The sequence below is a fragment of the Ruegeria sp. CJ3 genome (assembly GCF_056536725.1).
Window position 1 is genome coordinate 1 of the sequence record NZ_JBQFQE010000007.1, and the last position, 57,453, is coordinate 57,453.

The 57,453-nt window shown below is 62.1% G+C and carries 52 protein-coding genes (1 of these 52 only partly in view); 28 read left to right on the top strand and 24 right to left on the bottom strand.

Annotation, left to right across the window (positions count from 1 at the left end; all coding sequences use genetic code 11):
- The first annotated feature begins 80 nt into the window (after positions 1 to 80).
- A complete protein-coding gene (gene pbfA, locus ACR0J1_RS13445) occupies positions 81 to 1,436 on the top strand; it encodes a (R)-1-hydroxy-2-aminoethylphosphonate ammonia-lyase (protein ID WP_480733525.1) in 1,356 nt (451 codons plus the stop codon).
- A complete protein-coding gene (locus ACR0J1_RS13450; protein ID WP_480733524.1) occupies positions 1,433 to 2,272 on the top strand; it encodes an EamA family transporter in 840 nt (279 codons plus the stop codon). Before pbfA ends, ACR0J1_RS13450 begins: the two co-directional genes overlap by 4 nt.
- 63 nt (positions 2,273 to 2,335) lie before the next feature.
- Here the strand turns inward: ACR0J1_RS13450 and ACR0J1_RS13455 are convergent, their stop codons facing one another.
- From ACR0J1_RS13455 to ACR0J1_RS13495, 9 genes are all read right to left on the bottom strand, one after another.
- Entirely contained in the window at positions 2,336 to 4,285 is a 1,950-nt protein-coding gene (locus tag ACR0J1_RS13455) for a multiheme c-type cytochrome (protein ID WP_480733523.1), read from the bottom strand.
- Positions 4,286 to 4,302: 17 nt separating this feature from the next.
- The gene (locus ACR0J1_RS13460) at positions 4,303 to 5,622 is read right to left on the bottom strand and encodes a hypothetical protein (protein WP_480733522.1); all 1,320 of its coding nucleotides are present in this window, start codon (positions 5,620 to 5,622) and stop codon (positions 4,303 to 4,305) included.
- Entirely contained in the window at positions 5,619 to 7,148 is a 1,530-nt protein-coding gene (locus ACR0J1_RS13465; RefSeq protein ID WP_480733521.1) for a VWA domain-containing protein, read from the bottom strand. The genes ACR0J1_RS13460 and ACR0J1_RS13465 overlap by 4 nt, the downstream gene beginning before the upstream one ends.
- Positions 7,145 to 8,131, bottom strand: coding sequence for a VWA domain-containing protein (locus ACR0J1_RS13470; protein WP_480733520.1), 987 nt, complete (start codon positions 8,129 to 8,131; stop codon positions 7,145 to 7,147). Before ACR0J1_RS13470 ends, ACR0J1_RS13465 begins: the two co-directional genes overlap by 4 nt.
- Positions 8,128 to 8,607 carry a DUF4381 domain-containing protein gene (locus ACR0J1_RS13475; RefSeq protein WP_480733519.1) on the bottom strand — a complete coding sequence of 160 codons (480 nt, stop codon included), beginning with the start codon at positions 8,605 to 8,607 and terminating at the stop codon, positions 8,128 to 8,130. Before ACR0J1_RS13475 ends, ACR0J1_RS13470 begins: the two co-directional genes overlap by 4 nt.
- On the bottom strand, positions 8,604 to 9,575 hold the full coding sequence (locus tag ACR0J1_RS13480; RefSeq protein ID WP_480733518.1) for a DUF58 domain-containing protein: 972 nt from the start codon (positions 9,573 to 9,575) through the stop codon (positions 8,604 to 8,606). The genes ACR0J1_RS13475 and ACR0J1_RS13480 overlap by 4 nt, the downstream gene beginning before the upstream one ends.
- Before the next feature lie 7 nt (positions 9,576 to 9,582).
- The gene (locus ACR0J1_RS13485; RefSeq protein WP_480733517.1) at positions 9,583 to 10,584 is read right to left on the bottom strand and encodes an AAA family ATPase; all 1,002 of its coding nucleotides are present in this window, start codon (positions 10,582 to 10,584) and stop codon (positions 9,583 to 9,585) included.
- Complete coding sequence (locus ACR0J1_RS13490; RefSeq protein WP_480733516.1) at positions 10,572 to 11,543, bottom strand: HAD family hydrolase; 972 nt, start codon at positions 11,541 to 11,543, stop codon at positions 10,572 to 10,574. The genes ACR0J1_RS13485 and ACR0J1_RS13490 overlap by 13 nt, the downstream gene beginning before the upstream one ends.
- Positions 11,544 to 11,614: 71 nt before the next feature.
- A complete protein-coding gene (locus ACR0J1_RS13495; protein ID WP_480733515.1) occupies positions 11,615 to 13,186 on the bottom strand; it encodes an arylsulfatase in 1,572 nt (523 codons plus the stop codon).
- A 254-nt stretch (positions 13,187 to 13,440) separates the two neighbouring features.
- Here ACR0J1_RS13495 and ACR0J1_RS13500 point away from each other — a divergent pair, with 254 nt between their 5' ends.
- The 7 genes from ACR0J1_RS13500 to ACR0J1_RS13530 all read left to right on the top strand — a co-directional run bounded on the left by ACR0J1_RS13500 (position 13,441) and on the right by ACR0J1_RS13530 (position 18,803).
- Entirely contained in the window at positions 13,441 to 14,448 is a 1,008-nt protein-coding gene (locus ACR0J1_RS13500) for a helix-turn-helix domain-containing protein (RefSeq protein ID WP_480733514.1), read from the top strand.
- Positions 14,449 to 14,594: 146 nt separating this feature from the next.
- Positions 14,595 to 15,026 (top strand): hypothetical protein, encoded by a 432-nt coding sequence (locus ACR0J1_RS13505; RefSeq protein WP_480733513.1) that lies wholly within the window; start codon positions 14,595 to 14,597, stop codon positions 15,024 to 15,026.
- Positions 15,023 to 15,673, top strand: a complete 651-nt coding sequence (locus ACR0J1_RS13510) for a MotA/TolQ/ExbB proton channel family protein (protein ID WP_480733512.1) — start codon at positions 15,023 to 15,025, stop codon at positions 15,671 to 15,673. The genes ACR0J1_RS13505 and ACR0J1_RS13510 overlap by 4 nt, the downstream gene beginning before the upstream one ends.
- Positions 15,674 to 15,704: 31 nt before the next feature.
- Positions 15,705 to 16,031, top strand: a complete 327-nt coding sequence (locus ACR0J1_RS13515) for an ExbD/TolR family protein (protein WP_480733511.1) — start codon at positions 15,705 to 15,707, stop codon at positions 16,029 to 16,031.
- Between the two features lie 4 nt (positions 16,032 to 16,035).
- Complete coding sequence (locus ACR0J1_RS13520; RefSeq protein WP_480733510.1) at positions 16,036 to 16,413, top strand: ExbD/TolR family protein; 378 nt, start codon at positions 16,036 to 16,038, stop codon at positions 16,411 to 16,413.
- On the top strand, positions 16,410 to 17,408 hold the full coding sequence (locus ACR0J1_RS13525) for an energy transducer TonB (RefSeq protein WP_480733509.1): 999 nt from the start codon (positions 16,410 to 16,412) through the stop codon (positions 17,406 to 17,408). The genes ACR0J1_RS13520 and ACR0J1_RS13525 overlap by 4 nt, the downstream gene beginning before the upstream one ends.
- A 180-nt stretch (positions 17,409 to 17,588) precedes the next feature.
- Positions 17,589 to 18,803 carry a peptidoglycan-binding domain-containing protein gene (locus tag ACR0J1_RS13530; RefSeq protein ID WP_480733508.1) on the top strand — a complete coding sequence of 405 codons (1,215 nt, stop codon included), beginning with the start codon at positions 17,589 to 17,591 and terminating at the stop codon, positions 18,801 to 18,803.
- Positions 18,804 to 18,898: 95 nt separating this feature from the next.
- Here ACR0J1_RS13530 and nagA read toward each other — a convergent pair whose 3' ends face one another.
- From nagA to ACR0J1_RS13555, 5 genes are read right to left on the bottom strand one after another with little or no spacing between them, the layout of a single operon-like run.
- Positions 18,899 to 19,981, bottom strand: a complete 1,083-nt coding sequence (gene nagA, locus ACR0J1_RS13535) for an N-acetylglucosamine-6-phosphate deacetylase (RefSeq protein WP_480733507.1) — start codon at positions 19,979 to 19,981, stop codon at positions 18,899 to 18,901.
- Positions 19,982 to 19,987: 6 nt separating this feature from the next.
- Entirely contained in the window at positions 19,988 to 21,253 is a 1,266-nt protein-coding gene (locus ACR0J1_RS13540; RefSeq protein WP_480733506.1) for a class II D-tagatose-bisphosphate aldolase non-catalytic subunit, read from the bottom strand.
- A gap of 4 nt (positions 21,254 to 21,257) precedes the next feature.
- Positions 21,258 to 22,187 carry an ROK family protein gene (locus ACR0J1_RS13545; RefSeq protein WP_480733505.1) on the bottom strand — a complete coding sequence of 310 codons (930 nt, stop codon included), beginning with the start codon at positions 22,185 to 22,187 and terminating at the stop codon, positions 21,258 to 21,260.
- Positions 22,180 to 23,265 carry an SIS domain-containing protein gene (locus ACR0J1_RS13550; protein WP_480733504.1) on the bottom strand — a complete coding sequence of 362 codons (1,086 nt, stop codon included), beginning with the start codon at positions 23,263 to 23,265 and terminating at the stop codon, positions 22,180 to 22,182. Before ACR0J1_RS13550 ends, ACR0J1_RS13545 begins: the two co-directional genes overlap by 8 nt.
- 3 nt (positions 23,266 to 23,268) lie before the next feature.
- Positions 23,269 to 24,147 carry a transcriptional regulator gene (locus ACR0J1_RS13555; RefSeq protein ID WP_480733503.1) on the bottom strand — a complete coding sequence of 293 codons (879 nt, stop codon included), beginning with the start codon at positions 24,145 to 24,147 and terminating at the stop codon, positions 23,269 to 23,271.
- A gap of 187 nt (positions 24,148 to 24,334) precedes the next feature.
- Between ACR0J1_RS13555 and ACR0J1_RS13560 the strand changes: the two genes are divergently transcribed.
- From ACR0J1_RS13560 to ACR0J1_RS13575, 4 genes are read left to right on the top strand one after another with little or no spacing between them, the layout of a single operon-like run.
- Positions 24,335 to 25,612: an ABC transporter substrate-binding protein gene (locus ACR0J1_RS13560; protein ID WP_480733502.1), complete on the top strand. Its 1,278-nt coding sequence runs from the start codon at positions 24,335 to 24,337 to the stop codon at positions 25,610 to 25,612.
- Between the two features lie 60 nt (positions 25,613 to 25,672).
- Positions 25,673 to 26,557 (top strand): carbohydrate ABC transporter permease, encoded by an 885-nt coding sequence (locus ACR0J1_RS13565; RefSeq protein WP_480733501.1) that lies wholly within the window; start codon positions 25,673 to 25,675, stop codon positions 26,555 to 26,557.
- Positions 26,558 to 26,560: 3 nt separating this feature from the next.
- The gene (locus ACR0J1_RS13570) at positions 26,561 to 27,385 is read left to right on the top strand and encodes a carbohydrate ABC transporter permease (protein ID WP_480532131.1); all 825 of its coding nucleotides are present in this window, start codon (positions 26,561 to 26,563) and stop codon (positions 27,383 to 27,385) included.
- A 3-nt stretch (positions 27,386 to 27,388) separates the two neighbouring features.
- The gene (locus ACR0J1_RS13575) at positions 27,389 to 28,471 is read left to right on the top strand and encodes an ABC transporter ATP-binding protein (protein ID WP_480733531.1); all 1,083 of its coding nucleotides are present in this window, start codon (positions 27,389 to 27,391) and stop codon (positions 28,469 to 28,471) included.
- A gap of 20 nt (positions 28,472 to 28,491) precedes the next feature.
- On the opposite strand, the gene ACR0J1_RS13580 is transcribed toward ACR0J1_RS13575, so the two are convergent.
- Entirely contained in the window at positions 28,492 to 29,346 is an 855-nt protein-coding gene (locus tag ACR0J1_RS13580) for a MurR/RpiR family transcriptional regulator (protein WP_480733500.1), read from the bottom strand.
- A 150-nt stretch (positions 29,347 to 29,496) separates the two neighbouring features.
- Here ACR0J1_RS13580 and ACR0J1_RS13585 point away from each other — a divergent pair, with 150 nt between their 5' ends.
- The 11 genes from ACR0J1_RS13585 (at position 29,497) to ACR0J1_RS13635 (ending at position 45,442) form a co-directional block, all read left to right on the top strand.
- A complete protein-coding gene (locus ACR0J1_RS13585; RefSeq protein WP_480733499.1) occupies positions 29,497 to 30,255 on the top strand; it encodes an N-formylglutamate amidohydrolase in 759 nt (252 codons plus the stop codon).
- Positions 30,252 to 30,833 carry a TRAP transporter small permease subunit gene (locus tag ACR0J1_RS13590; protein WP_480733498.1) on the top strand — a complete coding sequence of 194 codons (582 nt, stop codon included), beginning with the start codon at positions 30,252 to 30,254 and terminating at the stop codon, positions 30,831 to 30,833. The genes ACR0J1_RS13585 and ACR0J1_RS13590 overlap by 4 nt, the downstream gene beginning before the upstream one ends.
- Positions 30,830 to 32,149 carry a TRAP transporter large permease gene (locus ACR0J1_RS13595; RefSeq protein WP_480733497.1) on the top strand — a complete coding sequence of 440 codons (1,320 nt, stop codon included), beginning with the start codon at positions 30,830 to 30,832 and terminating at the stop codon, positions 32,147 to 32,149. Before ACR0J1_RS13590 ends, ACR0J1_RS13595 begins: the two co-directional genes overlap by 4 nt.
- A 42-nt stretch (positions 32,150 to 32,191) precedes the next feature.
- On the top strand, positions 32,192 to 33,226 hold the full coding sequence (locus tag ACR0J1_RS13600; RefSeq protein WP_480532143.1) for a TRAP transporter substrate-binding protein: 1,035 nt from the start codon (positions 32,192 to 32,194) through the stop codon (positions 33,224 to 33,226).
- Positions 33,227 to 33,295: 69 nt separating this feature from the next.
- A complete protein-coding gene (locus ACR0J1_RS13605; RefSeq protein WP_480733530.1) occupies positions 33,296 to 34,645 on the top strand; it encodes a glutamine synthetase family protein in 1,350 nt (449 codons plus the stop codon).
- On the top strand, positions 34,642 to 36,021 hold the full coding sequence (locus tag ACR0J1_RS13610) for an aldehyde dehydrogenase family protein (RefSeq protein WP_480733496.1): 1,380 nt from the start codon (positions 34,642 to 34,644) through the stop codon (positions 36,019 to 36,021). The genes ACR0J1_RS13605 and ACR0J1_RS13610 overlap by 4 nt, the downstream gene beginning before the upstream one ends.
- Entirely contained in the window at positions 36,018 to 37,163 is a 1,146-nt protein-coding gene (locus ACR0J1_RS13615; protein WP_480733495.1) for an iron-containing alcohol dehydrogenase, read from the top strand. The genes ACR0J1_RS13610 and ACR0J1_RS13615 overlap by 4 nt, the downstream gene beginning before the upstream one ends.
- A gap of 156 nt (positions 37,164 to 37,319) precedes the next feature.
- A complete protein-coding gene (locus ACR0J1_RS13620) occupies positions 37,320 to 38,294 on the top strand; it encodes a LysR family transcriptional regulator (protein WP_480733494.1) in 975 nt (324 codons plus the stop codon).
- Positions 38,295 to 38,632: 338 nt separating this feature from the next.
- Positions 38,633 to 42,265: a CHRD domain-containing protein gene (locus ACR0J1_RS13625; RefSeq protein WP_480733493.1), complete on the top strand. Its 3,633-nt coding sequence runs from the start codon at positions 38,633 to 38,635 to the stop codon at positions 42,263 to 42,265.
- Between the two features lie 64 nt (positions 42,266 to 42,329).
- Positions 42,330 to 44,075 (top strand): type I secretion system permease/ATPase, encoded by a 1,746-nt coding sequence (locus tag ACR0J1_RS13630; protein ID WP_480733492.1) that lies wholly within the window; start codon positions 42,330 to 42,332, stop codon positions 44,073 to 44,075.
- Positions 44,072 to 45,442: an HlyD family type I secretion periplasmic adaptor subunit gene (locus ACR0J1_RS13635; protein WP_480733490.1), complete on the top strand. Its 1,371-nt coding sequence runs from the start codon at positions 44,072 to 44,074 to the stop codon at positions 45,440 to 45,442. Before ACR0J1_RS13630 ends, ACR0J1_RS13635 begins: the two co-directional genes overlap by 4 nt.
- 130 nt (positions 45,443 to 45,572) lie before the next feature.
- On the opposite strand, the gene ACR0J1_RS13640 is transcribed toward ACR0J1_RS13635, so the two are convergent.
- Positions 45,573 to 46,763, bottom strand: coding sequence for a hypothetical protein (locus ACR0J1_RS13640; protein WP_480734535.1), 1,191 nt, complete (start codon positions 46,761 to 46,763; stop codon positions 45,573 to 45,575).
- 196 nt (positions 46,764 to 46,959) lie between these two features.
- Complete coding sequence (gene bhcR, locus ACR0J1_RS13645; RefSeq protein ID WP_480733488.1) at positions 46,960 to 47,772, bottom strand: HTH-type transcriptional regulator BhcR; 813 nt, start codon at positions 47,770 to 47,772, stop codon at positions 46,960 to 46,962.
- A 194-nt stretch (positions 47,773 to 47,966) separates the two neighbouring features.
- On the opposite strand from bhcR, the gene bhcA reads away from it, so the two are divergent.
- Genes bhcA through bhcD form a run of 4 tightly spaced genes read left to right on the top strand, consistent with a single transcriptional unit; the run spans position 47,967 to position 52,300 of the window.
- The gene (gene bhcA / locus ACR0J1_RS13650) at positions 47,967 to 49,157 is read left to right on the top strand and encodes an L-aspartate--glyoxylate aminotransferase BhcA (protein ID WP_480733487.1); all 1,191 of its coding nucleotides are present in this window, start codon (positions 47,967 to 47,969) and stop codon (positions 49,155 to 49,157) included.
- A gap of 8 nt (positions 49,158 to 49,165) precedes the next feature.
- On the top strand, positions 49,166 to 50,119 hold the full coding sequence (bhcB, locus tag ACR0J1_RS13655; protein WP_480733486.1) for a beta-hydroxyaspartate dehydratase BhcB: 954 nt from the start codon (positions 49,166 to 49,168) through the stop codon (positions 50,117 to 50,119).
- A 12-nt stretch (positions 50,120 to 50,131) separates the two neighbouring features.
- Positions 50,132 to 51,295: a 3-hydroxy-D-aspartate aldolase BhcC gene (gene bhcC / locus ACR0J1_RS13660; protein ID WP_480733485.1), complete on the top strand. Its 1,164-nt coding sequence runs from the start codon at positions 50,132 to 50,134 to the stop codon at positions 51,293 to 51,295.
- A gap of 39 nt (positions 51,296 to 51,334) precedes the next feature.
- Positions 51,335 to 52,300 (top strand): iminosuccinate reductase BhcD, encoded by a 966-nt coding sequence (gene bhcD, locus ACR0J1_RS13665; RefSeq protein WP_480733484.1) that lies wholly within the window; start codon positions 51,335 to 51,337, stop codon positions 52,298 to 52,300.
- A 38-nt stretch (positions 52,301 to 52,338) separates the two neighbouring features.
- On the opposite strand, the gene ACR0J1_RS13670 is transcribed toward bhcD, so the two are convergent.
- The 7 genes in view from ACR0J1_RS13670 to ACR0J1_RS13700 are tightly spaced (at most 10 nt apart) and all read right to left on the bottom strand, a layout consistent with a single transcriptional unit that may run on beyond the window.
- Positions 52,339 to 52,737, bottom strand: a complete 399-nt coding sequence (locus tag ACR0J1_RS13670) for a RidA family protein (protein ID WP_480733483.1) — start codon at positions 52,735 to 52,737, stop codon at positions 52,339 to 52,341.
- The gene (locus ACR0J1_RS13675) at positions 52,738 to 53,139 is read right to left on the bottom strand and encodes an acyl-CoA thioesterase (protein ID WP_480733482.1); all 402 of its coding nucleotides are present in this window, start codon (positions 53,137 to 53,139) and stop codon (positions 52,738 to 52,740) included. It abuts the gene before it with no gap.
- A 10-nt stretch (positions 53,140 to 53,149) separates the two neighbouring features.
- Complete coding sequence (locus tag ACR0J1_RS13680) at positions 53,150 to 54,769, bottom strand: benzoate-CoA ligase family protein (RefSeq protein WP_480733481.1); 1,620 nt, start codon at positions 54,767 to 54,769, stop codon at positions 53,150 to 53,152.
- A complete protein-coding gene (locus ACR0J1_RS13685; protein WP_480733480.1) occupies positions 54,769 to 55,929 on the bottom strand; it encodes an acyl-CoA dehydrogenase family protein in 1,161 nt (386 codons plus the stop codon). Before ACR0J1_RS13685 ends, ACR0J1_RS13680 begins: the two co-directional genes overlap by 1 nt.
- On the bottom strand, positions 55,929 to 56,729 hold the full coding sequence (locus ACR0J1_RS13690; protein WP_480733479.1) for an enoyl-CoA hydratase family protein: 801 nt from the start codon (positions 56,727 to 56,729) through the stop codon (positions 55,929 to 55,931). Before ACR0J1_RS13690 ends, ACR0J1_RS13685 begins: the two co-directional genes overlap by 1 nt.
- The gene (locus ACR0J1_RS13695) at positions 56,722 to 57,183 is read right to left on the bottom strand and encodes a MarR family winged helix-turn-helix transcriptional regulator (RefSeq protein WP_480733478.1); all 462 of its coding nucleotides are present in this window, start codon (positions 57,181 to 57,183) and stop codon (positions 56,722 to 56,724) included. The genes ACR0J1_RS13690 and ACR0J1_RS13695 overlap by 8 nt, the downstream gene beginning before the upstream one ends.
- Positions 57,180 to 57,453: the end of an SDR family NAD(P)-dependent oxidoreductase gene (locus tag ACR0J1_RS13700; RefSeq protein ID WP_480733477.1), read on the bottom strand. The gene runs 482 nt beyond the window's last position; 274 of the gene's 756 nt are visible here — the last part of the coding sequence; its start codon lies off the right edge, out of view; the stop codon is at positions 57,180 to 57,182. Before ACR0J1_RS13700 ends, ACR0J1_RS13695 begins: the two co-directional genes overlap by 4 nt.

Here is a 57,453-nt window from a genome sequence, read left to right on the forward strand (position 1 = left end):
TTTCTCCCCGATACGCGGGGCCCGAAAGAAGGGCCTCGCGCTTTTGATTTCAGCGAATGCAAGCCAGAATCGAGGATCATATGTCAGTCAGCATCACCCACACCGAAGGTGAGTCCAACACCTCGGATGCGCGCAAATCGTGGTTGAAGTCGTCGATTGGCCCACGCTCTGCACCGTTGCTGAAACGGGACTCAGACGCGTTTTTGCACCAAAGCCTGTCCAGCCCCTGCGTCAGTACCATCGCTAAGGCTGAAGGCATCTGGATCGAGGATATGGATGGCCGCCGCTACATGGATTTCCATGGCAATTCGGTCCACCACATCGGTTATGGTCACCCGCGTCTTGTCGAGGCGATCAAAGCGCAGCTGGATGATCTACCGTTCGCGCCGCGCCGCTTCACCAATGATCCGGCGGTGGAACTGGCCGAGAAACTGGCCGAGATCGCGCCGGGTGATCTGTGCAAGACCTTGTTCACAACCGGTGGGTCAGACGCCAATGAGGTGGCGCTGAAGATCGCGCGCGCGGCAACGGGCCGGTTCAAGACCGTCAGCTTCTGGGACGCGTTCCACGGGGCGGGCTTTGGTGCGGCCTCGGTTGGTGGCGAGGCCACGTTCCGCAGCCATATCGCAGGCCCTCTGATGCCGGGGGCCGAGCATGTTGCGCCCTTCGCCTGCTATCGTTGCCCCTATAACCACGCCGGGCCTGAAACCTGCGGTCTGGCTTGCGCCAAGATGGTCGAATTCGCCTTGGAGCGGGAGGGCGATGTGGCCGCTGTGATTGCAGAGCCCATGCGCGCCGTGCCTTATGTGCCCCCGGCGGGGTTCTGGAAATCGGTGCGTGAGGCCTGCAACCGGCACGGCGCGCTGCTGATCATGGATGAGATTCCCACCGGTCTGGGCAAAACCGGCAAGATGTTCGCCTTTGAGCATGATGAGATCGTGCCCGACATCGTCACCCTGGGTAAGTCGTTGGGCGGAGGCATCCTGCCCATCGCCGCCTGCGTCGCCCGCCGCGACCTGGATGTCTGCGGTGATTTTGCCATCGGGCACTACACCCACGAAAAGAACCCTGTCACCGCGCGTGCGGCTCTGACCACGATCCAGATCATCGAGGATGAAGGTCTGGTGGACCGCGCCGCCGAACTGGGCGCTCATGCGATGGGACGGCTGCAAAGCGAACTGGCACAGGTCGAGATCGCGGGAGATATTCGTGGACGCGGCCTGATGTTCGGCGTCGAGATCGTCAAAAGCCGCAGCACGCGCGAGGCTGACAATGCCAATGCAGAGCGCATCTACTATGACTGCCTGAACGCGGGGGTAAGTTTCAAGATCAGTCAGGGCTGCGTGCTGACGCTGTCGCCGCCGCTGACCATCTCGCGGGATGATCTGGATCGGGCACTGGACATCGTCATTGCGGCGATAAAGGCCCAAGCTTGACGCTCTCGATTGCGCTGATCGTTCTGACGGCGGCACTTCTTCACGCGTCGTGGAACGCCATTGTCAAAGGCGCGCCCGACAAGGCCATCGTTTTGGGGCTGGTGTCGCTGGGCCATGCCGTACCAGCGCTGTTTGCATTGCCGTTCCTGGGCCTGCCGGTCTGGGCGGCGTTTCCGTTCATCGTCGCCTCGACCCTGATCCATTGGGGGTACTATTGGTTTCTGAACGCGGCCTACAAGCATGGCGATCTGTCGGTGGTATATCCGATCTCACGGGGAATAACGCCGATTCTGGTCGCATTGGGCGCGATCTTTTTCGCGAAAGAGTTTCTGTCGACTGGTGCATGGATTGGAATTCTGTGCATCTCGGTGGGTATCGGGTTCCTGGCCCTTGCCGGATTGGGTAAACACACCAATTGGGTCGCAATCGCCGCAGCGCTCGGCACCGGTCTGATGATTGCGTCTTATTCGATTGTCGATGGCATTGGCATAAGACTGTCCGAAAACACGCTGGGCTATATCGCGCTATTATTTGTAGCCGAGATATTCGTGGCCGCATTTATTTTCACCACGCGCTGGCAACGACTTGTTGTTTTGCCAAGGCGTTATGTCTGGGCTGGCTTGGTGGGAGGGGTTATCTCGGGGCTTGCTTATGGGTTGGTCTTGTATGCCAAGACTATTGCACCCTTGGGCGTTGTATCCGCTCTGCGCGAGAGTTCCGTTATCTTCGCGTCGATCATCGGTGTCATGTGGTTCGGAGAAGGCCCGAAATCCAACAGGCTCGCTGCGGCGATTACCGTAGCGATCGGGATCGTGATCCTGGCGCTGGCGCGATGAGTTTTTACCGAAGACGGCTGTCTGGCCCTCGGGGATGCTGTGCCTGAAAGACGGCAGGCGAGCCTACTGATCGGGGTCCGCGGGCGGGGGCAGCAGGTTCAATTCGGTGCCGGTCAGGTCTGCAATGAAGCTGTCCAGCGCAAGGTCTCCGGGATTGGCGCTGCTGGCTGCTGAGATGAGTTCGTCGACCTTTTCCTTATGCCCGGACACCGCTGCGATGCGGATGCGCATGATCCAGGCGTCGACCAGCTTGGGGTCCAGTTCGACTGCGCGGGCAAAGGCCTGATCGGCGGCGGGCAGGTTGCGGGTGGTCAGCGCAAAGCCGCCCAGTTGCAGATGGGTTTCGGGAAAGTCCAGCCGAGCGGCCATAGCGCCCTGCCACTCGCCAATCGCCGAACGGAACGAGGCCGCGATCTTGTCGGGCATATGCGCGATCGGCGCATTATAGAGCCCACGCGCAGCCGCGATGCGGACATTGCGGTTGGGGTCGTCCAGCATGGGCAACACCTGCTGTACGCGTTCGTGCCCGGGCAGGCTGCGCATGGCTTCGACGGTGGCGGATCGGATTACGGGGTCGGCCGCATTGACCAGATCCGAGATACGCCCGATCTGTTCAGGGTCGCCGGTCTGGCCGATCAGCCAGATGGCGGTCGCTCGGATCAGCCCAGGGCTGCTGACACTGCGGGCCAGCTCTACCAGATCGTCCGAGGCCAGCGTGGGGTTGGTCTGCGCCCGCGCCAGAACCTGCCCGAAATGCGGCCTGCGATTGGTGCTGTCGGGGAACCAGTCGCGCAGCTTTGCTGCAGCCCAGTCCGCGCTCTGATCGGTGTGGCAGCTGGTGCAGGCATCCGGCGCGCTGGTCTCGGCGCTCAGGTCGGGGCGGGGGATGCGGAAGGAATGATCAGCGCGCCAGTCATTGCCCATATAGACCTGCTCGGTCATGTGGCAGGATTTACATTGCGCCCCGGCGCTGCCTTCTGGGTGATGATGATGGGCGGGGCTGTCGAATTCGGCTAGCGGCAGGCTGGGAAAGCGTGGATTTCCGCCCGGGTTGTGACACTGAGTGCAGACGGCGTTGCCCTCGGCCTTCACCTGCGCGCTATGGGCATCGTGGCAATCGGAACAGGTGACGCCCTTGTCATACATCTTCGATTGCAGGAACGAGCCGTAGACATAGACCTCATCCCGGATCTGGCCGTCGGGGTGATAAAGGCCGGGTCGCAGCAGCGATAGGTTATAGGCGTCGTGATAGGGGGTGCCGGGTGTGGGGCTGCCGTCAAAGAACGCCTCGCGCCGGGAATGGCAGCCGGCGCATTGCTGGATCAGCCCTTGCGGTGTCGACAGGTCAGCCGAGAACCCGTAATTCAAAGGGGGGTCGCCAGCACTCTCGGCCCAATCCAGATGATCCCGACCGGGGCCGTGGCAGGCCTCGCAGCCCACGCCGATCTCGGCCTGAGTGGTCTGGTAGGTATCCGAGGCCGGGTCATAGCCCGCCTCGTACCCGGTGGCATGGCAGACACCACAGCGTGCGTTCCAGCTTTTGTAAGGCCCCGTCCAGTGTAGCGCGTCCGAAGGTGGCACGTTCTGATCCGGATAGAGGTGGAACCATTCGGCCTTTTCCGTATCCCAGACCACGTCGAAGCTTTGCAGCCGGCCGGGCCGGGTTTCCAGCAGGTATTGCTGCAGGGGTTCGACGCCGACGACGGAATGCACCGGATAGTCGGTCGTCTCACCGTCGCGCTCGGTCACAGAGACATGGTGGGTACCGTCGGTCTCGATCCGAAACCGCGCCGTCATGTCGCCCAGCGTGAATTCGGTTCCGTCAAAGTCGGCCCGGATGGTGTCGGGGTTGGCCTCGGTCCAGGCTTTGGCGTGATGCGAGCCCTGCCAGGCCTCGACCTCGGCGCGGTGGCAATCGGCGCAGCTGTCCGAGCCGACATAGCCGGTTGTCTGGGCCAAAGCTGCGGTGGCGAGGCTTGCATGGGCAAGCGTGGCGAAGGTGAGCAGGCGCATTGGGGTCCTTTGGTCGGTCAGGCGGTGCCGGTCGGGTTCAGCGCGGGCAGATGCTGCGCCGCGTGGGTAAGGGTGCCTGTCCGGCGCGCTGCGGACAAGGCCTTTGCGAGTGCTGCCCATGCGGGCGCGGGATCGCCGTCTTGCGGGCCATAGGCGGCGGCACCGATATTCGTAAGCGCCAGTTGCACATCCGCGCGCCGTCGTGGGTCTTGGCCGTTTGTCATAGCAGCCCACCGGTCCAGCGCGCCGTGAAGCCGGTGCAGGTCGCGGGTTTTGACGGTGTGCATCAGATCGCGAAACAGGCTGGCCTCGGTTGGTTGCGGCTTTGTCGTGTTGCGTTTGCGGGCGCTGTGGTGGGTCATCCCGATGGCGATCAGCGTTCCGAGAAGCACGGCAAACCCCGCATAGATCAGGTTGCGACGATCTCTGCCGCGCGACAGGATGGGACCGTCGATGGCATAGGGTACGGGCTCGGTCGTTGCGGTCTCGATTTGCCCGGTCCCGGTGTTGAACCAGCGCAATTCGACCGCAGGCAGGCTGCCTTGGCCGCCGCTTTCGGCCACATACACCGTGCGTTCCCTGCGTGTTCCGGAGATCTGCCCCCGGTCGTCGCTGTCCTGCACTGAGGGGCTGTCGGGATAGGCTGCAAGCCCGGTCAGTGCGCCGGGGGGCGTCAGCGTGGGCAGCAAAATGGCGCTGGCCCCCGTGATCTCGGCGGTGATCGTGCGGGTCAGGCTGTCACCGGGTTTCAGGTCCTCGGCGCCCCCTTCGATGGTTTGCGTCAGGCTAAGGGTCCCGGCTGCTAAAAAGGGATCAAGCCCTTCGGCCCCCGGTGGCACCGTCGCGGTAAAGCGCTGCGCCGTGAGGGGCAATGTCGTTTCGACGGGCGCGTTGGTCTCGGGGTCGGCCCATGTGATGCCGATCTCAAGCGGCGGGATCTGGAATTGCCCGGCGGTCAAGGGCGTGACGGTGTAGCGCCGGCTGACGCCCGACCAGTTGCTGCTGCCCACCCGCTCGGTCACGGGGCCAGACCCGCCCTCGGGCACCGAGATCATCAGGTTCGGCTGATCCAGCACCGGAAACACCGGAGGCTTGGGCATGTAGGTCGGCACCAGAATGGTCACACGCAGGTCCAGCGCCTGACCGGGCACTACGTCCGTCGTTGATATCTCGGCCCGAACGATGGGCGCGTCGGGCGCGGTTTCGGTGTCGGTGCGGGCCTCTTCCTCGGCCTTGATCTCGGCATTGGATTTGAAGCCGGGAAACGGGTCTTGCGCCATCGCGCCCAAAGGCCAGATCGAGATGCATAGGGCAAACAGAACGCATACAGGTTTCATTGGCCGTCCTCCGCAGGCGCCTGTGCGGCTTCCAGCAGAAAACGGCTTTTCAGGAAATCGCCGGTTTCGGTATCGACCGAATTCATCCATTGCTCGGCACTTTGCAGCCCGGCGGCAGCATCTTCCTGCGGCAGATCAACCTGCAACTCCTGCCCTTTGTTCTCTTCGTTGTCATAGGTGACGTCATCGGGGCGCAGTTCGGTCTGGTCTTGCGTGTCCTGCGCCTCTTGCGCGGCCTCGACATAGGCGACGATCTGTTTGGCGGTCTCCAGATTTTCGGCGGCACCGGGGTAATCCGGATCGCGGGTCAGGGCGGTTTCGAACGATCGCACCCCGTCGCGATAGGCCCGGTTTCGAATGTTTGCCAGACCTTGAATCATGGCCGCCTGCGCGGTTTCGACCCGGTCCAGTACCTGCACCGCCTCGGCATAGCGCCCGGCCCGGTACATCGCCCAGCCACGCCAAAGCGGATCGGTGAACAGATCCGAGGCGCTGGTGTAATCCTTGCGATCATAGGCGCGCTGCCCTTGCTGGTCGGCGGTCCAGAACCAGTCGGCAATGCCATCAGCACGAGATTGTGTCGGTGTCACCAGCATCAGGGCTATTGCGGCTGCGCCCCAGTGCATTGTCCAACCGCGTCGGAACCACAACAGCAATAGCAGTGCTGCGGGCCACGCAAGCAAAGGACCCTGATCCAACCATGGGTCGTCTGAGTTTTCCAGCAAGCTCTGCCGGTAAGCAGCGTTCAGAGTACGGTCGAGCCGTCGGATATCGCCGTCATCGGGCTGCACCGCGATCACTCGATTGCCAAGCGCATCCAGCCCCCGGTCGCGCGTGCCTTCGGGCAGCATCGACAGAACCGCCACCGGCATTGGGGCGCTTTCCACTGCAGGCACATCTGCTGGGTCAAGCCCATCAGCCACCAGCAACAGCGCGCCGCCGCCCTCGCCGTCCAGCAGACCTTGCGCGCGGTTCAGGGCCTGCGCGAAATCCGCGCCCTCTTTTGGCATCACGTCCGCCGAAAGCCCTTCGAGGTAGGGTTGGATGATCGAGGCATCCTCGGTCATCGGCACCACCACATGCGCGGTGCCCGCATAGGCCACCAGCCCTGACCGCGCCCCCGCCCGCAGGTCCAGAAAATCACGGATTTTCTGCTTACCACGTTCCAGACGGCTGGGGGCGAGATCGGTGCTCTCCATCGACTTGGTAACTTTCAACACGACCACCACCGGCGCGGATTGCGCCACCAGCGGGTTCGGTTGCCGCGACCATGTTGGCCCCGCTGCGGCCGTCACCAGCAACAGCAAGGTCAGGACAACACCATCAATAGGGCGAATGCGGCGGGCCAGATTGCGACCGACCTCCATTGCCGTTTGCAGATGCGGCGCGATTCCCTGTGCCGCCGTGTTGCGACCGGACCGTCGCCGTCGGATCAGCCACCAAAGCGCAAGGATCACCGGCACCAGCAGCAGCCAGAGGGGTCGCAGGAAATGGAACACCGACAGGGCCAGCATCAGATCGCTCATGCCTGCGCCCTCCGACCCCGATGGGCCAGTGACAGCCATCCCATCGCCGCACAGCCCAGCAGCGCGGCCAGCCCCAGCGGTATCCACGCCAGAGATTGACGGGGGCGGTAGGACAGGGTTTCGACCTGACGCGGGCTTTGTTCGTCGATCCGGGCATAGATCGCGGTCAGCGCGGTCTGGTCAGCGGCAAAGAAATACTGACCACCGGTACGGCGGGCGATGTCCTCAAGGGTTTTGACGTCCACCTTGTCCTCGCCCGAGGCCTCGGGGTCGCCAACGCCGATGGTCATGATGGTCACGCGGTTGTCCTTGGCGATTTCGGCGGCGTTGACCGGGTCCATGCGGCTGGCGGTGTCGCTGCCGTCTGACAGCAGGATCAGAACCCGCTCGTCAATCTCGCTGGACTCAAAGGTGTGGATCGCCAACCCGATAGAATCGCCAAGCGCCGTATGCGGCCCGGCCATGCCAACCTGCGTGCGGTCCAGCAGATCGGTGATGGTTTGCAGATCCTCGGTCAGGGGGGCCTGCAAATAGGCCTTGGAGCCAAAGACGATCAGCGCCACCCGATCCCCCTCGCGCCCTCGAACGAAGGCCCGCACCACGTCTTGGACGGCGGCGAAGCGTTGCTGTTTCTGACCCTCGGCATCGGTGAAATCCACGGTGTCCATCGAACCCGAGACGTCGATGGCAAGGATCATGTCGCGGGCGGATTTCTCGATCTCGACCGGGCGACCCACTCGTTCGGGTCCGACCAGCGCGATCACGATCAGCACCCAGCAGAGAACTGCCGCGACCATCTGCACCCGCGTACGGGACAAAACCACCGATCCTGCGCGCGGTTCCTGCCCCAGCGCGTGCGAGACCTGACGGAAGAACGGAACCCGCAGCGCAGTCACGCGCTCCCGGTGCGGCGGCACGAAACGCCAGATCAGCAGGGGCAAGGGCAGAAGCAGAAAGGCCCATGGAAACGCGAGTTGGATCATGAGGCCGCCTCGCGCTTATGCGCCTTGATCCAACGGGCGACGCGCGCGGTCAGATCGGGGGCGGCCTCGGTCGCGCCGCGATAAGGCGCGGTCAACAAATGAGGGCGCAGAGCGTCGTCCCACGGTGCACCTTCGGTGCGTTCCAGAAAGGCGATCCAATCCGGTCCCTGCAACCCTGCAACCCTACGCCGGTCATAGGCGACCAGCGCGGTGCGGCGCAGGATGGCAGCGACCTGCGCGGGATCATCACCGGCCTGTGTCAGTTCCGCCAAAGCTGCACGGCGATAGGCGTTCGCACGGTATCGGACAACCATGCGCCATAGGCCGTAGGCCAGCAGGACCAGCAGCAGCGCGCCGGCAATCGCCCATCCAGCGGTCTGCGGCATCATCGACACAGGCGGCGGAGGGTCGGGCACCACCAGCTGATCCAGCAGGTCGACAAGCGACGTGTTGGTGGGGACCTCGGTCTCGTTCATCCCAGCCCCATCAAATGCCGGATTTGCGGCAGGGTTTCCTCGGCCGCTGTCAGCGGCAGGACCGGCACGCCAAACCGGCGCTGCCAGTCCAGAACCCGCGCCACGCGGGCGCTGGCAAACTCGGTCAGTGCTGCGTGCTGTTTCGAGTCGGACGTTTTGATTTCAGCCTGCAACGCGCCGTCCGAGATGATCAACGACAGATCGCGCGGCAGGTCCTTGGCGAAGGGATCGGTGACCAGCCCCAAGATCAGGTCGTTGCGCCGTGACAGCCCTGAAACCAGCCGTTCGGTTTCATCATCAATCACGTCGAAATCGCTGAGCACCACGATCAGATGGTCGCGCGGTGCGATCCGAGCGACGGCGCGCAGCACGTCGGTCAGGCGGATCGGATCGGTCTCGGGGGCCTCGGCGTGCAATTGCCCGTTCGCCTCGGCCAAAATGGCGATAAAGCGCGACAGCGTCGCCCGGCTGCGCGCGGGTTTGATCTCGGCGATCTTGTCGTCGGTGAAGACGATGCCGCCGACCCGGTCGCCCTGATCGAAAATCCGATAGGCGGACAGGGCCGCCGCCTCGGCCGCGGTGACGGATTTCATGTTCAGGACCGAGCCGAAGAACATCGACATGCGCTGATCCACCACGATCAGCGTCGGGCGGTCGCGTTCCTCGGTCATGACGCGGATATAGGGCTCACCAGCGCGGGCGGTGACTTTCCAGTCAATCGCACGGATGTCGTCACCGGGCAGATAGCCGCGCAGTTCTTCGAAGTTCAACCCGCGCCCGCGCAGGCGCGAGGCATGGCGGCCATTCAGCACCGAGCGCGCAGGCTGGCGCGGCAGGAAACGCAGCGCCTTGGCACGCGTCTCAAGCGCCCGCAGATGCGCGATGTCCACCCGCACGCGCGGGTCTTCGGTTGCGGCGGGCCGAGGTTTGACGCGCCCCAGCCTGAGGGAGGCGTTTCGATTCAACATTTGCGTCTCACGGCAGGGCGACCTGCATCAGGATCTCGGCAATCACCTGATCGGCGCTAATGCCTTCGCCATGGGCCTCGTAGGTCAGCCCCAACCGGTGCCGCAGCACATCTGGCGCAATGGCCCGGACATCCTCGGGGTCGACATAATCGCGCCCGTTCAGCCAGGCGTGGGTGCGGCTGCATTTATCCAGCGCGATCGAGGCGCGGGGGCTTGCACCGACCTCGATCCAGCGGCTCAGATCGTCGCCATAGGCCTCGGGCGTCCGGGTGGCCTGCACCAGATCGGCGAAATAGCGGTCGATGGCGTCCGAGACATGGATCGCTCCGATCTCGGATCGGGCGTCAAAGATGGCCTGTTGCGGGATGGGCGCAGGTTTTTCGCCTCCCTTGGCCTTGCTCTGGGCAGCGATTTCCTCGGCGCGGACCAGACGGACGACCTCGACCTCATCATCGACCGGAGGGTAGGTGATCAGCACATGCATGAGAAACCGGTCCAGCTGTGCCTCGGGCAGGGCGTAGGTGCCTTCCTGTTCGACCGGGTTCTGGGTGGCCATGACCATGAACAGGGGCGCCATCTTATGCGTGGTGCCGCCCACGGTAACCTGCCGTTCCTCCATCGCTTCAAGCAGGGCGGCCTGCACCTTGGCGGGGGCGCGATTGATCTCGTCGGCCAGCACGATATTGGCAAAGATCGGCCCGGCCTCGAACCGGAACTCACCGCCCTTGTCGGTCTGGTAGTAGACATCCGTGCCGGTCACGTCTGAGGGCAGTAGGTCGGGCGTGAACTGGATGCGACTGAAATCGCTTTCCAGGTTCTTCGCCATCGCCTTGATCGCGCGGGTCTTGGCGAGGCCGGGCAGACCCTCGACCAACAGGTTGCCATTGGCCAGCAGGCCGATCAGCAGACGTTCGACCACGTCGCGCTGGCCGATAATGGCCTGACCCATGCGTTCGCGCAGGGCGTCTATATGCGCACGGGGGTTGGGAGTGTCGTTCATTCCGGCCATACCTTCGCCCAATCCTCTTTCATGTCGATGATGACCCAGCCACGGGCGTCTGCCTCATCCAGCCCGCGCACCAGCTTGCCAATATGGCTGTCGCGGTCATAGGCGTATTCGCGGTCGGCATCCGTATGGTGCACGATCACGCCAAGCGCCGGGCCGTCGCCTGCGGTGGCATATTCCAGCATCTGAAAATCACCATCGGAATTGCCGCCCACAAAGATCGGACGCCGCCCGATATGCGAGTCGATCCCGACCGGTTTGCCCGCCTTGTCATCCACAAAGGCGATGCCGGGGCCTTTCATGACCACTGGAACACCATCCACGACCTCATAGCTGGTGGGCGTGACCGAGCCTACGATGCGGTTGATCGGGATACCGTAAGTCTCACTGGCAAAGGCGCGCATGAAGTGGATGCCGCCGCCGGATACGATCCAGGTTTGGAACCCTTCGGCCTTTAGGTAATCCAGCAACTCGAGCATGGGGGCATAGATCATCTCGTTATACGGTCGGTTCGTGTCAGGGTGTCGGGCGGTGGTGATCCAGTCGGCCACATCGGCCTGAAACGCATCCACCGACAGGCCCGAATGGGACACGTTCAGGATTTCCATCAACCCGGCCTCGCCCCCGGCGGCAACGGTGGCCATATCGCCCGCCGCGGCGGCCTTTAGAAGATCAGAGGTCAGGATCGAGGGATCAGTCGCAGCCTTTTCCTGCAACCGGTCCAGCGCGTAGATCAGTTGGAAATACAGCGGCTGCTCGCCCCAAAGCGTGCCGTCATTGTCAAAGGTCGCGATGCGGTCCTCTTCGGGGACGAAATCGGGCGAGTTCGGATCGCTCACCCGTTCGACAAAGTCGATAATGGCGGCCTTGGTGGCGGTGTCGTTCCACGATGCCAGCGGATCGGCCAGAGCGGGAAAAGGAAGAAGCGACAGGGCCGCCACGGCAAGAACATAGCGTTTCATCAGAAATCTCTTTTGGTGTGAAAATGGCGCGGTATCGCTCCGCGCCATGATGTTTTGTACGATCGGGGCCGTTACTGGCTTCCGGCTGTTTGCAGGTTGCGCAGAACCTGATCGATCGAGAAGCTGGCAGGTTCCTGACGTGGCGGGTAGTCTTGGAACGTGCCGAGGAACTGCGCCACGATGGCCTGTGCTGGCACCAGCAGATAGGTGCGGTCCAGACGCCAGCGGGAATAGCCGATGGATTCGTCCTGCGCCCGCTCGAACGGGTCGGAATACAGATCGATGATCTTGGGCAAACGCAGGAAGGTCAACGGTTCCTGCCAGACATCGAACCCATGCGCCCGCTGTTCGGCAAAGACCACTTTCCAGCGGTTATAGCGCAGGTTCACCAGATCGCCGCCATCCGAGAAATAGATGAACTCGCGCCGCGGCCCGGTCTCTTCATCGCCCCGGAAGTAGGGCATGAAGTCATAGCCATCCAGATGGACGGGCTCGTTTTCCTCGCCAAAGGGGGCTTCGGTCAGCATCCGCTCTTTCATGTCGGGATCGCCGAGGGCGGACATGAAGGTCGGGAACCAGTCCAGATGGCTGATGACCTGATTGGATTTGCGGCCGGGCTCAATCACGCCGGGCCATTTGATCATCATCGGAACGCGATAGCCGCCTTCCCAGTTGTCGTTCTTTTCACCGCGGAACGGCGTGGTGCCGCCATCGGGCCACGAGAACACCTCGGCCCCGTTATCGGTGGAATACATCACGACGGTGTTGTCGGCGATGCCCAGCTCGTCCAGCTTGTCCAGCATCTGACCGACCATGCCGTCATGTTCGACCATGCCGTCAGGATAGACGCCCAGACCGGTCACGCCCTGACTTTCTTCCTTGAGGTGGGTGAAGATGTGCATCCGCGTGGTGTTGTACCACAGGAAGAACGGCTTGCCCTGATCCACCGCGCGCTGCATGAAGTCAAGCGCACCGGCGGTGACTTCTTCGTCGATGGTCTCCATCCGTTTGCGGGTCAACGGGCCGGTATCCTCGACCGAGCCATCCGCCGATGACCGGATCACGCCGCGCGGGCCGAACTGCTCGCGGAAGGCGGGGTCTTTGGGATAGTCCTCGTTTTCCGGCTCTTCCTCGGCGTTGAGGTGGTAGAGGTTGCCGAAGAACTCATCGAACCCATGATTGGTGGGCAGGTGTTCATCCAGGTCGCCCAGATGGTTCTTGCCATACTGGCCGGTCATGTACCCCTTCGATCGCATGTATTCGGCAATACTGGGGTCTTTGGGCGACATACCTTCCTTGGCACCGGGCAGACCGACCTTCAGCAGACCGGTGCGGAACCCCGATTGGCCGGTGACAAAGGCCGCCCGCCCTGCGGTGCAGGATTGTTCGCCATAGCCATGGGTGAACAGCATCCCTTCGTTGGCGATGCGGTCGATATTGGGGGTCTCGTAGCCCATCATACCCTGATTATAAGCGCTGATGTTCCAATAGCCGATGTCGTCACCCCAAATGACAAGGAAGTTCGGCGTATCGGTCGCAGAGCTGTCTTGTGCAAGGGCAGGGCTGCCAAGCGCGGCGAGGGCAAGCGCGCCTCCGCCAAGCGGACCCGCAGCCCGTTTCAAAAGCTGACTGAATAGAGGCAAAGTGTGATCTCCCTGAATCTAATATGGCCGGGGGCAGAATTTATTGTGATGTGAATATGGCTTCGCCCCCCGGAAGGCCCGAAACTGTCGGGCCGCTTGATCATAACTCATATTCAGAGAAAAGCATAACGTCGGATGCAGGGGGCTTCTTGTCATTTCACGCCAGAGGGCGGTCAAAGTTTGCTTGCAACCGCCGAAGTTTCGGCAACATTGTCTAACGAGGTAAATGGCTTACGTTGGGGTCGGGGGGGAACATGCCATTGAATGGGTTTGTCACAACCACGGCTGCCGGAATGGGTGGATTGCCGGAACGGCTGCAGGACAGTGCCGGTCCGGCAGCGGTCGAGCGCGCCTTTGCCCGCGCCGATCTTCCCATCGAGCTGCTGAACGACCTGTCGTTGCGCATTCCGATGACCTCGATGATCGCGCTGTTTGGCGAAGCCGAACGGTTTACCGACCACCCGCAGTTCGGCTTGCAGATCGGCCTTGAGATGACGGGCCGTGAGATCGGTGCATGGTTCGAATATTCAAGCCAGGCCAGCACCTTGCGCCTTGGCCTTCAGCGTTTGGGCCGGGCGATCACGCTGTTTCAGAACGGCCCGTCGGTGACACTGATCGAAATGCGCAGCGGCGGGATCATGCGCTATCACGTACCGCGGGACAAAACGGTGACCTACGCGGCCCATAGCGATCATAACGTGCCGCTGATGCTGGATTTCGTGCAGCGATATCTGGGTCCTGACTGGCGCCCCCGCTGGATCGAGATCGACTATCCCGACCGGGGTCATGGGTCTGGCTTTGCCGATCTGGTGCAAAGTCAGCCGCTTTATGGGCGCTCGGCGCTGTCGTTGCCCCTGACCACGGCCGAACTTGACACCCTGCGACCCCGGACGCTTCGATCTGACCAGACGCTGTGTTGGGCCGACGTGCAGGCGCAGACTGCGGCCGAGGCGAATGACTTCATGATCGCGGTTGAGGCCTGCGTGCTTCTGGACATGCTGGACGGTCCGCCCGAGTTGGATTCGGTTGCCCGGCGCATGAACCTGAGCGCCCGCAGCCTGCAGCGCCGTCTGATGGTCCGGGGTCATTCCTTCCGCGATGTGCTGGCCCGGGTCCGATACCGCCGCGCGCTCAGCCTGCTGCACGAGACCGACCTCGGCGTGACCGAGATCGCGCACCGGCTGGGATACAGCGAGGTCGCCAACTTCTCGCGCGCCTTCAAATCCTGGGCAGGCTGCGCGCCATCGAATATCACACGCTGATACGACGGGCGACAATGTCCCGCCTCTGCCCGCCGAGCCCAACAACACAATCGCGCCAGCTGCTCTTTCGTGCGCAGGTTGGATTGGATAAGACAAAGGCAGAACCGCAGTTTTCAACTCCACGCTGCGCAATCCGGAGCCTGCCTATGCCGTTTCGTCGCCTTGCCCAAGCCGTTGCATGTGCCTGCATCTTCCCCGCCATGGCGCTGGCACAGGCCGCTGATGAGCCGACGGGCCTGATGTTGGAGCTCAACACCCTTCAGGACACTGGCAACGCCTGCCGGTTGACCTTTCTGGTGCAGAACGGAACCGGTACGGCGATCGAGAAGGCTGTGTTCGAGACTGTGATCTTCGACACGTCGGGCGGCGTCGTCAGCCTGTCTCTGTTCGATTTCCGCGACCTGCCGCCGGACCGGCCCCGGGTGCGGCAGTTCGATCTGCCGGGGCAGGATTGCAACGCGGTGGGCCGGGCGCTGATCAATGGTGCGCATTCCTGCGTGGTGGATGGGGCTGAAAGCGGTATATGCGCCGATGGCCTGTCGCTGCGTAGCCGCTCGGATGTGGAGCTTTTGGGATGACCTTGCTGGAGCCTATACGCCAGATCGTGGCCCTGGGCGGGCCGGTTGTGGCGATCCTTATCGTGATGTCGGTGCTGACGCTGGCGGTTACGCTGTACAAGCTTTGGCAGTTCGCGGTGTCGGGCGTGGGACGGCATCGGGTGCTATTGCAGGCGCTTGCGGCATGGGATGCCGGCGATCATCAGAAGGCGCGGGCGCGTCTTGCCAAAAGCCGCAGCTATCTTGCGCCGCTGGTCGGCGCGGCGATGGATGCGCCGGACTTGCCGGGGCTGGATGACCGGCTGGATGCCGAGGCTGGGCTGGCGCTTGCGGGGCTCGAACGAGGGTTCCGTTTGCTGGACACCGTGGCGCAGCTTGCGCCGCTGCTAGGGCTGTTCGGTACAGTGCTGGGAATGATCGAGGCGTTTCAGAGCCTGCAACAGGCCGGGACCGCCGTTGATCCGTCGCTGCTTGCGGGCGGGATCTGGGTGGCGCTGGTCACCACGGCGGTCGGGCTGGCGGTGGCGATGCCCACCTCGATGGTGCTGTCCTGGTTCGAAAGCCGCACCGCGCGGGAACGGGTGTTTGCCGACAAGGCGCTGAGGACAATTCTGGTGCCCGGCGAGTTGGCGGAGGGGGCGGACCGCACCATGCCCGAACATGCGTAACGCGGCACCCTTTGTCCGGCGCCAGATGTCGATGACCCCGCTTGTCGACGTGATCTTTCTGCTGCTGTTGTTTTTCATGCTGTCCTCGACATTTTCAACCTTTGGCGAGATCGAGCTGAGCCATGCCGCCGCCGGTGGAACCGCACCATCCGAGCCGTCCGAGCGGTTTTTCCTGCAACTGGGGTCCGACCGGCTGGTGCTGAATGGCGCGCCGGTCACGCTGGATGATCTGGTGCCGGAACTCGAGGCCGGGCAGGTGCTGGTCAGCCTTGACGAAGACGTCACGGCGCAGCGGCTGACGGATGTACTCGTGCGGTTGCGCGGGCGCGACGGGCTGAGCGTTCTGGTGCTGGAGTAGGCCGATGATCCGCCGTCCCCCAGCCCGCCGCAGGCGCGATTCAACGATTGCCTTGGTCAACATCGTTTTTCTGATGCTGATCTTCTTTCTGATCGCGGGCACGGTTGCCCCGCCGCTGGACCCAGAGCTGGAGCTTGTGGACACCGCCGGGCTTGAAGGGCGCGAGCCGCCAGATGCGCTGGTGCTGCACCGGGACGGGACGCTCAGCTTTCGTGGGGTCGAAACCGATCCTGAGACCTTCATGGCCGGTCATGGGCCCGGTCCGGTGCGCATCGTGCCGGACCGCGACGCGCCGGGCCCCCGATTGATCGAGGTGACGGGGGCACTGCGTCGCCACGGTGCGGGGTCGGTCTTTCTGGTCACTGAACGGGCGCTGCGATGATCCGGGGGTCGATCGGTGTTGCGGTGGTGGCCGTTATCGTGTCGCTGATCCTGCACATTCTGGGCCTGAGCATGACGGCATCCGAACCCACCGCGCCCCCTGCACAGCAGCGCGCCTCTGAGGCGGTCGATCTGAGCAGCAGCTTCGAGGACCTCGCCGAGGTGCCCGAGGAACCGCCCGAGCCTGAAACGGCTGAGACCCCCGAGCCCGAAGCGGCCGAAATCCCGACCAGTCAGGCGCTTGTCGCGTCCGAGGACCCGCAGCGGGTCTTTGCACCCGATTTCGGCGAGGCCGCGCCGGTTCGCCCCGACACGGTCGAGCCGGTCGAGGCCCAGCCCACCCCGCCTGCCGACAACGATGAGGCCACGCGCGCGGATGCAGAAGACGCGCAGCCGGTGGCGACCGACGAGGTGGCCGAGACACCCCGGGGCGAGCCCGCCACCGAAGAACCACCCCCCGAGGCCGAAGCGCCGGCGCCGCCGGTCGTGGCAGCGCTGGATCCGTCGGAGGAGGTCGCGCCCGCGGACTCCGAGCAGGCCGTGACCACGTCCATTCGCCCCCGCCTTCCCACTCGCCAGCCCGAGGCGGACCCAGGTGGGGCCGAGGACTTTGCAGACCTACGCTTTCCGCAGCAGGTCATCGAATCCCCGCTGACCACCTTCCAGCGCGAGGGGCGGGATGCCTTCACCCAAAGCAACCGCACCCAGCAGTCCGGGGGGCGCCGGCCGGGGAACTCGAATGTCACCAATTATGCCGGGCAGGTTCTGGTGCACCTGAATCGATCACCTTCGATCTTTGTGCCGGTCCGCGGCTTTGCGCGTGTCTTCTTCGAGATCAACCCGGACGGGACGCTGGCCTGGGTCGAGATCACCGACAGTTCAGGCTCGACCCAGATCGACAGCGCGGCCAAAAGACAGGTTCGCGCCGCCGCCCCGTTTCCACCTCCGCCCGGCGGGGTCAGCCGCAAACTGTCGTTTTTCTTCCAAAACGGTTGATGGCGTAGACCGATATTTTTGGGGTTATCATAGCGTCACCCGCCAGCCGCTAAGGTCCGCAAATCACCCAATGCGAGTAATCGAACTTCGAGTTTCGCGTGGACGTAAAGTGCCCAACCGGCTATCCTGACCGGCATTTAGTAAAGTTCGGTTTTTCTCGGCTGCCTTGAGGTCTTTGTTATGAAAAAACAATCAGTTGTTGTACTTGTTGCGGCGTCTTTGGCCGTGTCGGTTCCTGCAAAATTGTCGGCGGATGCTGCGGATCTGATCATCGGCGGCGTGGCCGGGGCGCTTTTGTATAAGGGCATCTCGGAAAATCAGAAGGCGAAACGGCAGGGGCAGGTTACCCGCAAATCGACCTCGGGCGGGGGGGCGTCTGCGTCCAGCCTGAACGGGCAATACACCCGTGCCGAGCGTATCCAGATTCAAAGCGCGTTCCGGGATCTTGGCTACAGTATCGGAACAGTCGATGGTGTTCTGGGGCGCAACAGCCGCGCTGTTATCCGCCAGTTTCAGGCCTCGCTCGGCGAGCCGCAGACCGGCCAGTTGACCCGACCGCAATATGTTACGCTTTTAAGTCAGGTGCCGGGATCGCAGGCGGTTTTCGCCCGGCGCGAGTTGAACCGAGACGAGGTTTTCATGCTGCAGCAAGGCCTGCAGACACTGGGCTACTATAACGGGCGCATTGACGGTTCGAACGGGCCCGGGACACGTGGCGCGATGAACGCGTTTCTGGCACGGCAGGGCCTGGGCCCGGCCTCGGTAACGCCGGTGCAGGGGCTGGTCATGGCCCGCAACGCTGCGGGATTGCAGTCGCCCCAGTATCTGTATCAGGAAGCAAGTATGCAGAACGGCGTGCAACCCTTTGGTGCGCAGCCTCCGGCTCAGGCGGGGTACGGTGCGCAGCAGCCCAATCAGTTTGGCGCTCCGACCGGGCAGGCCCCGGTTCAGGCCTTTGGCGCCCCGGCCCAGCAGGCCGGACAGGGCCAGTTTGGGGCAGCACCCGCCCCGCAACAAGCGTTCGGCGCTCCGGCGGCCGGCCAGCAGGCCCCGCTGTTCGGAACCCCTCAGCAGCAGCCGGTCGTGCCGCAGCAGGGTACTCCGGTGAATACGCAACAGAACCTGTTCGCGCCCGCAGCGCCACAGCAGCAAGCACCGCAGCCAGTGGTCCCGCAGGGCGGAGGCAACACCAGCCTGTTTGCCGCGGGCGGTGCCGCGCCGCAGCAGCAGGTGGTACAGCAGGCCCCGCAAAGCAGCCTCGACATCTATTCGGGGACGGCGCAGCAAGTGCCTCAGACCAATCAGGTTGCGAACCAGACACAGCCGGCGCCCACGGGGCAAGGCGGGTTGGGGACGTCAACGTCCTTGGTGTCGACCAGCGGCACCGGCAACTGACCGGCAGTCGTGCAATGCTATGATCTGAGGGCGCAGGCGATGAGGTCAAATTGAGTTGCGCCGGACCAGTTAGGGCCTAATGCTGGCAGTTGGGTTCAGCCAGCAATATGCCCAAGACGGTTGTCCTTGCTGCCGATGATCCCGGGCGCATCCAGTTGCATCATTTCGAACGGATTTGCTGTTGCCATGCGCAGGGCCTGAGCGGCGGGGACGCCAACGCTGCTAATCATGCGCTGTACTGAGTCCGCCAGCGTGATATGCGCCCCGGCCAGAGAGCCCTGCGCGTTGACAAGGCGGCCTTGGTTGACGCGGATGATCTCGCCATAGAGTTCGAAATGATCCGGTCCGCCGACGGTGGACATCGCGTCCGACACCAGAACAATCCGGTTCGGTACCGGGCGCGCGCGGGTCGCAAGGGCGACCATCTCATCCTCGACATGATGGCCGTCGGCGATAATGCCACACCAGACATCGCTGTTGATTGCAGCTCCGGTCAGCATCGGCGTCCGCGAGGTCATCTGCGGCATCCCGTTGAACAGATGCGTGAAACAGCGCAAGCCTTCGGCCAGCGCGTGGCGGGTCTGTTCGGCGGTTGCGGCGCTGTGCCCGGCCGAGACGATGACGCCCATCGCGCTGAGCCGAGCGATCAGGCCGGGCGCGACGGTTTCCGGGGCCAGTGTCAGCAACACTGGGACATCGGCGCGTCGCAAGCGCTCTAGCACTGACATCGTTGCGTCGTCGAACGGGCGGATGAAGGCGGGATTATGCGTGCCTTTATGGGCCAGGCTGATATGCGGCCCTTCGATATGGATACCCAGGACGCCATTTCGACCCAGCTCTTCGGTCACGGCCTGTGCAGCGCGTGCCATGACCTCGGCGCTGTCGGTGATCACCGTGGGCAGTAGAAATGCCGTTCCGGCGGCGTTATGGGCCTGCGCGATCCGGCGTACGCCCTCGCGGGTTGGGGTGTTGTTCAGCATCACGCCACCGCCGCCATTGACCTGCACATCGAACAGGCCGGGGCTCAGGACGCCGTCGATGGGCTCGATGGTTGCGCCGTCAGGCACCGCGTTCAGGGGTTGGATATCGGTGACCGTGCCATCCTCGGTAACAAGAACGGTGCTGGTCGACAGGTCCTGCCCGTCGAACAGGGCCTTGGGGTGAAGATAGCGTTTCATGCGGGTTCAGAAGAAATAGGGCCGCAGGGCCTGTTGGATCTGGGCCACAATCAGCGCACGAGACCAGCCGTTGCCGCGGCCTTGCAGATCAGTGGCACGGGCGATGACCTCCGGGGCAAAGCACTGTTCCAGAACCGGTGCTGGCGGGCAGTCGGTTCCGAGCCTGTCGAGCAGACCCGAGACGGCCTGCCGGGCCTTAGGGTCGGGCCAGTAGTACCGGATGCGATCGGCATAGCCGAAATGGCGTTGCAGGCGCAGGTCCTCAGGGGTGCCGACATAGTGCTTTTGCCAATATCCGGGCTGATCCAGCATGATCTGTTCCATCTGCGGCATCAGCGCGGGGCCATCCTTACCCAGAAGGTCCCGCAGATGATCCAGCGCATACAACGCCTGACGATAGGCAAAGGTCAGCGCGGGGCCGACTTTCAACACGCTGAAATGCCGGGCCGCCAGATCGGGATAGACCGCGGGGTTCTGGTAGTCGGTCGAGTGGGCCTCGAAACAGATATGCGGCACGTCCGTCAGGGCCTGAGACAGGTGATCGGGCGCGCTGCGGTCGAAATGGTCGATATGGGTCGGTGCAAATTCCAGTCCTGGCTGGACGACCAGCCCGATGACACGCGCCCAGGCCTGCGCCACACCTGCCGCTTCAAAGGCTGCAACGTGGGTCTGCAGAGTTTTGCGGGCATGGGCGGGATCGGTTGGGGTGATGCCCTGACCCTCTTCCTCGGCGCGCGCGCCACCGGGCGGGGGGACCTCGGTGCCGATCACGTAGCTCAGGCGGTCGGGATCAGGCGCCGCGGCCTCGCACACGGCGGCCAGACGGGCGGCGCGGTCGGCCGAGGTTTGATCGTCGACCTGCGCGGGCTCTCCGGCGCAGCCTTCGGAACAGTCGAGGTGGATCTTGGTGAACCCGGCCTGCACATAGGCGCGCATCAGATCCTCGGCTTTGGCCATTGCGCTGTCGGCGGGTTCGCTGCGCCAGACCTGCGGGCCAAGGTGGTCGCCTCCGAATTGGATCAGGGCCGGGTCGGTCCCGGTTTCCTGCGCAATGCCGTTAACAAAGGCGATGAAGTCGGCGGGCTGCATCCCAGTATAGCCGCCGAACTGGTTGACCTGATTGCTGGTCGCTTCGATCAGAATTGGGCGCTGCATATCTTGCGCCATCAACAGCGAGGCTCGCAAAACGTCGGGCTGTGCCGAACAGACCGAGGCAACGGCAACCGGCGTTCCGGCCCGATTGCGCGCATTCAGGTCCGAGAAAAAGCTCATGGGGTCAGGTCCTTCCGGCACTTGGGCACACCAGCAGAGCCGCCCCGCGGGTGCCGCTGCTGTCGCCGAATTTGGGTTTGCGGATGTCGGGCGCGCGCAGGCCCGGCAACGCCGAGGCCGCCAGCGCCCGAGAGAGTTTGCGGTCCAGCCCGTCGATCTTGCTGAGCCCGCCCCCCAGCACGATGCAATCGGGGTCGATATGCAGTTGCAGGCTGTGCAAAAGCTCTCCGGCGATCTGCAGCCAGACCTCAAAGACCCGCTGCGCGTCGGCATCGTTTTGCAGGGTGGCGGCGACAATCTGGGGGGCCGTGCGGCGCTGACCGGTGAGCGTGTCGGACAGCCGCTCCATGCCCGCGCCGGACAGGTAGGTTTCGAAACACCCCTGTCGCCCGCAGCCGCAAGGCAGGAGCGGCAGGCCGTATTGCGCCACCAGCGGGGCGGGCAGGGCGGCGTGGCCGATCTCGCCCGCCAGCGCGTTCGGGCCGGGCATCAACCTGCCGTCGACCACAACGCCGCCGCCCAGACCAGTGCCGAGGATCAGGCCAAAGACCGTGTGGTGGCCGTCGCCGGCACCACCGACCGCCTCGGACAAAGCAAAACACTTGCAGTCATTGGCCAGCCGGATCGTCCCGCCGCTGCGGGCCTTCAGGTCGGCCCCCAGAGGCTTGCCGTTGGCGGGCAGGTTGGCGGTGACCGAATGGCCGGTGACCGGATCGATCAGACCCGGAATACCGACACCCACCGGAAGATCGACGTGCTGCGCTTCGGACTGCAGCCACGCAACCTCGGTGCCAAGCGCGTCGAGCAGATCAGCGTAACTGTCCCGGGGCGTGGCGACACGGCGCGAGGCGAGGGGGGTCAGGTCGCCATCAAACAGCGTCGCCTCGATCTTGGTGCCGCCAAGATCAATGCCGCCGCAGACCGCGTCAGACATAGAGGCGGACATGGCTGACTACCCGGCTGAGGTTGCCGCCTTCGAACGGGTTATCCACGTTCAGGCCCAGCGACTTGGACCACGCGACCGACAGCATCTGCGCCACCAGCACATAAAGTGCGGTGTTCCAGACATCCGGCAGGCCTGTGGACAGGCTCAGGTCCGGGACGGCTCCGTGAGTGGGATCGCCGATGCTGAGGGTGCGTGTGGCGGGGAACTGGCTGCGCAGTTCGGCCACGATGTCGTCGTCATATTTACGGGTCAGCGGGTCCGAGGACAGGAACACGAACACGGTTGTTTCGTCATCGGTGATCGCCTTGGGGCCGTGTCGGAAACCCAGCGTACTGTCCCAGGCCGTCACCACCTGACCCGCAGCCAGTTCCAGAACCTTCAGCGCAGACTCCCGCGCGGTGCCCAGATAGGGCCCCGAGCCCAAAAATACCGCGCGCGCCGGGCGCGGCAGGTTCGGCGCGTCTTGCAGCAAACCGCGCGCGACGTCGGCAAGAGTGGTGAGGTTGGCGGAAATTGCGGTCTCCTTGGTGCCCGACAAACAGGCCAGCGCCGTCAGCAGCATCGTGGTATAGCTGGAGGTCATCGCAAAGCCCTGATCATGGCAGGCGTCGGGCAGCACGATCACCTTTTGCTGACCCGGTCCCGGATGCGCGCGCGTGGCCAGTGCGCTGTCGGCGTTGCAGGTGATGTTCAACCGGTCCGCCGCCGGGCAGTCCCGGTCCAGCAAATCCAGCGTGCCCAAGGTCTCGGAACTGTTCCCGGACCGGCCAAAGGACACGACCAGCGGGCGCAGCCCCGGTTTCAAGTAATCCGCCGGACGCGCAACCAGATCGGTCGAGGGCACGGCGCGGACCGGAATGCCCAGCAGCCCGTCCAGATAGACGCACAGCGCATCCCCGATAAAGGCCGAGGTTCCCGCCCCCGTCAGCCAGATCACATCCGGCTTGCGCGCTGCGATCCAGCCCGAGACATCCGCCGCCATACCGGGCAGGATGTGCGACCAGCCCTGCCAGATATCCGGCTGTGCGGCAATTTCCGTTTCGGTTGCCCAGATATTAACGCTCATGAATTACGTCCGTTCTTTTGATGGTGTTGCCGCAGGTTCGGGAATGTCGGCGAGGTGAAGCCGGACATTCCTGCTGCGCAAGTCTTGTTGCATGTCAGCTGGCATCGAACTGTCCGAGACGATAGCGTCCACCTGAGACAGATCGCAGATGCGGTGCAGTTTGGTGGGGCCGAACTTGCTGGCGTCGGCCAGCACGATCACTCGGCGGCTGGCACGGATCATGGCGCGGTTCAGATGCGCCTCGTCCTCGCTGAAGGTCGACAGGCCGAAGGCGGGATCGATCCGGTCGGCCCCCATCAGCACCGTGTCGAAAGACATCGTCTCGAGCGTGGTTTCAACCAGCCGCCCGCTGAGCGACATGGCGTTCTGGCGCAGGACACCCCCGGTCAGCATCAGTTCGTGTTGCGGGCATTCGTGCAAGGCCAGCATCAGGTTCAGGCCCGTGGTCATCAGGATCTTGGCCGGTGCTTCGCGCAGATGTTCGGCCATGAACTGCACCGTCGACCCCGAATCCAGCAGGATCGAGTGGTCGTCTGCAATCAATTCCGCGGCCAAGGCGGCGACGGCCAGTTTGGCCCGTTTGTTGACAACTTCCTTGTCGCGGATGGTCGGTTCAAACTCGGCGCTGTTGCCGCCTTCTCCGGCGGCGGTGGCCATTGCGACGGCGATGCGCAGGTCGGGCAGGCCCTTGAAACCGTAGCGGCGGCCAAACCGGATCAGGCTGGGCTCGCTGACGCCAATGGTTTCGGACAATTCGCGCAGAGGCTGGCGGATGAACTGGGTGGGATTGGCCAGCAGGAACTCGGCCACGTTGCGCAGGGCGCGCGACAATTCCGGCAGGTCGCGTTCGATCTGGTTCAGAATGTCAGCCTTGTCAGCCAAATGAGTGTCCTTCATGCTCTGCGAGATATCAGCAAAACTACATTACTGGAACTCAGAAAGAAAACAACTCCCAATTCTGGGCTGCAAAAGTAGGTAAAATTCAAGAAATGTTGCAAAACTACATTTCGGGTCGTAAGGTCCGATTCGAAATCGCCGTCTCTGGCGCAACCTTGAGGGAGGAATTCTTGTGTCTCACATCAAACTTTCCGGCTTGAGCCTGATCGCCAGCCTGACCGCCAGCGTGGCGTTTGCGGAAACCGAGATCACCTATTGGTCGTTCTGGAACGAGCCTGAACCACAGGCGCAGGTTCTGAAGGCGCTGATGGATGAGTATAGCGCAGCCAACCCGGATGTGACCTTCAATGTTGTCTGGAATGGACGCCAGAACCAGACAACCGTCCGGAACGCGCTGGCCGGCGGCACAAGCATTGATCTGATGGATGCGGACATGGACGGCCTGAACGGCGGTCTGGTCGGGCAGGGCGCGGCGGTTGCGCTGGACGGTCTGGTCGCCTCCGACTCACCCGATGGCGGCACCGTGGGCGCGGCTCTGTATCCCGCGCTGCTGGCCAATGCCGAACTGAACGGCTCGGTCGGGCAGATGCCGTACGCCTTCTATACGTACCAGATATTCTACAACGCAGCCCAACTGCGTGATGCCGGTGTGGCCGAGACCCCCTCCACCTGGGCGCAATATATGGACGCGATGAAGGCGGTTCAGACGAGCGGCGTGAACGCGATCGCGGTGGAAAGCGATATCGCGTTCTACAACATCAACTGGTTCAACTACCTGCTTGCGCGCATCGCAGGCCCTGATTTCGTGCTGAAAGCGGCCGAGGACAAGACCGGCGAGACATGGCGCGACCCCGCCGTGCGTCAGGCGCTGGAGCTTGAGGCAGCCCTTTGGGCCGATGGTCTGATCCCCGAGGAAAGCAGGGGCTACCAGTGGCCAGCCGGTCAGCAGACTCTGGCGTTCGGCGAAACCGCGACCGAACTGGTTGGCTCGTGGCTGCCCATCGAACTGGCCGATCAGGTGGAAGAGGGCTTTGAATGGGGTGCGATGAACTTCCCCATGGTCGAAGGCGGCAAGGGTGACGTGAACGACACCATCATCTACGCGGTCAGCTTTGCGATCCCCGAAGGTGCCGAAGATGCCGAGGCTGCGCAGGACTTCATCAAATTCGCGCTCAGCAAATCTGCTCAGCAGAAGATGGCAGACGATGCGCTGATCGGCGTGGCCAATGCCTCGGTCGAATGGGCCGATGTCATTGCGGATAGCCGCGAAGCGGTGGCGAACGCCACAAGCCTGTTGTCCGAGAACCTGGGCCTCAAGGTTGCCTATGCGGATTATTCCAGCAACATCTATGAGGCGATGCACAACAAGGTGTTCCTGGGCCAGATCACTGTTGATGAGTTCATTGACGGCATGGTCGAGCAGACCAAAGGCTATTGGGAAAACCGCTGATTTCAGCATCTGACCGGCCCTGACACCGGGGCCGGTCAATCAAAGGACAGGGTGGAGCACATGATCGGCAAGAGACTTATCGGGTTGTTCGTAGCGCCCGCTCTGATCGTTTATCTTTGCTTTTTCCTGATCCCTACCGGTTTTACCTTCTACTTCAGCTTGTTCGAATGGTCCGGGTTTGGGACCGAGGCCAAGTTCATCGGCCTTGGCAACTATCGCCGCCTCTGGAATGATCCGACATTCTGGCTGAGTTTCCGCAACACGCTGGCCTTGCTGTTTGTTGGTGGATTTTTCGTCTTCTTTCTGGCGTTTCTTTACACCATCCTGATCAATTCGGGCATCTGGGGGAAGAAGCTGTTCCGGCTGGTGTTCTTTCTGCCCAACGTTGTCTCGGTCGTCGCTCTGTCGGCGATGTGGGCTTATATCTATAACCCGCGTTATGGGCTGCTGAATTCCTCGCTGAAAGCTGTAGGTCTGGATGAGATGGGCCGCACGCTCTGGACCTCGCCAGACAATATCTTCTGGGCCATGCTGGCCGCGCTGGTGTGGGTGTTCACAGGGTTTTTTCTGATCCTGCTGTTGGCGGGCGTCGACAAAATCCCGCCCGATATGTACGAGGCCGCCGATCTGGAAGGTGCAAGCCTATGGCACAAGTTCTGGTATATCACCGTGCCGATGATCTGGGACGTGATGACCATTTCCTTTGTCATCTGGATCATCAATGCGGTGAAGATGTTCGAGTTTCCCTTCGCCTTCGGCTTCCTGCAAGTACCGCAGCAGCTTTATACGTTGGGGATCTACCTTTACATCATGGGCTTCGGCCAGCGTGACCCGATCTATCAGCTGGGCTATGCCACCGCGATCGGCGTGGTGATGCTGGTGCTGGCGTTTTCGCTGATTGTCCTTGTCCGCCGCCTGATGCGCCGCGACCAGTTGGAGTTTTAGGCCATGACCCTGCTGCGCCGCCTGCCTGCCTACATCGCCATCTGGGCCTGGGTCGCCTTCACCGTCGCCGCAATCCTTTGGGTGGTGATGAGCGCCTTCAAATCCAAGCGCGAGGTGCTGCGATCCGGCCTCAAACCTCCTGCTGAACTGCGCTGGGAAAACTTCGAGACTGCATGGAATGTCGGGCGTCTGGGCGAGTTCTTTTCGAACTCGGTCGTGATCGTCTGCCTGTCGGTGCTGCTGATCCTCGTGGTCTCGACCCCGGCGGCCTATGTGCTGAGCCGCGCCAAATTCCGGGGCCGCGAGGCGCTGACCAACCTGTTCGTCATCGGCATGGGTATCCCGATCCCGATGCTGTTCATCCCGATCTTCGGCATCCTCGCATGGCTGCGCCTGTCCGACAGTCTGACCGGCCTGACCATTGTGTTCGTGGCGATCTCGATCCCCTTCACCGTCTACCTGCTGACCGGTTTCTTTGCCTCGCTGCCGTCCGAGCTTGAGGCCGCATCCCTGCTGGACGGTTGCAGCGACTTTCAGACCTTCCGCTATGTGATGCTGCCGATGGCGATGCCGGGCGTGGCGACAGCGGCGATCCTGAACTTCATCTGGCTGTGGAATGAATACCAATTGTCGCTGGTGATCCTGAACAGCCCCGAGAACCGGACCCTGCCGCTGGGCCTTTATTCGCTGCAGAACGCGATGCAATACACCAGCGACTGGCCCGGCCTGTTCGCCGGTGTGACCATCGTCATCATCCCCACCATCCTTGTCTATGCCATCCTGTCCGAGAAGATGATCGCGGGCATGACCATGGGCGCCGTGAAGTAAGGACTGACCCAAGTGACCGCTTTCGAAGCCATTTCCCTGGACAAGCACTATGGTGACTTCCACGCGCTGAAAGACATCAACCTGAGCGTCGAGCCGGGTGAATTCATCGTGCTGGTCGGCCCGTCGGGCTGTGGCAAATCCACCCTGATGCGCACGATTGCGGGGCTGGAGAAAGTCACCTCGGGCGATCTGAAGATCGACGGGCGGTCAGTCACCGGGTTGCTGCCCAAGGAACGCGACGTGGCGATGGTGTTCCAGTCCTATGCGCTCTATCCGCATATGACCGTGGCCGAGAATATCGGTTTTGGCATGAAGATCGCCAAACGCCCCAAGGCCGAGATTAAGGAAAAGGTATTGGCGGCGGCGAAGGTCTTGAAGATCGAAAGCTATCTGAACCGCAAGCCCAAGGCCCTGTCGGGTGGTCAGCGTCAGCGCGTCGCCATCGGCCGCGCCATCGTGCGCGATCCCAAGATTTTCCTGTTTGATGAGCCGCTGTCCAATCTCGACGCGGCGCTGCGCGTGGAAATGCGGGTCGAACTGGCGCGGCTGCACAATCAACTGGATGCGACGATGATCTACGTCACCCACGATCAGGTCGAGGCGATGACGCTGGCCGACCGGATCGTGGTCATGAACGAGGGCGTCATCGAACAGATCGGCAGCCCGCTGGACCTGTTCAACCGTCCACGCAACAAGTTCGTGGCCGGGTTTCTGGGGCAGCCGCCCGCGATCTTCGTGCGGCTGGACGGGTACGAGTTCGGGACGCAGGGGCTGACCGTGCAGTTCTCGGACACGTCGGTTACGTTGCCGCTGCCAGACAGAACGGACGGCACCCCGGTTGAGATCGGGTTGCGGCCGGACTTCTTCGAGCTGGACGCCGAAAACCCCAGCCTGTCACCGAAGGTCGAGGTGGTCGAGCAGCTTGGCGACACCACGTTGCTGTATACGCGCCTACCCGATGGTCAGGCGGCCACCGTTCAGTTGTCGGGACAGGTGAAGGCCAAACCGGGTGATCAGGTGCCGTTGCGGGTGCATTGCAAATCCCCGCTGGTTTTCGATGGCACGGGTCTGAACCTTTATGCCTGACCCCGTGTAGCCGGAACGCCTCAGGTGAATTTGCGGAACAGCTTGGTCTGATCGAAGGCGTCTTCGAGGGCTTCCATGCGGGCTTCTACCGTGCCCCACATCGTCTCCTGCAGGGCTGCGATGGTGCATTCGATCAGTAGCAAAAGGGGCGAGCAGCTGTCCCAGGCCGACGGCACCGCGATCCGGGCGGTAAATGTCAGCGCCGCGATGCGGTGGATGGGCGAGCGCCACTGATCCGTGAACAGAACGACCTTGGCCCCCTTGTCGCGGCACATCTGGGTCATCTGCAGCGTGGTGTTTTCATAGCGGCGCACATCCAGCGCGATCACCACGTCACCGTCCCGCACGTCCAGCAGATCATGCGGCCACGCGCCGCCATCGGCGACCAGCCTGACATTGGGCCGGATCATCTGAAGGTGGAGAAACAGATACCGCGCCAGTGTCCCTGTAATCCGCCCGCCGGCAATAAAGATGGTCCGGTTCTGGTCGCTCAACATCCTGCACAGGCTGTCAAAATCGTCGGGGCTGACCTCGTCCAGACTGCGGCGCTGGTTTTCGAGCGCCTGATGGGAATAGCGGTTCAGAATGTGCTCGTCCGGCAGATCGTTTTGCCAGTGGTTGCGCTTGGACACCGGGTCCGAGATCATCTCTTTCAGCTCAGACCGCAGGGCGGCCTGAAACTGCGGGAAGCCGTCAAACCCGGTCTTCTGCAGCATCCGCGCCACCGTCGTGGTCGAAACAGATGCCGCCTGGGCCAGTTCGGTGATGCTGCCCAGCCCGACAATCGGATAATCGTCCAGCAAGGTGTTGGCCAGTTGCCGTTCAGACGGCGTCATCTGGTCGCGGTGCATCATCAGCTTGTCTGAAACGGTCATATCCCGCGCCCCGTCGGCATGAGTGTCAAAATCTGGACGTATCGGGAGGCCCCGAACAGTTTTGTACGAAAAATTATTGACAGGTGACATCGCCTTGTCAATTCTTTTCCTGTGACTACGGATGTGGAATCGGGGGCGGAAGACCAGCGGATGAGTTTCGGCGATCCTTATAAGGTGACTGTTGCCTCGCCCACGCCTTCGGTGCTGATCGTGTGCGAACACGCATCCCATTACATCCCGGCTGAACTGAACAATCTGGGCGTGACGGAAGAGGTCGCGCACAGTCATGTTGCGTGGGACCCCGGTGCGCTTGGCGTGGCCCGGGCCATGGCCGGGCGTCTTCCCTCGGTTCTGGTCGAGGGGACGGTGTCCCGGCTGGTCTACGACTGCAATCGCCCGCCCGAGGCGGCCAGCGCAATTCCCGCGCGGAGCGAGATATTTGAGATCCCCGGAAATCGGGATCTGACCGCAGATGCGCGCGCGCAACGGGTTGCCGGTGTTTATGACCCCTTTGCCCGTGCGCTGTCTCAGCAGATCGCGGCCCATCGCGGCACGCTGACTCTGATGGTCACGATCCACAGCTTCACGCCGGTGTTTCACGGTGTCCCGCGCGAGGTTGAGATTGGCATCCTGCATGGCGAGGATACGCGCTTTGCCCGGGCCATGCTCGGCTCGGCGCCGGCGGATGCGCCCTATGACACACGTCTGAATGAACCCTACGCTGCGCGCGACGGGGTGGCGCATACGCTTGATCTGCATGGCGCGCAGAATGGTCTGTGCAATGTGATGATCGAAATTCGCAACGACCTGATTGCAACCGCGCCTGATCAGGAGGCGATGGCAACCTACCTGTCGGACTGGACCGAGCGCACTTGGGAGAGCCTCGGCAAGCAGGAGGAGGCGTCTTGACCGTTCTGCTGGCCTATTGCCGTCTGATCGACGGGTTGAACCGCGTGATCGGCCTGATCGTGATGTACGGGGTCTTTGGCCTGATGGGCATTCTGCTGTGGTCATCGGTGTCCAAGACCTTTTTCCTGCCCTCGCTTTGGACGCTCGAGATGGCGCAGTTTGCGATGGTGGCCTATTACATGCTGGGCGGGCCCTATGCGGTTCTGGCGGGCGGCCATGTGCGGATGGACCTGTTCTATGGCAACTGGTCTTTGCGCCGAAAGGCGGCGATTGATACGATTACCGTGCTGTTTCTGATCTTCTATCTGGGGGTCCTGCTTTATGGCGCCATTGGCTCGACCGCCTATTCCCTTGGCTATTGGGGCACAGCCCCGTTCGAGTTCTTCGCCGGGCTGATCACTGGCAGCGAAGAGGTCGGTCGGATGGAACGGTCCTCGACCGCGTGGCGTCCTTATGTCTGGCCGATCAAGGCCATCATGATCCTTGGCCTGTTCCTGATGCTGCTGCAGGCCCTGTCAGAACTGATTAAGGATATCGCCCGGGCCACGGGCCGCGACATTGCGGAGGCCCGGACGTGAGTCAGGAACACATCGCCCTTTTCATGTTCGCGGCCATGATGCTGATGCTGTTCACTGGACAGCGGGTCTTTGGCGCGATCGGAGCCATCGCCGCCATCGCGGCGCTGGCGCTGTGGGGCACCGGTGGGCAGGATATTCCGTTCTCGGCGGCGATGAAGCTGATGAAATGGTATCCGCTGCTGACGCTGCCGATGTTCATTTTCATGGGCTATGTCCTCAGCGAAAGCAAACTGGCCGATGATATGTATCGCATGTTTCACGTCTGGTTCGGCAATGTGAATGGCGGTCTGGCGATGGGAACCATCGGGTTGATGGTGCTGATCTCGGCGATGAACGGCCTGTCGGTGGCGGGTATGGCCATCGGGGCCACGATCGCGCTGCCCGAACTGCTGCGCCGAGGATATGACAAGCAGATGGTGACCGGGGTGATTCAGGCGGGGTCGTCGCTGGGCATCCTCGTGCCGCCCTCGGTGGTGCTGGTTCTATATGCGATGATCGCGCGTCAGCCGGTGGGGCAGCTTTGGTTGGCCGGCATACTGCCGGGGCTGATGATGGCCGCGATGTTTGTCCTCTATATCTGGCTGCGCTGCCGGATAAACCCGGCGCTGGGGCCGGTGGCCGACGATCTGGATCAGGTGACGCCGCAGGAAAAGCGGCAGCTGCTGTGGGCTGGGGCGCTGCCGTTGGTGATTTTCGCGGCGATGATGGTGCCCTTCGTGAACGGCTGGACCTCGCTGGTGGAAAGCTCGGCCATCGGGGCGTTGACCGCGCTGGCTGCCTCGATCCTGAAACGGCGCATGACCTGGGCCATCTTTCACACCTGCACCAAGCATACGCTGGTGATCTCGTGCATGTTCATGTGGATCATCCTTGCGGCACTGGGGTTCGGGGCGGTGTTCGACGGGCTGGGCGCGGTCAAGGCCATCGACAACCTGTTCACCGAACAGCTGGGCCTGTCGCCCTGGGTCATCCTGATCCTGATGCAGCTGAGCTTTGTTGTGATGGGAACCTTTCTGGATGACACCGCCATGCTGGTCATCGTGGCACCCCTATACGTTCCGTTGGTGGGCGAGCTGGGCTTCGACCTGATCTGGTACGGGGTCCTTTACACAATCACGACGCAAATAGCCTACATGACCCCTCCTTTCGGATATAACCTGTTTCTTATGCGCGCGATGGCCCCGCCCGAGGTCACGCTGCGCGATATCTATCGTTCGATCATCCCTTTCGTGGGCGTGATGCTCATCGCGTTGGCAACCATTATGGTCTTCCCGCAGATCGCCCTGTGGCTGCCGGAATATGTTTACGGAAATTAACCAAGACCTCCTGCAGGAGGCATGTCAACAAGGAGAGAAGTCATGACAACAAGACGCAAGTTCCTAACGACAGCCGCCGCTGGCGCGGCCGCCGCGCCGCTGGCGACACCGGCATTGGCGCAGTCCACAATCAAGTGGCGGATGCAGACCTATGCGGGCCCGGCGCTGGCCGCGCATGTGATCGACCCGGCGATTGAGATGTTCAACAAGATCGCCGGCGACCGGATGCAGATCGAGCTGTTCTACGCCGATCAGCTGGTCCCGACCGGAGAGCTGTTCCGCGCCATGCAGCAGGGCACGATTGATGCGGTGCAGTCGGATGATGACTCGATGGCCTCGCCCACGGATGTGACCGTCTTTGGCGGCTACTTCCCCTTCGCCTCGCGCTATTCGCTGGACGTGCCGGTGCTGTTCAACCAGTACGGCCTGAACGAGATCTGGGACGAACAGTATTCGGCGGTGGGCGTCAAGCACATCAGCGCGGGGGCCTGGGATCCCTGCCATTTCGCCACCAAGGACCCGATCCGTTCGCTGGAAGACATGAAGGGCAAGCGCATCTTTACCTTCCCGACGGCGGGCCGGTTCCTCAGCCAGTTCGGTGTTGTGCCGGTATCGCTGCCTTGGGAAGACATCGAGGTTGCCGTGCAGACCGGCGAACTTGACGGCATCGCCTGGTCCGGCATCACCGAGGATTACACGGTCGGCTGGGCCGATGTGACCAACTATTTCCTGACCAACAATGTCTCGGGCGCATGGGCCGGGTCGTTCTTTGCCAATATGGACCGCTGGAATGAGCTGCCCGAGGATCTGCAAACGCTGTTCCGTGTCTGCTGTGATCAGTCGCACTATTACCGCCAGTGGTGGTATTGGGGCGGCGAGGCCAATCTGCGGGTCAACGGCACCAAGCTGGAGCTGACCACGATCCCCGATGAGGAATGGGCACAGGTCGAGACCGCAGCCGTCGCGTTCTGGGACGAGATCGCCGCCGAAGGCCCGGTTCAGGCGAAAGTCGTGGAAATCTTCCGCCAGTATAACGCCGATATGCAAAAGGCCGGGCGGCCCTACCGCTACGGCTAAACCAAAGACCGCGCCTCCGGGGATCGTCTCCGGGGGTGCGTATGCAATCAGAAGGAATGGGTCCGCATGATGACATTCGATGAGCTGAAATCGCAGATTGCCGCGGGTGAGATCGACACGGTGCTGACCTGCATCGTCGACATGCAGGGGCGCCTGATGGGCAAACGCTTTCATGCCGAGGCGTTTCTGGAAATGGCCGATGGTGAAACCCATTGCTGCAACTACCTGCTGGCCACCGATCTCGAGATGGCGACGCCGGACGGTTACGCCTCGACCTCATGGTCGGCGGGTTATGGCGACTATGTCATGAAACCTGATCTGAGCACGGTGCGCCCGGTGCCTTGGCTGGACGGCACGGCCATGGTGTTGTGCGATGTGCTGGATCACCACACCCATGCGCCCGTACCCTTTGCGCCGCGCGAGGTGCTGAAGCGCCAGATCGCCCGGGCAGCAGCACTTGGCCTGACCCCGATCATGGCGACCGAGCTCGAATTCTTTCTGTTTCAGGGCACCCATGACGAGATCGCGGCAAACGGTTTCGGTCTGAAACCGATCAGCCGCTATAACGAAGACTACCACATCTTCCAGACCTCGAAGGAAGAACCGGTCATGCGCCCCATTCGCAATCACCTGCGGGCGATGGGCATCCCGGTTGAGGGTTCCAAGGGCGAGGCCGAGGCCGGGCAGGAAGAGCTGAATATCAAATACGCTGACGCTCTGGCGACGGCGGATCACCACACGATTGCCAAGCACGGCATCAAAGAGATCGCCCATCAGGCGGGTTACGCCGCGTCTTTCCTGCCTAAATGGCATCACGACCGGGTCGGGTCGGCGGCCCATGTGCACCAGTCGCTGTGGAAGGATGGCGACAACGCGTTTCACGATGCCGCCGCCCCGCTGGCCAAGTCTGAACTGATGGATCACTACATGGCCGGGCTGCTGAAATACGCGGCGGATATCACCGTGTTTCTGGCTCCTTACATCAACAGCTATAAGCGCTTCGCCAAGGGCAGCTTCGCGCCGACCCAGACCGTGTGGTCGGTCGATAACCGCACGGCGGCATTCCGGCTTTGCGGTGATGGTACAAGGGGCATACGGGTCGAATGCCGCACCCCCGGCGCAGATATGAACCCCTATCTTGCACTGGCCGCTCTGCTGGCTGCCGGGCTGAAAGGCATCGAAGAAAAGCTGCCACTTCCCGAGCCGTTCAGGGGCGATGCCTATGATAACGACGAGGCCAACCATATTCCGCGCACCCTGCGCGATGCGCGCGACGCGCTGGTGTCGTCGGATATGCCGCGCGAGGCGTTCGGCGATGAAACCGTGACCCATTACGCCCGCGCCGCCGAGTGGGAGATCGAGGAGTTCAACCGGGTCGTCACCGATTACGAGATTGCACGGGGGTTCGAAAAAGCATGAGCACACTGACCTGTATTTCACCCATCGACGGCAGCGTCTTTGCCACGCGCGAAACCCTGTCAACCGAGGCGGCGAAGGCGGCGGTGGGCCGCGCGCGGGCTGCTCAGGCCGCATGGGCGGCGCGGCCCCTGCAAGACCGGATTGATCTGGTGATGGCCGGCGTCGCGGCCATCGGCGCAATGAACGATGAGATCGTGCCCGAACTGGCCCACATGATGGGCCGCCCCGTGCGATACGGCGGTGAGTTTGGCGGGTTCGAGGAACGCGCCAGTCATATGGCCTCGATCGCGGCGGAGGGGCTTGCAGATATCGCCGTTGGCGAGGACGCGACCTTCAAACGCTATATCAAGCGCATTCCCCATGGCGTCGTCTTTGTGGTGGCGCCGTGGAACTACCCCTATATGACCGCGATCAACACCGTTGCGCCTGCGCTGATTGCCGGCAATGCGGTGGTGCTGAAACACGCAACCCAGACGCTTTTGGTGGGGGAGCGTATGGCCCGCGCGTTTCACAGCGCCGGTGTGCCCGAGGATGTGTTTCAGAACGTTTTTCTGGACCACGACTCCACTGCGGACCTGATTGCGGCCAACAGCTTTGACTTCATCAACTTCACCGGCTCGGTCGGCGGCGGTGCCGCGATGGAGCGCGCGGCGGCGGGCACGTTCACCGGTTTGGGGCTGGAACTTGGCGGCAAGGATCCGGGCTATGTGATGGAGGATGCCGATCTTGATGCTGCAGTCGATACGCTGATCGACGGGGCGATGTTCAATTCCGGCCAGTGCTGTTGCGGGATCGAGCGTATCTATGTGCATGAAACCCTGTTCGAGGCGTTTGTCGACAAGGCTGTGGCGATTGTCAAAGGTTACACTCTGGGCGACCCGCTGGACCCCGGCACAACCCTTGGTCCGATGGCGCATAAGCGCTTTGCCGACGAGGTGCGCGCGCAAATCGCCGAGGCTGTGGCCGATGGGGCCACGCCCCATATCGAACCCTTTGCCACCGATGATGGCGGCGCTTATCTAAGCCCGCAGATCCTGAGCAACGTGACCCACGACATGCGGGTGATGCGGGACGAAAGCTTTGGCCCGGTGGTCGGCATCATGCCCGTCAAGGACGATGCCGAGGCGATCCGGCTGATGAATGACAGCGATTTCGGCCTGACCGCAAGCCTCTGGACCAGCGATCCCGACCGCGCGGCGCGGGTCGGCGATCAGATCGAAACCGGCACGGTCTTCATGAACCGTGCCGATTACCTTGACCCCGGCCTGTGCTGGACGGGCTGCAAGAACACCGGACGCGGCGGAGGGTTGTCGGTTATCGGCTTTCACAACCTGACCCGCCCGAAATCCTATCATCTGAAGAAAGTCACGTCATGAGCCCAACTGCCAATTGGTCCTATCCAACCGCCATCCGCTTTGGCGCTGGCCGCATCAGCGAACTGGCCGATGCTTGCGCCGCCAGCGGGATCAGGAAACCGCTTCTGGTCACCGACCGGGGTCTTGCCAATCTGCCCATCACGGCGCAAGCGCTTGATGTGCTGGAGGCCCACGGCATGGGCCGCGCGCTGTTTGCCGAGGTCGACCCCAATCCGAACGAAAAGAACCTTGCCGCCGGTGTCGCGGCCTTCCGGGACGGGGGTCATGATGGCGTGATCGCGTTTGGCGGCGGCTCGGGCCTCGATCTGGGCAAGATGGTTGCCTTCATGGCTGGTCAAACCCGCCCGGTCTGGGATTTCGAGGATATCGGCGATTGGTGGACGCGGGCAGATGCCGACGCGATCTATCCCAATATCGCGGTGCCAACCACCGCGGGCACCGGGTCCGAGGTCGGGCGCGCCAGCGTCATCACCAATTCCGAGACCGCCGAGAAGAAGATCATCTTTCACCCCAAGGTCCTGCCCTCGGTCGTGATCTGTGACCCAGAGCTAACGGTGGGGATGCCACCGGCGATCACCGCAGGCACCGGGCTGGACGCGTTCGCCCATTGTGTCGAGGCGTTTTCGTCCCCGCATTATCACCCCATGAGTCAGGGCATCGCGCTTGAAGGGATGCGCCTGGTGATCGAAAACCTGCCCTTGGCCTACAAGACGCCCGACGATCTGCAGGCGCGGGCCCATATGATGTCCGCCGCGATGATGGGGGCGACAGCGTTTCAAAAGGGGCTGGGAGCGATCCACGCGCTCAGCCATCCTGTCGGCGCGATGCATCACACCCATCACGGCACGACCAATGCGGTCTGTATGCCTGCGGTTCTGCAACTGAACGCCGGGGTCATCCGGGACCGGTTTGACCTGGCCGCCGGGTATCTGGGGATCGAGGGCGGTTTCGACGGGTTCTGTGCCTTCGTGGACCAGTTCAACACGCAACTGGGCATTCCAAAGCGTCTGGCCGATCTGGGCGTCTCGGACCCGGATATCGACCGGCTGGTGGCAGGGGCCCTTGCGGACCCGAGTTGCGGCGGGAATCCGGTCGAACTGGCCGAAACCAATGTGAGAAAGCTGTTCTCCGAAGTTCTGTAAAGCTGATGGCCTGGGCGCAGACATCGCGCCCGTGCCTTGGTCATGCCGGAGGTTACACGACCTTTCACGAATCCGGGAACTGAACGCGCCTGCGTTGCCTAACCGCCCAAATCGGCGCAGGCTTGGCGGATCACCATTCGCCATTCGCCCGGAAGCATGAACCTACGAGATCTTCAATACGTCCTTGCCGTTGCTGAATATCAGAACTTCACCCGCGCCTCGCAGGCGGTTGCGGTCAGCCAGCCTGCGTTGTCGAACCAGATCAAGAAGCTGGAGGCGGAACTGGGCGTTCCGATCTTCGAACGGGGCAAGGACGGGGTGTGCCTGACCGAATTCGGGCGGGAGCTGATCACACATGCCGGGCAGATCGTCGAGATTGTCGATACCATCGGGGATCTGGCCCAGCGGTATCAGACGACCGACCTGCCGCCGGTCCGTTTGGGGATGACCCCGACGCTGGCCGCGTATCTTTCGTCTTATTTCCGCGATATGTTCGCGCAGGCCGCCACTGACCGGAAAATCGTCTTTGTCGAGGAATACCCGGTTGCGCTGGCGAAAATGGTCGAAGATCGCTCGGTCGACATGGCGTTCATCGCGCGCAAAAGCTTCGATCATATCTACCGCAACTCGAAACGCCCGATGGATTTCACATCGCTCTGGCTTGAGCCGTTGTATCTGGGTGTCCGGTCGGGTCATCCGCTCAGCCGCAAGACCAGCATCTGGGCGCATGAGGTCCCGGCGGCTCAGCTGATCCGGTTTCCGATATCGTTCGGCTACGATCTGGAGCGCGACCTGCCGGAGCCATCGGATGCGGTGGCCGAAGCAACCGGCATAGATGTAAAGACCGCGCGGTTCGAAACCGTCTGCCGTTATGTCGCACAAAGCGATGCCTGCACGATGGTCAACGCAATCGCCGCCGAACAGTTCAAACGTGATGGCTTCGGGCTCAGCTTCATCCCCTTTGATGACCGGGGCAATATGCGCGAGCTTGGGGTGATCACCCGCCCGCAATATCCCAACGCCGAGATCATCGAGGCGATGGTCGCCCACATCTGCAATGCGCCGCCGAACGGCACTGTTGCTTCGCGCAATGCCGATATCCTGCGCAAACCGGTTTCCACACATAGCTGAAACAAGGCCAACAGCCGGTCGGGACGTGATGCCCCCGCCCAATCGGCTGGTTTTTGTCTGCTGCAATGCCGCAAACTTGCATAACCAGAGCCTACTTTTTTGTGAAACGGTGTCAGTGAATAGGATCGAGCAGGTCGGGCGATGCCGGTAAGGCATTGATTTAGAGGTATTTTCCACCACTATCGCCTCACGATCTGCGTGAGTATTCGCGTTGGTTATGCGCCCTATTCAAAGGAAAAATTTCAAAAACATCATCGGAAGCGCCCTTGTTGAGACAGCGGACAGACGGCCCCCCGGTTGGATCTCCGCCTGGTTTTAACTCAAGCACGGAGATTCCAATGCTTTCCGATTTTCTCGCATCCCTGCGCGCCAGATTGCTGACGACCTCGTCACTGGCCCAGGAAACCGTTCGTGACGGGCAGACACTGTCCAACGGCTTCTTCCAGAACACAGTGGTCGACAATACGCCGGCTTTTGTTCTGGACAATGATTTCGCGCGTCTTCTGAACTTTGGTCAGATCACCACCAACAACGCCGTTGCGGCCGTTTCGGTCGAAGGTGAAAACGCGCAGGTGTTCAACTTCCGCTCGGGCAGCATCGAGGCGAACTCGGGCCCTGACGCGCTGGCCACCGGCATTCAGGTCACCGGCAGCGCCGATATCCGCAACTTTGGCGAGATCGCGGGAGAGTTTAACGGCGTTCAGTTTGCGGGCGCAGGCAGCTCTGGTACTCTGGATAACTTCCGGGGCGGCGTGATTTCCTCGGACAGCCGCGCGGTCGATATTCAGGGCGAAGGTGTCAGCGTTCGCAACTTTGGTGACATCATCGGCACCGGCGATCAGCGCAATGGCACGATCTACACCAACTCGACCGCCGAAGATGTCAGCATCTCGAACTTCTCGGGTGGCACCATCGACGCGGGTGCGGGCAACAACGGTGCCGGTATCTCGTTGCAGGTGGGCGATGAGGTTGGTGATCGGGTGTCTAACACCCTGTTCAACGGCTTTGGCGCTACCATTCAGGGTCGGGGTCAGGAAGCATCGAACACACCCGGCGCAGGCGATGGTATCCGCATCAACAACGGGGCCGAGGGTACAATCTCTGAAACCGATATCGTCAACAGCGGGTTGATCTCATCCGAAAGCGATCAGGGCACAGCGGGCGGTATCCGCATCGCCGATGGCGCAGCGGCTGAGGGCCGTATCCTGAACACCTCGACCGGTGTGATCGAAGGGGTGCGCAATGGTCTGTATATCGGTGAGGCCGAGCATGATCTGGACGTGCTGAACTTTGGCACCATCCAGTCGGGCAGCCGCGCGGTGAACATCGACGGGACCGGTGTCGACCTGACCAACGGCGGCACCATTCTGGGCACCGATGATCAGCGCAACGGCACGGTTTATGCCGATGGCACGGCGGATGACTTCTCGGTCCGCAACCTGGCCAATGGTCTGATCGATGCGGGCGAAGGCAATCAAGGTTCGGGTGTTGGTGCTGAAATCGGCGGAGCCGAGGACGGTGCAAACACCTTCACGCTGGAAAATGACGGCATCATCATCGGTCGTGGCAATGCCGCTGCCAATGTTGGTCTGGCCGGTGATGGTGTGCGGGTCGGCAATGCCGGTAACTCGGGCACGACTGACGCGACGATTACCAACACCGGAACCATCCTGTCGGAAGGCGCTAACGGCACCGTCGCCGGTGTGCGCGTGGTCAACAACGTGAACTTCAAGGGCACGCTGACCAACTCGGGCCTGATCGCAGGTGTGCAGAACGGTGTTTACTTCGGCACGGGTGATCACTCGGGCGGGTCGTTCCTGAACACGGGCACCGTGACCTCGGACAGCCGCGCGCTGAACATTGACGGCCTTGGTCTGGATGTGCGCAACGAAGGCGACATTCTGGGCACCGGCGATCAGCGCAACGGCACAGTTTATGCCGATGGCACCGCCGATAACTATACCTTCACCAACACCGGTCTCGTGGATGCGGGCTTTGGCAACAACGGCTCGGCCGTATCGCTGCAAACCGGTGATGTGGACGGAGACGTGGTTTCGGCTGCGATCTTCAACGAAGGCACCTTCCAGGGTCGCGGCGATGCGACCGAAGGCAATCAGGTTGGCGACGGTCTGCGTCTGTTCAGCAATGTTGAAGACGCAAGCTTTGCCGGGCTGGTGCAGAACAGCGGTGTGATCGCAGGGTCGGAAGACAGCGACGCAGCAGCGGGTATCCGCATCGATGGTGGGCTCGAACTTCTGGGTGCCATCATCAACGAAGGTGAAATCTCGGGTCAGGTCAACGCCATTGACGCGACCGAGGCAGGCTCAGTGACATTCGTTAACGATGACGAAGGTGTAGTAAATGGTAACGTGTTGCTGGGTGCCGGAGACGACATCGTTGTAGACCTCGGTCAGATCAACGGTGTCGTCAACGGCGGAGCAGGGGATGACGTTCTGATCACTGGCGACGGTGACAACGTGATCGTCGGTGGCCTTGGGAATGACTTCATCGAAGGGGGTGAAGGGTTCGACACAGCCGATTTCTCGGATCTGGACGTGTCGGTCAAAGTCAGCCTGGATGCCAATGGCAACGGTACGGCGGTGCGCGACACCGGGTTCACCGTTGTGACCGAAGACGTGCTGATCCCGAATGATGAGGCGGGTGCCTCGCTTCAGGATACGGCAGTCGACAATGGCGCAACCTTCGTGGCCGAAGCTCTGGCCGGGAACCTGTACTTCAACGTGCATACCTCGGACTTCCCCGGTGGGGAAATTCGCGGGCAGTTGGACAACCTTGTGTCCGACCAGACGGTGAACGGCATTCGGACCATCGAACTTTCGGGCGGTCTGGACGCAGCACAGGAGCCGGGACCGACCTCCGACAGCGACGCGACCGGAACCGGCACGCTGGTGATCACGCAGAACCTGCACACGGGCGAGGTGAGCTATTCGTCGACCCTGTCTGTTGTTGGCCTGAACGAAGCTGACCTGCAGACACCGGTCCCAGGCGTTGCCTCGGCGATCCACCTGCACAACGCGCCGCGTGGCAACAATGGTCCGATCGTTCGCGATACGCTGGTGGATGCCGGTGCCGAGATCGACCCAGCGACCAACACCGGTGTGTCGGGCCTGGACGTCATCGACAACCAGATCGAAACCGACATCCTCAGCTCGATTGAGCGGGTTGTGGGCTCGGACGACAGCGACACCATCGACGTGTCGGGCTTCAACGGTGTCACCGTTGATCTGGACCTCAGCGGTCCGGCTCCGAACCCGGCTGGCAATGGGGATGAGGGTCCGCAGGACGGTGCCATCATCCAGAACGGTGTGATCGTTGCTGAAATCGATGACTTCGAGAATGTCATCGGCACCAGCGGTAATGATCTGCTGCTTGGCAATAACGAGTTCAACATCCTCGACGGCGGTGCCGGAAACGATGCGATCCACTCGTTCGGTGGTGCAGACATCATCATCGGTGGCGAAGGTATCGACACTGCGCTGTTCACCGCAGGGCCGGGTGTTGTGCTGGACCTCGATGAGGACGGCAACGGTGTTGCACAGGTCAACGCGCCGGATGGTGCCACGCTGGATCAGGTCTTCGGTTTCGAGAACATCAACGGCTCGAACAACGCAGGCAGCCCGAATGGCGGCAATGACATCCTGTCCGGCAACTCGGGGTCCAACACCCTGAACGGTCAGGCGGGTGACGATGTGCTGAACGGTGAGGGTGGCGATGACATCCTGATCGGTGGCGCAGGCAACGACACCTTTGTCTTCGAGGGCGACTTCGGCAATGACGTCATTCAGGACTTCCAGGCAGGCTTTGACCAGTTGGACTTTGGCGACTTCGAAGGTCCGCTGAATGTCAGCCAGGATGGCGGCGACGTGGTTCTGTCCTTCTCCTCGGACAACTCGGTCCGGCTGGAAGGCGTCAACGCCAACGACCTGACAGACGACGACTTCGTCGCCTGATCAACAGACCAACGGGGTGGCGGCACAGGTCGCCACCCTTTCACCCTGAAAAGAGATCACCGTCATGTTTCAGAAAAAATCATCCGTCAAAACAGCCTGGGCCTCGCTACGAGGCGGCTTTTTCGCAATCGGCTTTTTCAGCCTTGTTCTTAACCTCCTCATGCTCGCCGGTCCGCTTTACATGCTGCAGGTCTATGACCGCGTGCTGACCAGCCAGAACATGGATACCCTGATCGCCCTGACCCTGCTGCTGGGGGGCGTGTTCATCGTCACCGGCCTGCTGGACCTGATGCGGGTACGTATCCTGAACCGGCTGGGCGCGCGGTTCGAGCTGAAGATCGGCGCACCGCTGCTGCGGGCCTCGATCCGTCGTCGCCTGCAGGGCAAATCGAACGCCACAGACAATCCGGCCGCAGACATCACCGGTTTGCGTGATTTTATCTCGGGTCCCACGCTGATTGCGTTTTTCGACGCGCCGTGGATTCCGATCTATCTGGCGGTGCTTTACATGCTGCACCCCTATCTGGGCGCGCTTGGCCTTGCCGGAGCGCTGACCCTTACAATTCTGGCCCTGATCAACAATTCGCGCTCGGCTGAGGTGATGCAGGACGCATCCCGCGCGCGCGGCAGGTCCGACGCTTTGTTCACCGCAAGTGAGCAAAATGCAGAGCTTGTCCACGCGATGGGGATGAATGGTGATCTCGCCCGTCGCTGGACAGCTCTGCAACAGGATGCCCATACGCTGAAAACCCGCGTGGCCGACCGCATCGCCAGTTTCTCGGTTCTGTCCAAGACGATCCGCATGGCGCTGCAGTCGGGTATGCTGGGTCTGGGCGCGGCGCTGGCCATCACCGGTCAGGCCACCGCAGGGGTGATGATCGCCGCCACCATCGTGCTGGCCCGCGCTCTGGCCCCGATTGATCAGCTGATCGGCCAGTGGCGCGGCTTTCTGGCGGCGCGCGGGTCCTACAAGAACCTGCGGGCTTTGGATGAGGCTTTCCCGGTGCAGCCCAAACGCCTGGCGCTGCCGCGTCCGCAATTCTCGATCAATACGGTAATCACGCAAGCCGGACCGCCGCTGGCACGCAACGCAACGATCGGAGGGATCGAGTTTGCCCTGTCTGCCGGTGATGTGGTTGCCGTCATTGGTCATAGCGGCTCGGGCAAGACCACGCTGGCCAAGATGCTGGCCGGCATCTGGACGCCGCAGCGTGGCGCAATCCGTCTTGACGGCACGCCCATGGCCAAATGGGACCCGCAGGATCTGGGCCATATGATCGGATATCTGCCGCAGGATGTACAATTGTTCGACGGCACCATCCGCGAAAACATCGCCCGTTTTTCGACTTCGGTCGACGATGCCAAGGTGTTCGAGGCCGCTGTAGCCGCAGACGTGCATGGTCTGATCAGCAACCTGCCCGATGGCTATGACACCCAGCTGGGCGACGGGTTTCACCTGTCCGGCGGTCAGCGTCAACGTATCGCTCTGGCCCGTGCGCTGTACAAGGATCCCTTCATTCTGGTGCTGGACGAGCCGAACTCGGACCTCGACGCGCAAGGCGAGTTGGCGCTGCGCAACGCGATCCGGGGCGCCAGTGCGCGTGGGGCGATCACCTTTGTCATGACACACCGCCCCAGCACGCTGGAGGCTGTGAACAAGGTCCTGACACTCAGCAAAGGGGCGCAGACCGGCTTTGGCAACAAGGAAGACATGCTGCGCCCCCGGCAGACCGGTCTGCCACCGCAGAAACACTCTCAGATTGCGGCGCGTGATGCGCAGCCGCCCGCTCAGAAAGGAGCAGCCCAATGACACCTGCAGTTTACAACGCACCCGATCAGAGCGTCCTGCGTCTGGAAGACTATAACCGGGTCGAACAGAAGGTTGCCGGTTCAGGCATCAAGGGTTTTGTCCTGCTGGGCTGTCTGATCGTGGCCGGGTTCGTCGGTGGAACGGCCTATTGGGCCGCGTCGTCCAAGCTGGACGGGGCGGTGGTGGCCCCGGCCTCGTTCGTGGTCGAAGGCAACCGCAAAACGGTCGAGCATCTGGACGGCGGCATCGTACGCGACATTCTGGTGACGGACGGCGATTTGGTCGAGGCGGGGCAGGTTCTGGTTGAACTCGACAGCACCGATCTGGACGTCAATCTGGATGTGATCAAAAGCCAGTTGGGAGAGCTGACCGTTCGCCGCGCGCGGCTGGTGGCGCAGATCAGGGGCGAGGATCAGTTCCGGCGCGGGGATGTCGCCGACATGATGCGCGTTCGGATGGACCGTCAGGGATGGGAGGATGCCTTTCTGACCCAGAAACTGCTGTTCGACGCTGAAATCCGCACCCGCGCGGCAGAACGCAACCTGCTGGACCAGCAGATCGCGAACCTGCAGGACCAGATTCAGGGGTTGGATGCGCAGCGTCAGGCCAATGCGCGGCAGATGGAGATCACGCGCGAGGAACTTGGTAATCTGGAAACTCTGCAGGCCAAGGGGCTGGTGGCCGCCAACCGGGTCAATAATCGCCGGGTTGAGATTGAGCGCCTGACCGGTGTCGATGCCTCACTGACGACCCAAGAGGCGCAGGCCCGCAATCAGATCAGCGAACTGAAACTGGCCAGTATCGGTCAGGAAACCCAGCGCGCCGAAGCAGTGTCGGGCGAGCTGGCGCAGGTCGAGGCGCTGTTGGCCACGCTCGAGCCGCAATATGTCGGCGCCTCCGAGCGCCGCAAGCGGGTGGCCGTGACCGCGCCGGTCAGCGGTCGTGTCGTTGGCCTGACGGTTTTTACAGCAGGCGGCGTGGTGCGCCCGGGTGAACCCATTCTGGACATCGTTCCTGCCGACCAGCCCCTGATTGTCGAGGCCAAGGTCAATACGGCGGATATCGAAAAGCTCTATGTCGGTCAGTCGACCCGCGTGCGCCTGTCCGCCTTCGATCAGGGCGAGGTGCCGGAGGCCACCGGCAGGATCACCGATATCTCGGCCGACAGCCTTGAGGATGATCGCACTGGTGAGCCTTATTATCTGGCGCAGGTCAAGCTGGATCAGGCGCAGCCTGAACAGGTCGCCGCGCTGGAACTGGTGCCCGGGATGCCCGCCGATCTGTTCGTCAACACCGGAGAACGCACTGCGCTCAGCTATCTGGCACAGCCGTTGCGGGACCGTTTGGCGCGCACGTTCATCGAGTGAACGTTGCGGTCGAGCAGGAAGGGCCGTCGGTACTGCGAACCGGCGGCCCTTTCGCGCGATGCCGTAACGCTCAGAGGCGTCTGATCACTTGGTAAACTGGTCTTGCCGTTTGTCTCAGTCGGGGTGCCGCTCAGTCGTTTCCGGCCGGGGCGGCGGCTTGTTCTTGCGAGATGGTGAATTGGCCACCAACGGGGTAGGCGGCCGTTTCGCTCAGCTGCCCGTCCGGATTGACCTGCAGCACCACCGCGCGTCCGATGACAGGCGCGGATGTGTTCGTGACGTTGTTGAAATCAACCTCACCGTACAACGTGAGGTACCGCTTTGCGCCCGGGACATGGCGCAGTTCGGGCACCTGAAGATCAAGCTGGGGCGCGGCGATGCGCATGATGAAACTGGTGGCACCGACTGCTGCCGAACCGGTTACCTTGTAGGTGCTGCCGGCTGTCACGCCGGTGCCGCGGCCCTTTGCGGTGCCGATGGCAACCGCGCGGAAGCCCTGCTGTTCCAGCGTCACGGCACTGTCCAGCCCCAGACGTTCCGATATCAGCTCCAAATTATTGGCGACATCCAGATAAGTAGGCTGGCTGAGCGTTGGATGGGCAAAGGTCTGCACCCGGACCACTGCGTTGTCGGACAGTCCGAACAATTGCGCGTCGGTGGGAACGACCTGAACCCGGTGGGTGCCATCGTTGGCCGCCAGAACCTGATACCCGACGATCGAATAAAGCTGTCTGCCAAACTGTTCGAACAGGGTGCGTGCGTCGGCGGCATTTACCTGCAACGCATTGGCAAAGGGAAAGCCGGGGGTTTCGTTCTGCCCGGCTTCGTTTACCACCCTGAAATTCCACGGGAAGCTGTTGGTATCGACCTGTGCGCCTTGCAACATCTGTGTCGCACAGTTCCGCGCCTGATTGGCGCTGATGGAATGGCCCAACTGTTCGCCAACGCTTTTCAGGCGACTGAACGGCAGGCTGCCGGTGGTAAAGTCATATTCGCCGGTGATGATCTGATAGCTGACCTCAAAGCGTTCGGGGATCGTCTTGCTCGCGATGACCTGCTGCAGTTGCGGTGCCATCTGCAACGAGCGGGTAAAGAAATCCCGCCGTTCGAATTCATTGGCGAACGCGTCCTGACAATTGTGGTCCAGCTTGGTCGAGACCAGATAGGCGACAAGATTTACATAGAATTGCTGATCGTTCAGATGCCCCGGATTAGACCGCAGGAACTGAAACAGGGCCCGCCCATAGGCGTTCTGCATCGACAGATCATTCGCCGCCGCAATCGGGTCTACGGATGCCGCGCGACCTGCTTGGGCCGACAATGTCTGCGCAGAAACCGGGCCCACCAAAAATTGAGAGAGGATGAGTGCCGACAAACCGGCGATACGTCTTAGTGAAAAGAAATGCTTTGCAAAATAAATCATGCTGATCTCGCAGCCTACCAATTACCCAAAAAACTTAGCAGAAATCTGCAACTAAACCAACCTTTTCAACGGCGGCCCGGAATGCGCCATCCCGTCAGCCCGAAAAGCCAATGCTGTGGGAAATCTGCTGGGCGGCCTCGGTGACAGAGGCGCCGACCTGATCGACCTTGTCGTCGGGCAGCCGGTTGGCTGGGCCCGAGATCGAGATGCCCGCCACCGCCTCTCCATACATATTGCGGATCGGAGCCGCGATGCAGCGCATTCCTTCGGTTCGTTCTTCGTCATCCAGCGCCCAGCCTCGGGCGCGGATGGTCATCAGTTCGGACTCAAGCTGTTCGGCGCTGGCGATGGTGCGGTCGGTAAAGGGCTGCAGACCGGCCCCGCGTATATAGGCCTTGATCTGATCGGGCGTATAACAGCTCAGCAGCGCCTTACCGATGCCCGAGGCATGCATCGGAGACGAGGTGCCCGGCGGAAAGAACGCCCGGATGGATTCGTTGGTTTCGACCTGACTGACAAACATCACCTCGCCCTTGCGTTCGATCCCGAGGTTCGAGGTCTCACCGGTGTCCAGCATCAGGCTGCGCATCACCGGGCGGCTGCGCTCGATGATGCCGCTGCGGCGCAGGAAGGCGGAACCAAACCGGAAGGCCAGTGGCCCGATATGCCAGGACTGCGTCGGCGGGTCGAGCTCGGTAAATTCCCGCGCCTCGAGGGTGGACAGAACCCGGTACACCGTCGCCGGAGACTGATCCAGCTGCCGTGCCAATTCGGTCAAGGTCAGCCCATCGGCGCCGGCCAGCGCCTCGAGCACATCGACTGCCCGATCCAACGCCTGAATCGTGGTCTTTACGGCGGGTGCATTGAAGCTTTTGGGGCGTCCCAGACGCCTTGGTTTGCGGCCCATGATCCCCTCTGATTCAAAAAGATCGTTTTGAAAAACTCTACTAATGAAAAACATTTCTGGATAGTGAAAAATATAAGATACTGTAAACATGGCAGAATTACTGAATTTCCGGAAAAAGAACCAGTTTTCAAAAAAATTTTCTTTTTCGGAACCCTTGCGTAGGGTTTGCAGGTCACCGCCATGAGGACACCAACATGCGTTTTCAGAACCCCGTATTCATCCCCGGCCCCACCAACATGCCCGAGGTGCTGCGCCGCGCCGTCGACATGCCGACGATGGATCATCGCTCGGCCGAATTTGCCGACATTCTGCACCCCGCGCGCGCAGGGGTGCGCAAGGTTCTGAAAAGCACCAGCGCCGAGGTCTTTATCTTCCCCTGCAGCGGCACTGGCGGCTGGGAGACTGCGATTTCCAACACGCTCAGCCCCGGCGACAAGGTGCTGATGGCGCGCAACGGCATGTTCAGCCATCGCTGGATCGATCTGTGCCAGCGCCATGGGTTGGACGTGCAGATCGTCGAAACCCCGTGGGGGCAGGGCATCCCGGCGGATCGGTACGAAGAGATTCTGACTGCAGACACCGCGCATGAGATCAAGGTGGTTCTGGCAACCCACAATGAAACCGCCACCGGCGTGTGCAGCGACATTGCGGCGGTGCGGCGGGCGATGGATGCGGCTGCGCATCCGGCGTTGCTCTATGTGGATGGGGTCAGCTCGATTGCGTCGATGGATTTCCGCTTTGACGAATGGGGCGTGGATATCGCTGTCACAGGCTCGCAAAAGGGGTTCATGCTGCCTGCGGGTCTGGCCATCACCGGCTTTTCGGCCAAGGCACTGGCCGCCGTTGAAACCGCCAAGCTGCCGCGGACGTTCTTCGACATCCGCGACATGGCCAACAGCTATGCCAACAGCGGTTATCCTTACACCCCGCCAGTGGGTCTGATGAACGGGCTGAACATGGCCTGCCAGATGCTGCTGGACGAGGGGCTTGAGAATGTCTTTGCCCGCCATCACCGCATTGCCTCGGGCGTGCGCAAAGCGGTCGAGGCCTGGGGGCTGCAACTGTGCGCGCAGACGGCGGATGTGCAGTCGGACACGGTGTCGGCGATCCTGACGCCGCCGGGGTTCAACGCCACCGATATCGTGACCCATGCGGCGGATGTCTATGATGTGGCCTTCGGCGTGGGTCTGGGCGAGGTTGCGGGCAAGCTGTTCCGCATCGGCCATCTGGGCAGCCTGACCGATGTGATGGCATTGTCCGGCATTGCCACGGCCGAGATGTGCATGGCCGATCTGGGCCTTGGCATCCGTCTGGGATCGGGGGTTGCCGTCGCGCAGGAGCATTACCGCCAGACCACCGCGGCCCCGGCACTGGCGGCAGAATGAGGCCCGAGATGATCATACCCACCATTGAGGACATGCGCGCGGCGCAGGACCGGATCAAGCCCCATATCCGCCGCACGCCGGTGATGCGTTCGGACTATCTGAATGAACTGACCGGGGCCGATCTGTTCTTCAAATGCGAGAATTTTCAAGAGCCCGGGGCCTTCAAGGTGCGCGGTGCCACCAACGCGGTCTTCGGGCTGAGCGATGAGCAGGCGGCCAAAGGCGTGGCGACCCATTCCTCGGGCAACCACGCGTCCTGCCTGTCTTATGCCGCCATGCTCCGGGGAATTCCGTGCAATGTGGTGATGCCGCGCACCGCGCCGCAGGCCAAGAAGGACACGGTGCGCCGCTATGGTGGCATTATCACGGAGTGCGAACCCTCGACCTCATCGCGGGAGGAGACCTTTGCCCGGGTGCAGGCCGAAACCGGGGGCGATTTCGTCCATCCCTATAACGACCCGCGTGTGATCGCGGGGCAGGCGACCTGCTCGGCCGAGTTGTTGGAACAGACCGGGGGTCTGGATGCGGTGGTTGCGCCCATCGGCGGCGGTGGCATGGTGTCTGGCACCTGCCTGACCCTGTCCAATCTGGCCCCCGAGACGCAGATCTACGCTGCCGAACCCGAACAGGCCGATGATGCCTATCGCAGTTTCAAGGCGGGCCATATCATTGCCGATGACGCGCCCAAGACCATCGCTGATGGTCTGCTGGTGCCGCTCAAGGATCTGACGTGGCATTTCGTTTCAAGCAACGTGACCGATATCTTCACCGCCTCGGACCCCGAGATCATCGAAGCGATGAAGATCACATGGAAATATCTGCGTGTGGTGATGGAGCCCTCGTCAGCGGTGCCGCTGGCAACCATTCTCAAGAACCCTGCTGCGTTCAAAGGCAAGCGGGTGGGCGTTGTCATCACCGGCGGCAACGTGGATCTGGATAAACTTCCCTGGATGCAGGCGTAAGGAGACAAGACAATGAACAAACCCCTGAATATCGACGAGCTTGAGGTCGGCTTTGACATCCCCGCCGCGCTTGGCATGGACGAGGCCGAGATTCAGACGCCCTGTCTGGTGCTGGATCTGGACGCGCTGGAACGTAACATCAAGAAGATGGGTGATTATGCCAAGGCGCATGGGATGCGCCACCGGGTGCATGGCAAGATGCACAAATCGGTCGATGTGGCCAAGCTGCAAGAGGAACTGGGCGGCGCGGTCGGCGTGTGCTGCCAGAAAGTGTCCGAGGCCGAGGTCTTTGCCCGCGGCGGCATCAAGGACGTGCTGGTATCCAATCAGGTGCGCGATCCGGCCAAGATCGACCGTCTGGCCCGCCTGCCCAAGCTGGGCGCGCGCACCATCGTCTGCGTCGATGATCCTGATAACGTGGCCGACCTGTCGGCGGCGGCGGTGAAACATGGCACCGAGCTGGAAGTGTTTGTGGAAATCGATTGCGGCGCGGGCCGCTGCGGTGTGACCACTACCCCTGCAGTGGTCGAAATCGCCAGGGCCGTCGAGGCCGCACCAAACCTGAAATTCACCGGCATTCAGGCTTATCAGGGCGCGATGCAACACATGGACAGCTATGAGGATCGCAAGGACAAGCTGGACGTTGCCATCGGGATGGTCAGGGACGCGGTTGATGGCCTCAAGGCCGAAGGGATCGAATGCGAGCTGGTCTCGGGCGGGGGCACGGGGTCCTATTACTTTGAATCAAACTCGGGCGTTTACAATGAGCTCCAGTGTGGTTCCTACGCGTTCATGGATGCCGATTACGGGCGCATTTTGGACCAGAACGGCAAGCGGATCGATCAGGGCGAGTGGGAGAACGCATTCTTCATCCTGACGCAAGTGATGAGCCACGCCAAAGCGGACAAGGCCATCTGCGATGCCGGTCTCAAGGCGCAATCGGTCGATAGCGGCCTGCCGGTCATCTATGGGCGCGACGATGTGGAATACGTTAAATGCTCGGACGAGCATGGGGTGATTTCAGACCCGGACGACGTGCTTAAAGTGGGCGATAAGCTGCGGCTGGTGCCCGGCCATTGCGACCCCACCGCCAACGTGCATGACTGGTATGTGGGTGTGCGAAACGGCAAGGTCGAAGCGCTGTGGCCGGTCTCGGCCCGTGGCAAGGCGTACTGATCCGGATACCCACTATTTTCCCTCAAGAAAGATACGTTCATGATCATCGTTCCGGAAAAGGAAATCGGCGCGCTGCTGGGGCGGCCCGAAAGTTATGATGCCGTTGAGAAGGTGTTTGCGGCCATGGCGTCGGGCAATGCCTACAACTTTCCGGTGGTGCGCGAGGCCATCGGCCACGCCGACGCGCTGTATGGGTTCAAGGGCGGCTTTGACCGGGCCGGTATGACCCTTGGCCTGAAGGCCGGGGGATACTGGCCGAACAACCTTGAGACGCAGGGCATCATCAACCACCAGTCGACCGTGTTTCTGTTCGACCCCGATACGGGCCGGGTCCGGGCCATCGTCGGCGGCAACCTTCTGACGGCGCTGCGCACGGCGGCGGCCTCATCGGTGTCGATCAACCGGCTGGCGCGGGCTGATGCAAAGGTGATCGGCATGGTCGGTGCGGGCCATCAGGCCACGTTCCAACTGCGCGCAGCACTTGAGCAGCGCGATTTCGACAAGGTCATCGGCTGGAACATGCATCCCGAGATGCTGCCCAATATCGAAAAAGTGGCGCAAGAGGCCGGGCTGCCCTTCGAGGCGGTCGACCTTGAGGGCATGATCGAGGCCGATGTGATCGTCACCATCACCTCGTCGTTTGCGCCGACGCTGATGGGGGACCACGTCTCGGCGGGTACCCACGTGGCGTGCATGGGCACCGACACCAAAGGCAAGCAGGAGATCGGTACCGATCTGGTCACCCGTGCCACGGTGTTCACCGATGAGGTCGCCCAGTCGATCAGCATCGGCGAATGCCAGCACGCGATTGCCGCCGGTCTGATCGCTGAAGGTGATGTCACTCAGATCGGCGCGGTCATCAACGGTGACCATCCGGGCCGCCGTTCCGACGACGAAATCACCCTGTTCGATGGCACCGGCGTCGGCCTTCAGGACCTTGCGGTCGCCTCGGCGGTGGTGGATATCGCGCTAGAGCAGGGGGTTGCTGTCGAGGTTGATTTCTGACCCGAACAGAGCAATTCGTTCCGCGACGGCCGCGCGGCCTATGCCGTCAAAATCGCGGTGGCTTCGATCTCGATTAGGGCCTCGTCTTCGATCAGACCGGCGACAACAACCATGGTCATCGCCGGGAAATGCCGTCCCAGAACCCGGCGATAGGCCTGCCCGACTTCGCGCTGGCGGGCCAGATATTCACGCTTGTCGGTGACGTACCACGTCAGGCGGGTGATATCTTCGATCTGACCACCAGCCTTTTCGACCACGGCCACGATGTTGCGCAGGGCCTGTTCCATCTGGCCGATGAAATCATAGGTCTCGAACACCTGCTGCGCGTTCCAGCCGATCTGGCCGCCGACAAACAACTGCCCGTCGCGGGTTAGAACGCCATTGGCATAGCCTTTGGCCGGAGCCCAGCCGTCGGGAAAAATCTCAGTATGGGCCATTTAGTCCTCGTCTTTCAGATGGGGGGTCAGGGCGGCGCGCATCGCGGCGGGCCAGGGGGCAGGTTTGCCCTGATCGTCGATGTGAACCAGCGTGGCGATAAAGCTCATGCGTGGCTCATCCGCGCAGCGGGCGTCGATGGTCAGCTTCAGGCTCGACGTCCCGATCCGCAGCACCTGCAGATTCAGGATCAGGTGATCGCCATGCCTGCTGGGCCGGGGAAAGCGCGCCTCGATATTCACGGTGGGAACCGCGCCAGAACCGTGAATCTGTTCGAACGGGTGGCCGATATGGGCAAAGAACGCCTCGACACAATCGTTCATCATCTCGAAATAGCGCGGGTAAAAGACGATCCCGGCGGGGTCGCAATGCTTGAACAAGACCTTCTGTTGGCAAGTGAACATCCGTTTCGCCTCAACCCGCCGGGCGCAGGCGAAAGCGCTGAATCTTGCCCGTCGCGGTCTTGGGCAATTGGTCGATGAACACGATCGAGCGCGGGTATTTGTAGGGCGCAATCACCGCCTTGACGTGATCCTGAAGCTGTTGGGCCAGCGCATCGCAGGCCTGATGCCCCTGGGACAGGACCACATGCGCCTCGACAATTGAGCCGCGCATGTCGTCGGGTGCTCCGATCACCCCACATTCGGCGACTGCGGGGTGCGACAGCAGCGCGGCCTCGACCTCGGGTCCGGCAATGTTATAGCCGGACGAGACGATCATATCGTCATTGCGCGCGGCGAAATGCAGGTACCCTTCGTCATCGCGCACAAAGGTATCGCCGGTGATGTTCCAACCATTTTGCACATAGCCCGCCTGCCGATCATCATTCAGATACCGACATCCGGTTGGGCCGCGCACGGCCATGCGTCCGGGCTGTCCCGGCGGGCATTCCGCACCTGTTTCGTCCAGAATGCGCACCTGGTACCCGGTAACGGGTTTGCCGGTGCAGGCCGGCTTGTGGTCGTCGAACCGGTTCGACACGAAGATATGCAGCATCTCGGTTGCGCCGATTCCGTCCAGCATCGGTTTGCCGGTCTTTTCGATCCATTCCTCGTAAACCGGCGCGGGCAGAGTCTCACCAGCCGAGACCGCCGCGCGCAGGCTGGACAGGTCGGCCCCGTCCTCCATCGCGCGCATCATCACACGATAGGCGGTGGGGGCGGTGAAGCAGACGGTGGCTTTGTATTTTTCGATGATGTCGATCATGTTGGGCGGCGTTGCGGTTTCCAGCAAGGTTGCCGCCGCGCCGAAGCGCAGCGGAAAGATTGCCAGCCCGCCCAGCCCAAAAGTAAAGGCCAGCGGCGGAGAGCCCACAAACACATCCTCGGGCGTGACATCCAGCACCTCTTTCGCGTAACCATCGGCGATGATCAGCAGATCTCGGTGATAGTGCATGGTGGCCTTGGGATCGCCCGTCGTGCCCGAGGTAAAGCCCAGCAGGGCCACGTCGTCCTGCGCCGTTTCAACCGCGTCGAAGCGCACCGGTTTTTCCAGCGCCAGACGGTCCAGTTCGGCGTCGTGGTTCGAGGTGCCGTCAAAGCCCACCACCGATTTCAGATGCTCCGAGGACTTGGCGCATTTCGTCAGCTCATCCATCAGCCGCGTGTCGCACAGCGCATGGGTGATCTGGGCCTTGTCGACGATCTGGGTCAGCTCTCCGGCGCGCAGCATGGGCATGGTGTTGACCACCACCGCGCCAGCCTTGGTTGCCGCCAGCCAGCAGGCCACCATGGCCGGGTTGTTGGCCGACCGGATCAGCACCCGATTGCCGGGTTTCACGCCCAAATCCTCGACCAGCACATGGGCCAGCCGGTTGGTCCAGTCGCTGAGCTCTTTATAGGTGCGCTGCCGCCCGTTGCCGATCAGCGCGGTGTGATCGCCAAAGCCACGCTCGACCATCCGGTCCGTCAGCTCGACGGCGGCGTTCAGCTTGGCGGGATAGTCGAACCCGTCCAGCAGGAAATCAGGTTGCGCCTCGGGGGCTGGCAGATTCTCCCGCGCGAACGTGTCGATATGTCCGGTATACTGCGCCATCAGTCTCCTCCCTGATATTGCCCGAGCGTCTGCCGCGCGATCACAACCCGCTGCACGTCCGAGGCCCCTTCGTAGATACGCAAGGCTCTGATATCGCGGTACAGTACCTCAACCTTGCTGCCGGTGCGGACACCGTCGCCCCCATGCAGTTGCACCGCCCGGTCGATCACCTTCTGTGCTTGATCGGTTGAAAACAGCTTGGCCATCGCCGCCTCGCGCGTGACGCGGGGCGCGCCGCTGTCCTTGGTCCAGGCCGCGCGATAGATCAGCAGAGCGCTGGCGTCGACATCCAGCGCCATGTCGGCCACATGGCCTTGCACCATCTGCAGATCGAACAGCGGCGCGTTCTGTATGTGCCGCGTGGTCACGCGCGCGAGCGCCTCGTCCAGCGCGCGGCGGGCAAAGCCAAGCGCCGCCGCCGCGACGGTGGAGCGGAACACGTCCAGCACCGACATGGCGATGCGAAACCCCTGACCGGGCGCGCCGATCATCGCCGATTTCGGCACGCGCATATCAGTAAAGCGCAGGGTTGCCAGCGGGTGCGGGGCGATGGTGTGTAGCCGTTCCACCACTTCGAACCCCGGCATATCGGGTGTGACTAAAAACGCGCTGAGCCCGCGCGCGCCGGGGGCCTCGCCGCTGCGGGCAAAGAGGGTGTAGACATCCGCAATGCCGCCATTCGAAATCCACGTCTTCTCGCCATTCAGCACGTAGGCGTCGCCATCCTCGGTGGCGGTCATGGTCGAGTTGGCGACATCTGAACCCGATTGCGGCTCAGTCAGGGCAAAGGCCGAGATCGCCTGCCCGCTGCGCGTCAGGGGCAGCCATTCCTGTTGCTGCCGGGCCGAGCCAAACAGCGAGATCGCCCCAGTCCCCAGCCCCTGCATCGCAAAGGCGAAATCCGCCAACCCGTCATGGCGCGCCAGTATCTCGCGGCTGAGGCACAGCGTCCGCACATCCAGCCCCTCATCCCCGATGGCGGCGGTGGGCTGCAACCAGCCATCCTGCCCCAGCGCGCTAACCAGCGCGCGGCAGGCGGCATCTGTGTCGCTGTGGTCGATCTGCGCCAGCGCGTCGTCGGCCCAGCGGTTCAGCGCTGCAGCGTGGGCGCGGTGGTGGTCGTCGAAGAACGGCCAGCTGAGGAAGCTTTGATCTGCCATCAATCGCCCTCGAACACCGGTTTTTCCTTTGCGACGAACGCGTCATAGGCGCGTTTGAAATCGCCGGTCTGCATACAGATCGCCTGCGCCTGCGCCTCGGCCTCGATAGCCTGTTCGATGGACATGGACCATTCCTGCGCCAGCATGGTCTTCGTCATCATATGGGCGAAATTCGGCCCGGCAGCGATGCGCGCCGCCATATCCTGCGCGGCCCCGGCCAGATCAGGTGCAGGCACAACACGGTTGAAGAACCCCCAGGCCGCGCCTTCTTCGGCCGACATCGACCGCCCGGTATAGAGCAGTTCTGCCGCGCGGCCCTGTCCGATGATCCGGGGCAGGATCGCACAGGCCCCCATGTCGCAACCTGCCAGCCCGACGCGGGTGAACAGAAAAGCGGTCTTGGCCTCGGGCGTTGCGATGCGCAGATCGGAACACATGGCGATGATCGCGCCCGCGCCGACGCAGACGCCGTCGATGGCCGCAATCACCGGCTTGCCGCAATTTACGATGGCTTTGACCAGATCGCCGGTCATGCGGGTAAAGGCCAGCAATTCCTTCATGCTCATCCGGGTCAACGGGCCGATGATGTCATGCACATCGCCGCCGGAGCAGAAATTGCCACCGTTCGAGCCAAAAACCACCACGTCCACATCGTCGCGATAGGGCAGGGTGCGGAACCAGTCGCGCAGCTCGGCATAGCTGTCGAAAGTCAGCGGGTTCTTGCGGTCGGGGCGGTCCAGACAGATCGTGGCGATCCGGTTCTCGCAACTCAGCAGAAAATGCTTTGGTGTCTCAGTCATCTTGTACCCCTTCCCCGGCATCAGGCAGCGCGCCGTTCAGCAGCAGCCCGATCTGTGCGCTGGTCTGCGCATCCAGGCCGCCCAGCAACTCACTGACCCAGCTTTCATGCGCCGCCGCCTGTTTCAGAAACTCATCCACTCCGGCCGCGGTCAGGCGCACCCGGTTGGCCCGCCGATCCCCCGGTACGGTTTCGCGCTGCATTAACCCGTCATCGCACAGCCGGTCGACGATCCCGGTGACATTACCGTTCGACACCATCAGCATCCGCGACAGCTCCGACATCTTCAACCCGTCCTGATTGCGATACAGCGCCGACATCACGTCAAACCGGGGCAGGGTGGTGTTGAAACTGATGCGCAGGCGCTCGCGCAGCTCAGCCTCGATCCGGCGCTGGGTCTTGATCAGGCGCAGCCACAGCCGCAGGCGTTCTTTTGATGCGGGCGCGTTCGTCAAATCTCACCTCCCGACAGGGCCATGGCGTGCCCGTTCATGGATGCTGCCGCGTCAGAGCAGAGCCACAGCGCCGCCCCTGCAACCTCTTGCGTGGTGACAAAGCGGCCTTGCGGATTACCCCGCAGAAGGGTTTTAGCCGCGTCATCGTTGGACATGCCGGTTTTCTCGGTAATCGCGTCCAGCGAGCGCTGCAGCAGCGGCGTGTCGATAAACCCGGGACAGATCGCATTGGCGGTGACGCCCGAGCGGCCAAGCTCATGCGCCAAGGCC

Coding starts and splice junctions, on each gene's coding strand:
- pbfA (WP_480733525.1), top strand. CDS start 81: ATGTCAGTCAGCATCACCCACACCGAAGGTGAGTCCAACACCTCGGAT.
- ACR0J1_RS13455 (WP_480733523.1), bottom strand. CDS start 4,285: ATGCGCCTGCTCACCTTCGCCACGCTTGCCCATGCAAGCCTCGCCACC.
- ACR0J1_RS13460 (WP_480733522.1), bottom strand. CDS start 5,622: ATGAAACCTGTATGCGTTCTGTTTGCCCTATGCATCTCGATCTGGCCT.
- ACR0J1_RS13465 (WP_480733521.1), bottom strand. CDS start 7,148: ATGAGCGATCTGATGCTGGCCCTGTCGGTGTTCCATTTCCTGCGACCC.
- ACR0J1_RS13470 (WP_480733520.1), bottom strand. CDS start 8,131: ATGATCCAACTCGCGTTTCCATGGGCCTTTCTGCTTCTGCCCTTGCCC.
- ACR0J1_RS13475 (WP_480733519.1), bottom strand. CDS start 8,607: ATGAACGAGACCGAGGTCCCCACCAACACGTCGCTTGTCGACCTGCTG.
- ACR0J1_RS13480 (WP_480733518.1), bottom strand. CDS start 9,575: ATGTTGAATCGAAACGCCTCCCTCAGGCTGGGGCGCGTCAAACCTCGG.
- ACR0J1_RS13485 (WP_480733517.1), bottom strand. CDS start 10,584: ATGGCCGGAATGAACGACACTCCCAACCCCCGTGCGCATATAGACGCC.
- ACR0J1_RS13490 (WP_480733516.1), bottom strand. CDS start 11,543: ATGAAACGCTATGTTCTTGCCGTGGCGGCCCTGTCGCTTCTTCCTTTT.
- ACR0J1_RS13500 (WP_480733514.1), top strand. CDS start 13,441: ATGCCATTGAATGGGTTTGTCACAACCACGGCTGCCGGAATGGGTGGA.
- ACR0J1_RS13505 (WP_480733513.1), top strand. CDS start 14,595: ATGCCGTTTCGTCGCCTTGCCCAAGCCGTTGCATGTGCCTGCATCTTC.
- ACR0J1_RS13510 (WP_480733512.1), top strand. CDS start 15,023: ATGACCTTGCTGGAGCCTATACGCCAGATCGTGGCCCTGGGCGGGCCG.
- ACR0J1_RS13515 (WP_480733511.1), top strand. CDS start 15,705: ATGACCCCGCTTGTCGACGTGATCTTTCTGCTGCTGTTGTTTTTCATG.
- ACR0J1_RS13520 (WP_480733510.1), top strand. CDS start 16,036: ATGATCCGCCGTCCCCCAGCCCGCCGCAGGCGCGATTCAACGATTGCC.
- ACR0J1_RS13525 (WP_480733509.1), top strand. CDS start 16,410: ATGATCCGGGGGTCGATCGGTGTTGCGGTGGTGGCCGTTATCGTGTCG.
- ACR0J1_RS13530 (WP_480733508.1), top strand. CDS start 17,589: ATGAAAAAACAATCAGTTGTTGTACTTGTTGCGGCGTCTTTGGCCGTG.
- nagA (WP_480733507.1), bottom strand. CDS start 19,981: ATGAAACGCTATCTTCACCCCAAGGCCCTGTTCGACGGGCAGGACCTG.
- ACR0J1_RS13540 (WP_480733506.1), bottom strand. CDS start 21,253: ATGAGCTTTTTCTCGGACCTGAATGCGCGCAATCGGGCCGGAACGCCG.
- ACR0J1_RS13545 (WP_480733505.1), bottom strand. CDS start 22,187: ATGTCTGACGCGGTCTGCGGCGGCATTGATCTTGGCGGCACCAAGATC.
- ACR0J1_RS13550 (WP_480733504.1), bottom strand. CDS start 23,265: ATGAGCGTTAATATCTGGGCAACCGAAACGGAAATTGCCGCACAGCCG.
- ACR0J1_RS13565 (WP_480733501.1), top strand. CDS start 25,673: ATGATCGGCAAGAGACTTATCGGGTTGTTCGTAGCGCCCGCTCTGATC.
- ACR0J1_RS13570 (WP_480532131.1), top strand. CDS start 26,561: ATGACCCTGCTGCGCCGCCTGCCTGCCTACATCGCCATCTGGGCCTGG.
- ACR0J1_RS13580 (WP_480733500.1), bottom strand. CDS start 29,346: ATGACCGTTTCAGACAAGCTGATGATGCACCGCGACCAGATGACGCCG.
- ACR0J1_RS13585 (WP_480733499.1), top strand. CDS start 29,497: ATGAGTTTCGGCGATCCTTATAAGGTGACTGTTGCCTCGCCCACGCCT.
- ACR0J1_RS13600 (WP_480532143.1), top strand. CDS start 32,192: ATGACAACAAGACGCAAGTTCCTAACGACAGCCGCCGCTGGCGCGGCC.
- ACR0J1_RS13605 (WP_480733530.1), top strand. CDS start 33,296: ATGACATTCGATGAGCTGAAATCGCAGATTGCCGCGGGTGAGATCGAC.
- ACR0J1_RS13610 (WP_480733496.1), top strand. CDS start 34,642: ATGAGCACACTGACCTGTATTTCACCCATCGACGGCAGCGTCTTTGCC.
- ACR0J1_RS13615 (WP_480733495.1), top strand. CDS start 36,018: ATGAGCCCAACTGCCAATTGGTCCTATCCAACCGCCATCCGCTTTGGC.
- ACR0J1_RS13620 (WP_480733494.1), top strand. CDS start 37,320: ATGAACCTACGAGATCTTCAATACGTCCTTGCCGTTGCTGAATATCAG.
- ACR0J1_RS13625 (WP_480733493.1), top strand. CDS start 38,633: ATGCTTTCCGATTTTCTCGCATCCCTGCGCGCCAGATTGCTGACGACC.
- ACR0J1_RS13630 (WP_480733492.1), top strand. CDS start 42,330: ATGTTTCAGAAAAAATCATCCGTCAAAACAGCCTGGGCCTCGCTACGA.
- ACR0J1_RS13635 (WP_480733490.1), top strand. CDS start 44,072: ATGACACCTGCAGTTTACAACGCACCCGATCAGAGCGTCCTGCGTCTG.
- bhcR (WP_480733488.1), bottom strand. CDS start 47,772: ATGGGCCGCAAACCAAGGCGTCTGGGACGCCCCAAAAGCTTCAATGCA.
- bhcA (WP_480733487.1), top strand. CDS start 47,967: ATGCGTTTTCAGAACCCCGTATTCATCCCCGGCCCCACCAACATGCCC.
- bhcB (WP_480733486.1), top strand. CDS start 49,166: ATGATCATACCCACCATTGAGGACATGCGCGCGGCGCAGGACCGGATC.
- bhcC (WP_480733485.1), top strand. CDS start 50,132: ATGAACAAACCCCTGAATATCGACGAGCTTGAGGTCGGCTTTGACATC.
- bhcD (WP_480733484.1), top strand. CDS start 51,335: ATGATCATCGTTCCGGAAAAGGAAATCGGCGCGCTGCTGGGGCGGCCC.
- ACR0J1_RS13670 (WP_480733483.1), bottom strand. CDS start 52,737: ATGGCCCATACTGAGATTTTTCCCGACGGCTGGGCTCCGGCCAAAGGC.
- ACR0J1_RS13675 (WP_480733482.1), bottom strand. CDS start 53,139: ATGTTCACTTGCCAACAGAAGGTCTTGTTCAAGCATTGCGACCCCGCC.
- ACR0J1_RS13680 (WP_480733481.1), bottom strand. CDS start 54,769: ATGGCGCAGTATACCGGACATATCGACACGTTCGCGCGGGAGAATCTG.
- ACR0J1_RS13685 (WP_480733480.1), bottom strand. CDS start 55,929: ATGGCAGATCAAAGCTTCCTCAGCTGGCCGTTCTTCGACGACCACCAC.
- ACR0J1_RS13690 (WP_480733479.1), bottom strand. CDS start 56,729: ATGACTGAGACACCAAAGCATTTTCTGCTGAGTTGCGAGAACCGGATC.